Source organism: Streptomyces sp. NPDC005070 (assembly GCF_053600395.1).
Genome location: NZ_JBSFZS010000006.1, coordinates 57,672 through 115,342, shown reverse-complemented (window position 1 = coordinate 115,342; position 57,671 = coordinate 57,672). Strand labels below are relative to the sequence as shown.

General features: G+C 71.6%; 47 protein-coding genes and 1 pseudogene (2 of these 48 cut by a window edge). 30 read left to right on the top strand and 18 right to left on the bottom strand.

The window, feature by feature from the left end; translation table 11 throughout:
* A protein-coding gene (locus ACWEBX_RS04135; RefSeq protein WP_451883342.1) for an ATP-dependent helicase crosses the window boundary here: on the bottom strand, positions 1 to 4,881 show its 5' portion. The gene continues 189 nt to the left of window position 1, outside the view; 4,881 of the gene's 5,070 nt are visible here — the first part of the coding sequence; it begins with the start codon at positions 4,879 to 4,881; the stop codon falls past the left edge of the window.
* A gap of 258 nt (positions 4,882 to 5,139) precedes the next feature.
* Between ACWEBX_RS04135 and ACWEBX_RS04130 the strand changes: the two genes are divergently transcribed.
* Genes ACWEBX_RS04130 through ACWEBX_RS04120 form a run of 3 tightly spaced genes read left to right on the top strand, consistent with a single transcriptional unit; the run spans position 5,140 to position 7,195 of the window.
* Positions 5,140 to 6,132: an AraC family transcriptional regulator gene (locus ACWEBX_RS04130; RefSeq protein WP_451883341.1), complete on the top strand. Its 993-nt coding sequence runs from the start codon at positions 5,140 to 5,142 to the stop codon at positions 6,130 to 6,132.
* A complete protein-coding gene (locus ACWEBX_RS04125) occupies positions 6,033 to 6,890 on the top strand; it encodes an AzlC family ABC transporter permease (protein WP_451883355.1) in 858 nt (285 codons plus the stop codon). Before ACWEBX_RS04130 ends, ACWEBX_RS04125 begins: the two co-directional genes overlap by 100 nt.
* The gene (locus ACWEBX_RS04120) at positions 6,887 to 7,195 is read left to right on the top strand and encodes an AzlD domain-containing protein (RefSeq protein ID WP_451883340.1); all 309 of its coding nucleotides are present in this window, start codon (positions 6,887 to 6,889) and stop codon (positions 7,193 to 7,195) included. The genes ACWEBX_RS04125 and ACWEBX_RS04120 overlap by 4 nt, the downstream gene beginning before the upstream one ends.
* 120 nt (positions 7,196 to 7,315) lie before the next feature.
* Here the strand turns inward: ACWEBX_RS04120 and ACWEBX_RS04115 are convergent, their stop codons facing one another.
* Positions 7,316 to 8,260: a hypothetical protein gene (locus tag ACWEBX_RS04115; protein WP_451883339.1), complete on the bottom strand. Its 945-nt coding sequence runs from the start codon at positions 8,258 to 8,260 to the stop codon at positions 7,316 to 7,318.
* An 80-nt stretch (positions 8,261 to 8,340) separates the two neighbouring features.
* Here ACWEBX_RS04115 and ACWEBX_RS04110 point away from each other — a divergent pair, with 80 nt between their 5' ends.
* Positions 8,341 to 8,535 (top strand): DUF3046 domain-containing protein, encoded by a 195-nt coding sequence (locus tag ACWEBX_RS04110; protein WP_339131971.1) that lies wholly within the window; start codon positions 8,341 to 8,343, stop codon positions 8,533 to 8,535.
* Between the two features lie 71 nt (positions 8,536 to 8,606).
* Positions 8,607 to 9,818, top strand: a complete 1,212-nt coding sequence (locus tag ACWEBX_RS04105) for an AI-2E family transporter (RefSeq protein ID WP_451883338.1) — start codon at positions 8,607 to 8,609, stop codon at positions 9,816 to 9,818.
* 28 nt (positions 9,819 to 9,846) lie between these two features.
* Here ACWEBX_RS04105 and ACWEBX_RS04100 read toward each other — a convergent pair whose 3' ends face one another.
* Positions 9,847 to 10,638 (bottom strand): hypothetical protein, encoded by a 792-nt coding sequence (locus ACWEBX_RS04100; protein ID WP_451883337.1) that lies wholly within the window; start codon positions 10,636 to 10,638, stop codon positions 9,847 to 9,849.
* Positions 10,639 to 11,028: 390 nt separating this feature from the next.
* Here ACWEBX_RS04100 and recA point away from each other — a divergent pair, with 390 nt between their 5' ends.
* Together recA and recX are read left to right on the top strand one after the other, a co-directional pair.
* Entirely contained in the window at positions 11,029 to 12,153 is a 1,125-nt protein-coding gene (gene recA / locus ACWEBX_RS04095) for a recombinase RecA (protein WP_355765995.1), read from the top strand.
* Positions 12,154 to 12,156: 3 nt separating this feature from the next.
* Entirely contained in the window at positions 12,157 to 13,128 is a 972-nt protein-coding gene (gene recX / locus ACWEBX_RS04090; protein WP_451883336.1) for a recombination regulator RecX, read from the top strand.
* 88 nt (positions 13,129 to 13,216) lie between these two features.
* Here recX and ACWEBX_RS04085 read toward each other — a convergent pair whose 3' ends face one another.
* The 8 genes from ACWEBX_RS04085 to ACWEBX_RS04050 form a co-directional block, all read right to left on the bottom strand.
* Entirely contained in the window at positions 13,217 to 13,630 is a 414-nt protein-coding gene (locus ACWEBX_RS04085; RefSeq protein WP_451883335.1) for a rhodanese-like domain-containing protein, read from the bottom strand.
* Positions 13,627 to 14,172: a cysteine dioxygenase gene (locus tag ACWEBX_RS04080; protein ID WP_451883334.1), complete on the bottom strand. Its 546-nt coding sequence runs from the start codon at positions 14,170 to 14,172 to the stop codon at positions 13,627 to 13,629. The genes ACWEBX_RS04085 and ACWEBX_RS04080 overlap by 4 nt, the downstream gene beginning before the upstream one ends.
* A gap of 112 nt (positions 14,173 to 14,284) precedes the next feature.
* Positions 14,285 to 14,371, bottom strand: coding sequence for a putative leader peptide (locus ACWEBX_RS04075; protein WP_318722129.1), 87 nt, complete (start codon positions 14,369 to 14,371; stop codon positions 14,285 to 14,287).
* A gap of 106 nt (positions 14,372 to 14,477) precedes the next feature.
* Complete coding sequence (locus tag ACWEBX_RS04070; RefSeq protein WP_451883333.1) at positions 14,478 to 16,226, bottom strand: FAD-dependent monooxygenase; 1,749 nt, start codon at positions 16,224 to 16,226, stop codon at positions 14,478 to 14,480.
* A 185-nt stretch (positions 16,227 to 16,411) separates the two neighbouring features.
* Entirely contained in the window at positions 16,412 to 17,317 is a 906-nt protein-coding gene (locus tag ACWEBX_RS04065) for an amino acid ABC transporter permease (protein ID WP_451883332.1), read from the bottom strand.
* On the bottom strand, positions 17,314 to 17,979 hold the full coding sequence (locus tag ACWEBX_RS04060; RefSeq protein WP_451883354.1) for an amino acid ABC transporter permease: 666 nt from the start codon (positions 17,977 to 17,979) through the stop codon (positions 17,314 to 17,316). Before ACWEBX_RS04060 ends, ACWEBX_RS04065 begins: the two co-directional genes overlap by 4 nt.
* 180 nt (positions 17,980 to 18,159) lie before the next feature.
* Positions 18,160 to 19,002 (bottom strand): glutamate ABC transporter substrate-binding protein, encoded by an 843-nt coding sequence (locus tag ACWEBX_RS04055; protein ID WP_451883331.1) that lies wholly within the window; start codon positions 19,000 to 19,002, stop codon positions 18,160 to 18,162.
* A gap of 142 nt (positions 19,003 to 19,144) precedes the next feature.
* A complete protein-coding gene (locus tag ACWEBX_RS04050) occupies positions 19,145 to 19,921 on the bottom strand; it encodes an amino acid ABC transporter ATP-binding protein (RefSeq protein WP_451883330.1) in 777 nt (258 codons plus the stop codon).
* Positions 19,922 to 20,320: 399 nt separating this feature from the next.
* Here ACWEBX_RS04050 and ACWEBX_RS04045 point away from each other — a divergent pair, with 399 nt between their 5' ends.
* Together ACWEBX_RS04045 and ACWEBX_RS04040 are read left to right on the top strand one after the other, a co-directional pair.
* On the top strand, positions 20,321 to 21,007 hold the full coding sequence (locus ACWEBX_RS04045; RefSeq protein ID WP_382794288.1) for a response regulator transcription factor: 687 nt from the start codon (positions 20,321 to 20,323) through the stop codon (positions 21,005 to 21,007).
* Positions 21,008 to 21,016: 9 nt separating this feature from the next.
* Complete coding sequence (locus tag ACWEBX_RS04040) at positions 21,017 to 22,423, top strand: sensor histidine kinase (RefSeq protein ID WP_451883329.1); 1,407 nt, start codon at positions 21,017 to 21,019, stop codon at positions 22,421 to 22,423.
* Positions 22,424 to 22,458: 35 nt separating this feature from the next.
* On the opposite strand, the gene ACWEBX_RS04035 is transcribed toward ACWEBX_RS04040, so the two are convergent.
* The gene (locus tag ACWEBX_RS04035; RefSeq protein ID WP_451883328.1) at positions 22,459 to 23,457 is read right to left on the bottom strand and encodes a TAXI family TRAP transporter solute-binding subunit; all 999 of its coding nucleotides are present in this window, start codon (positions 23,455 to 23,457) and stop codon (positions 22,459 to 22,461) included.
* 86 nt (positions 23,458 to 23,543) lie between these two features.
* On the opposite strand from ACWEBX_RS04035, the gene ACWEBX_RS04030 reads away from it, so the two are divergent.
* The 4 genes from ACWEBX_RS04030 (at position 23,544) to ACWEBX_RS04015 (ending at position 27,505) form a co-directional block, all read left to right on the top strand.
* Positions 23,544 to 24,011, top strand: coding sequence for a pyrophosphohydrolase domain-containing protein (locus tag ACWEBX_RS04030; protein ID WP_451883327.1), 468 nt, complete (start codon positions 23,544 to 23,546; stop codon positions 24,009 to 24,011).
* Between the two features lie 102 nt (positions 24,012 to 24,113).
* Complete coding sequence (locus ACWEBX_RS04025; protein ID WP_451883326.1) at positions 24,114 to 24,992, top strand: alpha/beta fold hydrolase; 879 nt, start codon at positions 24,114 to 24,116, stop codon at positions 24,990 to 24,992.
* 115 nt (positions 24,993 to 25,107) lie between these two features.
* Positions 25,108 to 26,634, top strand: coding sequence for a tRNA (N6-isopentenyl adenosine(37)-C2)-methylthiotransferase MiaB (gene miaB / locus ACWEBX_RS04020; protein WP_451883325.1), 1,527 nt, complete (start codon positions 25,108 to 25,110; stop codon positions 26,632 to 26,634).
* 97 nt (positions 26,635 to 26,731) lie between these two features.
* Positions 26,732 to 27,505, top strand: a complete 774-nt coding sequence (locus ACWEBX_RS04015; protein ID WP_451883324.1) for a class III extradiol dioxygenase subunit B-like domain-containing protein — start codon at positions 26,732 to 26,734, stop codon at positions 27,503 to 27,505.
* 188 nt (positions 27,506 to 27,693) lie between these two features.
* Here ACWEBX_RS04015 and ACWEBX_RS04010 read toward each other — a convergent pair whose 3' ends face one another.
* On the bottom strand, positions 27,694 to 27,948 hold the full coding sequence (locus ACWEBX_RS04010) for an antitoxin (RefSeq protein WP_451883323.1): 255 nt from the start codon (positions 27,946 to 27,948) through the stop codon (positions 27,694 to 27,696).
* Positions 27,949 to 27,972: 24 nt separating this feature from the next.
* Positions 27,973 to 28,206: a hypothetical protein gene (locus ACWEBX_RS04005; protein WP_451883322.1), complete on the bottom strand. Its 234-nt coding sequence runs from the start codon at positions 28,204 to 28,206 to the stop codon at positions 27,973 to 27,975.
* Between the two features lie 182 nt (positions 28,207 to 28,388).
* Between ACWEBX_RS04005 and miaA the strand changes: the two genes are divergently transcribed.
* The 6 genes from miaA to hflX all read left to right on the top strand — a co-directional run bounded on the left by miaA (position 28,389) and on the right by hflX (position 37,068).
* Positions 28,389 to 29,327, top strand: coding sequence for a tRNA (adenosine(37)-N6)-dimethylallyltransferase MiaA (miaA, locus tag ACWEBX_RS04000; protein ID WP_451883321.1), 939 nt, complete (start codon positions 28,389 to 28,391; stop codon positions 29,325 to 29,327).
* Positions 29,328 to 29,435: 108 nt separating this feature from the next.
* Positions 29,436 to 29,975 (top strand): hypothetical protein, encoded by a 540-nt coding sequence (locus ACWEBX_RS03995; protein ID WP_451883353.1) that lies wholly within the window; start codon positions 29,436 to 29,438, stop codon positions 29,973 to 29,975.
* 68 nt (positions 29,976 to 30,043) lie between these two features.
* Complete coding sequence (gene dapF, locus ACWEBX_RS03990; RefSeq protein ID WP_451883320.1) at positions 30,044 to 30,913, top strand: diaminopimelate epimerase; 870 nt, start codon at positions 30,044 to 30,046, stop codon at positions 30,911 to 30,913.
* A gap of 328 nt (positions 30,914 to 31,241) precedes the next feature.
* Positions 31,242 to 33,461, top strand: coding sequence for a RelA/SpoT family protein (locus ACWEBX_RS03985; protein ID WP_451883319.1), 2,220 nt, complete (start codon positions 31,242 to 31,244; stop codon positions 33,459 to 33,461).
* A 289-nt stretch (positions 33,462 to 33,750) separates the two neighbouring features.
* A complete protein-coding gene (locus tag ACWEBX_RS03980) occupies positions 33,751 to 35,247 on the top strand; it encodes a M1 family metallopeptidase (protein WP_451883318.1) in 1,497 nt (498 codons plus the stop codon).
* 324 nt (positions 35,248 to 35,571) lie between these two features.
* The gene (gene hflX, locus ACWEBX_RS03975) at positions 35,572 to 37,068 is read left to right on the top strand and encodes a GTPase HflX (RefSeq protein WP_451883317.1); all 1,497 of its coding nucleotides are present in this window, start codon (positions 35,572 to 35,574) and stop codon (positions 37,066 to 37,068) included.
* 134 nt (positions 37,069 to 37,202) lie between these two features.
* On the opposite strand, the gene ACWEBX_RS03970 is transcribed toward hflX, so the two are convergent.
* Both ACWEBX_RS03970 and ACWEBX_RS03965 read right to left on the bottom strand, forming a co-directional pair.
* On the bottom strand, positions 37,203 to 38,384 hold the full coding sequence (locus ACWEBX_RS03970; RefSeq protein WP_451883316.1) for a trypsin-like serine peptidase: 1,182 nt from the start codon (positions 38,382 to 38,384) through the stop codon (positions 37,203 to 37,205).
* Between the two features lie 116 nt (positions 38,385 to 38,500).
* The gene (locus ACWEBX_RS03965) at positions 38,501 to 39,730 is read right to left on the bottom strand and encodes a trypsin-like serine peptidase (RefSeq protein WP_451883315.1); all 1,230 of its coding nucleotides are present in this window, start codon (positions 39,728 to 39,730) and stop codon (positions 38,501 to 38,503) included.
* A gap of 349 nt (positions 39,731 to 40,079) precedes the next feature.
* Between ACWEBX_RS03965 and ACWEBX_RS03960 the strand changes: the two are divergent.
* The 4 genes and pseudogenes from ACWEBX_RS03960 to ACWEBX_RS03945 all read left to right on the top strand — a co-directional run.
* Positions 40,080 to 41,486 (top strand): annotated as a pseudogene (locus ACWEBX_RS03960) (diaminobutyrate--2-oxoglutarate transaminase family protein); the annotation flags it as partial.
* Positions 41,487 to 41,696: 210 nt separating this feature from the next.
* Positions 41,697 to 43,751 (top strand): IucA/IucC family protein, encoded by a 2,055-nt coding sequence (locus tag ACWEBX_RS03955; protein WP_451883352.1) that lies wholly within the window; start codon positions 41,697 to 41,699, stop codon positions 43,749 to 43,751.
* Positions 43,752 to 43,813: 62 nt separating this feature from the next.
* Entirely contained in the window at positions 43,814 to 44,581 is a 768-nt protein-coding gene (locus tag ACWEBX_RS03950; protein WP_451883314.1) for a GNAT family N-acetyltransferase, read from the top strand.
* Between the two features lie 160 nt (positions 44,582 to 44,741).
* A complete protein-coding gene (locus ACWEBX_RS03945) occupies positions 44,742 to 46,760 on the top strand; it encodes an ATP-dependent DNA helicase (protein ID WP_451883313.1) in 2,019 nt (672 codons plus the stop codon).
* Positions 46,761 to 47,320: 560 nt separating this feature from the next.
* Here the strand turns inward: ACWEBX_RS03945 and lexA are convergent.
* Entirely contained in the window at positions 47,321 to 48,097 is a 777-nt protein-coding gene (gene lexA, locus ACWEBX_RS03940) for a transcriptional repressor LexA (RefSeq protein WP_103549644.1), read from the bottom strand.
* Positions 48,098 to 48,615: 518 nt separating this feature from the next.
* On the opposite strand from lexA, the gene nrdR reads away from it, so the two are divergent.
* From nrdR to ACWEBX_RS03925, 3 genes are all read left to right on the top strand, one after another.
* Positions 48,616 to 49,167, top strand: a complete 552-nt coding sequence (nrdR, locus tag ACWEBX_RS03935; protein WP_403649857.1) for a transcriptional regulator NrdR — start codon at positions 48,616 to 48,618, stop codon at positions 49,165 to 49,167.
* Between the two features lie 162 nt (positions 49,168 to 49,329).
* Positions 49,330 to 52,227, top strand: a complete 2,898-nt coding sequence (locus ACWEBX_RS03930; RefSeq protein WP_451883312.1) for a vitamin B12-dependent ribonucleotide reductase — start codon at positions 49,330 to 49,332, stop codon at positions 52,225 to 52,227.
* A 255-nt stretch (positions 52,228 to 52,482) separates the two neighbouring features.
* Positions 52,483 to 53,163 carry a DUF6215 domain-containing protein gene (locus ACWEBX_RS03925; RefSeq protein WP_451883311.1) on the top strand — a complete coding sequence of 227 codons (681 nt, stop codon included), beginning with the start codon at positions 52,483 to 52,485 and terminating at the stop codon, positions 53,161 to 53,163.
* Between the two features lie 81 nt (positions 53,164 to 53,244).
* Here ACWEBX_RS03925 and ACWEBX_RS03920 read toward each other — a convergent pair whose 3' ends face one another.
* Positions 53,245 to 53,778 carry a TerD family protein gene (locus ACWEBX_RS03920; RefSeq protein ID WP_451883310.1) on the bottom strand — a complete coding sequence of 178 codons (534 nt, stop codon included), beginning with the start codon at positions 53,776 to 53,778 and terminating at the stop codon, positions 53,245 to 53,247.
* 154 nt (positions 53,779 to 53,932) lie between these two features.
* Here ACWEBX_RS03920 and ACWEBX_RS03915 point away from each other — a divergent pair, with 154 nt between their 5' ends.
* From ACWEBX_RS03915 to ACWEBX_RS03900, 4 genes are all read left to right on the top strand, one after another.
* Positions 53,933 to 54,538, top strand: coding sequence for a YdbC family protein (locus ACWEBX_RS03915; protein WP_451883309.1), 606 nt, complete (start codon positions 53,933 to 53,935; stop codon positions 54,536 to 54,538).
* 127 nt (positions 54,539 to 54,665) lie between these two features.
* A complete protein-coding gene (locus tag ACWEBX_RS03910; RefSeq protein WP_451883308.1) occupies positions 54,666 to 55,349 on the top strand; it encodes a histidine phosphatase family protein in 684 nt (227 codons plus the stop codon).
* Positions 55,339 to 56,268, top strand: a complete 930-nt coding sequence (locus tag ACWEBX_RS03905; protein ID WP_451883307.1) for an ADP-ribosylglycohydrolase family protein — start codon at positions 55,339 to 55,341, stop codon at positions 56,266 to 56,268. Before ACWEBX_RS03910 ends, ACWEBX_RS03905 begins: the two co-directional genes overlap by 11 nt.
* A gap of 859 nt (positions 56,269 to 57,127) precedes the next feature.
* Positions 57,128 to 57,671, top strand: partial view of a DUF4153 domain-containing protein gene (locus tag ACWEBX_RS03900; RefSeq protein WP_451883306.1) — the beginning only. The gene runs 1,094 nt beyond the window's last position; the window shows 544 of its 1,638 coding nt (coding positions 1-544); the start codon lies at positions 57,128 to 57,130; its stop codon lies off the right edge, out of view.

Here is a 57,671-nt window from a genome sequence, read left to right as displayed (position 1 = left end):
GGTGTCCGGGTCGGCCGGCCAGGCCAGCAGTGTCTTGCCGCCGCGTTCCATGTACAGAGCCAGTTCGCCGTCGACCAGGACGACCAGGGAACCCGCCTTGCGGCCCGGCTTGTGGCCCGGCTTGTGGCCCGCTTCGGTCGGGGACTCGGGCCAGGGGAGGGCCGCGCCGTAGGCGTTCGCGGGGTCGGCGGCGGCCAGCACGACAGCGGGGGAGGCGGTACGGGAACGGGGGCGGGTGCCCGGGAAACCCGCGCCGCCGGGGTGGCCGGACCCGTTCGGGTACGCCGTGCCGCCGCGGCCGGACCGGCTGTTCCGGCTGTGGGGCGCGTACGGGTGGGGTGCGTCGGGGTGAGAGGCGCCGGCCGCGAGGGCGGAATCGGCGGAGAACGTGTGGTCGTCGTCGACATCGAAGCCGAGGGCGGAGCCGGGCCCGAGCGGGAAGTCGGGGCCGAGGGTGAAGTCGCGGGTGAGGTCGTTCAGGGAATCCGGACCGTCCGCGATGTCGTCCCGGTCGACGTACGCCTCGCCGTGGCCCTTGCCGTCGAAGCCCGGGCCGGAGGGCGGGAAGACAGGAGTGTCCGGGAAGCCGTGGGCGGCGGGGGAGTTGTCCGGGACGGCGGGATCGAGGAGGGCGGCGCCCCGGTCGCGGGCGTTCGCCGCGGCCCGGAGCCGGTCCACCGCGCCGTCCATGGCGAACTGGGCCGCGCCGAGCCCCTCGACCACATAGCCCCGCCGTGCCTGACCGCTGTCCTCGAAGGCCGACAGGATGCGGTACACCGCCGAGAAGCCTCCCTCGACGCCCTCCGCCGCGACGGCTCCCCGGGTCACCACGCCGTGCCGGTCGAGCAGGGTGCGGGCCAGGGCGTGGGCGCGGACGGTGGCCTCGGGTTCACGCTCGGGCAGCAGCGACCAGCGGCCCGCCACGGTGGGGGGACCCGTCCGCGACTGGGGGCGCGCCCCGCCCGTCAGGGAGCCGTAGCGCCCGCGGGGGACCGAGCGCTTGGCGCGGTGGGCCGTCGAACCCGCGGTGCGGCCCGAACCCAGCAGGGAGCGCATCGGCGCGAGCGTGTCGTTCGTCAGTCGCCCGGACCAGGCCAGCTCCCAGATCGCGTCCGCGAGCTGCGGATCCGTCGCGTCGGGGTGCGTGGTGGCGCGGACCTGGTCGGCGATCTGGCGGAAGAACAGGCCATAGCCCCCGGAGAGGGTGTCGAGCACCGACTGGTGCAGCGCCGTCGGCTCCAGGGGGTGCGCCGCCGGAAGGAGCACGGGGGCGGCGTCCGCGAGATACAGCGACACCCAGCCGTCCTTGCCCGGCAGGGAACCCGCCCCGGCCCAGACCACCTCACCGGCGGCCGTGAGCTCGTCGAGCAGGGCGGGGGTGTAACCGGCGACCCGGGAAGGCAGCACGAGCTTCTCCAGCGCGGACGCCGGCACCGACGCGCCCTGCAACTGCTCGACGGCGCGCACCAGTCCGTCGATTCCGCGCAGCCCGTGACCGCTGCCCACGTGCTGCCACTGCGGCAGGAACTGGGCGAGCGCGGCGGGCGGGACCGGTTCGAGTTCATGGCGCAGCGCCGCGAGCGAACGGCGGCGCAGCCTGCGCAGGACCGCCGCGTCGCACCACTCCTGACCGATGCCCGCGGGATGGAACTCGCCCTGGACGACCCGGCCGTTCGCGGCGAGGCGATGCAGCGCGCCGTCGGTGACGGCCGTGCCGAGACCGAAGCGGGCGGCGGCCGTCGCCGAGGTGAACGGCCCGTGGGTGCGGGCGTACCGGGCGAGGAGATCGCCGAGCGGGTCCTTGACCGGCTCGGTGAAGGCCTCCGGGACACCGACGGGCAAGGCCGTGCCGAGCGCGTCGCGCAGCCGGCCCGCGTCCTCGACGGCCGCCCAGTGGTCGGCTCCGGCGATCCGGACCCGGATGGCGCGGCGGGCGGCCGCCAGTTCCTTCGCCCACTGCGGCTCCGCGCCCCGCTCGGCCAGGTCGGCCTCCGTGAGCGGCCCGAGGAGACGCAGCAGGTCGGCGACACCCTCCACGTCCTTGATGCGGCGGTCCTCGGTGAGCCACTGGAGCTCGCGCTCCAGCTCGGTCAGGACGTCCGCGTCCAGGAGCTCGCGCAGTTCGGCCTGGCCCAGCAGCTCGGCCAGTAGACGGGAGTCCAGCGACAGCGCGGCGGCCCGCCGTTCGGCTAGCGGCGAGTCGCCCTCGTACAGGAACTGGGCGACGTATCCGAAGAGCAGGGAGCGGGCGAAGGGGGAGGGTTCGGGGGTGGTGACCTCGACGAGCCGCACCTTGCGGGACTCGATGTCGCCCATCAGTTCCGTGAGCCCCGGCACGTCGAAGACGTCCTGGAGGCATTCGCGCACCGCTTCCAGGACGATCGGGAACGAACCGAACTCGCTCGCCACCTGGAGCAGTTGAGCGGCGCGCTGCCGCTGCTGCCACAGCGGGGTGCGTTTGCCGGGGCTGCGGCGCGGCAGGAGCAGGGCGCGGGCGGCGCATTCGCGGAAGCGGGCGGCGAACAGGGCCGAACTGCCGACCTGGTCCGTGACGATCTGGTTGACCTCGCCCTTGTCGAAGGCGACGTCCGCCGCGCCGACCGGCGCCTGGTCCGCGTCGTACTCCGTGCCCGCCTTCGCGGGTGCCTGGTCGAGCAGGTCCAGGCCCATCAGATCGGCGTCGGGCAGCCGCAGCACGATGCCGTCGTCCGCGTGCATGACCTGGGCGTCCATGCCGTACCGCTCGGAGAGCTTGGCGCCCAGGGCGAGGGCCCAGGGAGCGTGCACCTGGGCTCCGAAGGGGGAGTGCACGACCACACGCCAGTCGCCCAGCTCGTCACGGAAGCGCTCGACGACGATCGTGCGGTCGTCCGGGATGTGCCCGCACGCCTCACGCTGCTCGGTGAGGTACGCGATGACGTTGTCGGCGGCCCAGGCGTCCAGGCCCGCCGCCAGCAGCCGCAGCCGGGCGTCGGCCTCGGGGAGCGCTCCGACCTCGCGGAGGAACGCGCCCACCGCGCGCCCCAGTTCGAGCGGACGCCCGAGCTGGTCACCCTTCCAGAAGGGCAGCCTGCCGGGGACGCCGGGCGCCGGGGAGACCAGGACCCGGTCCCTGGTGATGTCCTCGATGCGCCAGGAGCTGGTGCCGAGGGTGAAGACGTCGCCCACCCGGGATTCGTAGACCATCTCCTCGTCGAGCTCGCCGACCCGTCCGCCGCCCTTCTTGGGGTCGGCCCCCGCGAGGAACACCCCGAAGAGTCCGCGGTCGGGAATGGTGCCCCCGGAGGTGACGGCGAGCCGCTGGGCGCCTGGGCGGCCGGTCACCGTGCCCGCGACGCGGTCCCACACCACGCGGGGCCTCAGCTCGGCGAACGCGTCCGAGGGGTAACGGCCCGCGAGCATGTCCAGGACGGCGGTGAACGCCGACTCCGGGAGAGAGGCGAAGGGGGCCGCCCGGCGGACCGTGGTCAGCAGGTCGTCGACCTGCCAGGTGTCGAGCGCCGTCATCGCGACGAGCTGCTGAGCCAGCACGTCCAGCGGGTTGGCCGGTACCCGGAGGGACTCGATGGAGCCGGTGCGCATCCGCTCGGTGACCACCGCCGCCTGCACCAGGTCGCCCCGGTACTTCGGGAAGACGACACCGGTGGAGACCGCGCCGACCTGATGACCCGCACGGCCCACCCGCTGCAGCCCCGAGGCCACGGACGGCGGCGACTCCACCTGGACGACGAGGTCGACCGCGCCCATGTCGATGCCCAGTTCGAGGCTGGAGGTGGCGACCACGGCGGGCAGACGCCCGGCCTTCAGATCCTCCTCGACCTGTGCCCGCTGCTCCTTGGAGACCGAACCGTGGTGAGCGCGGGCGATGACCGGCGGCGCCCCCTGCGCCGCGCCCGAGCCGCCCATCAACTCGGCCGGCGTGTGCGCCTCCTCCAAGGGCTCGCCCGTCGCCCTCTCGTAGGCGATCTCGTTCAGCCGGTTGCACAGCCGCTCGGCGAGACGACGCGAGTTGGCGAACACGATCGTCGACCGGTGGGACTGGACGAGGTCGGCGATCCGCTCCTCGACGTGCGGCCAGATGGAGGGCTTCTCCGCGCCCTCCTTGCCGTCGGCGGCCGGGGACCCGCCCAGTTCGCCCAGGTCCTCCACCGGGACGACCACGGACAGGTCGAACTCCTTGCCGGACGGCGGCTGGACGATCTCCGCCTTGCGGCGGGGCGAGAGATAGCGCGCCACCTCGTCCACGGGACGCACCGTCGCGGAGAGGCCGATGCGCCGGGCGGGCTTCGGCAGCAGCTCGTCGAGACGCTCCAGGGTGAGCGCGAGATGGGCGCCGCGCTTGGTGCCCGCGACCGCGTGCACCTCGTCCAGGATCACCGTCTCGATGCCTGTCAGCGCGTCGCGCGTGGCCGAGGTGAGCATCAGGAACAGCGACTCGGGAGTCGTGATCAGGATGTCCGGCGGGCGGGTGGCCAGCGCCCGGCGCTCGGCGGGTGGGGTGTCGCCGGAGCGGATGCCGACCTTCACCTCCGGCTCCGGCAGCCCGAGCCGCACGGATTCCTGCCGGATGCCGGTCAGCGGGCTGCGCAGATTGCGCTCCACGTCGACCGCGAGCGCCTTGAGCGGCGACACGTACAGCACCCGGCAGCGCTTGCGCGGGTCCGCCGGAGGCGGCGTCGAGGCCAGTTGGTCGAGCGCGGCGAGGAACGCGGCCAGCGTCTTGCCGGAACCGGTGGGGGCGACGACCAGCACGTCCGAACCCGCGCCGATGGCCGCCCACGCCCCGGCCTGGGCCGCGGTGGGCGCGGAAAAGGCCCCCGTGAACCAGCCGCGGGTCGCGGGGGAGAAGCCGTCGAGCGCAGGGTGCGCGGAGCTGACCATGCGTCCATCCTGCACCCGCCCACTGACAATCGCGCTGACCTGCGAGAACGCCGTGGCTGAGCGCGGGCGGGGGAGATCGGTACCGCGCCGAACCGGGCAGATGCGGGCGAAGCCGGGCAGGTAGCGGCCGTCGGTCGCGGCGAGGGCTCCCACGGCCGGCGGGCCGTCGCGGGGCGGTGGTTCCCTGGTCGGCGGGCTGTCGAGGGGCGGTGGGCCCGGTCGGCGAGCCGTCCCTGCGCGGTGGCGGACAATGAGGACGTGGCAGGTTCGGGGCAGGAGCGGGCGCGGCACTGGCAGTACGCGGAGCTGCCCGGTGTCGATCTGCTGCGCGCCCGCTACGTCGAGAAGATCTTCGTGCGGCACACCCATGAGAACTTCGTCATCGCCGCCGTCACCGAGGGCGTCGAGGTCTTCCACCACGGCGGCGCCGACCAGTACGCGGGCCCGGGTTCGCTGGCACTGGTGAATCCCGACACCCCGCACACCGGCCGCGCGGGCGTCCCCGAGGGCTGGCGGTACGGGGCGGTGTACCCCTCGCCGGAGACGGTCGCGGAGATCGCCGCGGAGACCACCACCCTCCGCGGCACCCCCGGATTCGGCCGCCCGGTACTCGACGACCCCTACGCGGCGGGCCTGGTCCACCAGGTTCTGCGGGCCGCGGAGGAGGGCAACGCGCTGGCCGCCGACACCCTGCTGAGGGTCGCCGTGACCCGGCTGCTGCGCCTGAACGGAGGCCTGCTGCCACAGCGGGCCGTGCGCACCGCCGGCGGCCGGCTCGCGGCACGCGCGCGTGGCGTGCTGGACGAGCGGATGACCGAGCCGCCGACCCTGGAGCGGCTCGCGGCGGACCTCGGCACCAGCTCGTTCGCGTTGCTGCGCGCGTTCCGGGACGCCTACGGCATGCCGCCCCACACCTGGCTGACCGACGCCCGGGTACGCCGGGCCCGCCACCTCCTGGACGCCGGATCCACACCCGCCGAGGCGGCCGTCGCCGTCGGCTTCACCGACCAGCCGCATCTCAACCGGCACTTCAGCCGGATCGTGGGTGTCCCTCCGGGCGCCTATCAGCGGGAGCGCAAGAACGTACAAGACGCCGGGGGCCGGCTCCCCGTACCGTCCGACGCGTGGCACAACAGACAGCTCTCCCAGACATACGCAGTGAAGAACACGGAAAACCCGACGCCGCCGTCGTCCGCGACGCCCTCGGAGTCGGGGTCGCCGTCGGACTGTCCGGTTTCGCCTTCGGGGTGACCTCGGCCGGCAGCGGGCTCAGCCTGCTCCAGACCTGCGCCCTCAGCCTCCTGGTGTTCACCGGGGCCTCGCAGTTCGCGCTCGTGGGCGCGCTCGCGGCCGGGGGCAACCCGCTGACCGCGGCCGCCGGCGCGTTCTTCCTCGGGGTCCGGAACGCGTTCTACGGGCTGCGGCTGTCCCAGCTCCTGGCCCTCCCGCGCGCGGTGCGCCCTTTCGCCGCGCAATGGGTGATCGACGAGACCACGGCCGTGGCTCTAGCCCAGCCCACCCGCCGCGGCGTCCGGATCGGCTTCACCGTCACCGGCCTGTCCCTCTACCTGCTGTGGAACCTCACCACGCTGCTCGGCGCGGCCGGGGCCGAGGCCATCGGCGACACCGACGCGTGGGGCCTGGACGCGGCCGGACCCGCGGTGTTCCTGGCGCTGCTCGCGCCGATGCTCAAGACCGCCACGGAACGCGCCGTCGCGGGAATCGCCGTCCTTCTGGGGCTCGGTCTGCTGCCCGTGCTGCCCGCCGGAGTCCCGGTGCTGGCGGCCGCCCTGGCCGCCCCCGCCGTGCTCTGGGCGACGGGGCGCCGCCGCGCGGACACCGCCCGCGACGCCTCCGCCGACGCGTCGCACGAGACACCGGCCGGTGCGGAGAACGGGTCACCGTCCGACGCGGAGAACCGTTCACAGGGTTCACAGGCCCGCGCGGAGCATGGTTCACCGGCCGGTACGCACGACAACGGGCCGGACGCGTCAGGAGACGTACGGTGAACATGTGGATCGCCATCGGCGTCACCGCCGTCGGCTGCTACGCCGTCAAGCTCATCGGTCTGCTGATCCCCGCGGGCGTGCTGGAGCGGCCGCTCGTCCAGCGCCTCGCCGCCCTGCTGCCCGTCGCGCTCCTGGCCGCGCTCACGGCCCAGCAGACGTTCGCCGACGGGCGGGTCCTCGTCCTCGACGCGAAGGCCGCAGGGCTCGCCGCGGCGGCCGTCGCGCTGATCCTGCGCGCCCCGTTCCTGGTGGTCGTCGCGGCGGCCGTGGTGGTGACGGCCGGGGTCCGCGCGCTGACCGGCTGACACCCGCGCGTGGGGGCGGGACAGGGGACAGACGGGTGTGCCCCCTGTCCCCGACGAGGGCCGTGCACGGGGGCACTCCCGTGTGTACGGACACCGCCCGTACATCGCCCCGCAGAGGCCTCAGTTGACGGCCCTGCCGTACGCCCGAAGAGTGCGCAGGGCCTCTACGGTCACCATGGGACGGCACTCGAGGGCGGTGCCCGGAGCCCACTGACGCCAGCGGATCGGCCACCCGCCGTCCTCCTGCTGCTCGTCCGCGAGGTGGTCCAGCGAGCGGGCCATCTCCTCGTCGGTGAACCACGCGCACGCGAGCGAGTCCGGCGTCCGCGCGTAGTCGTGCGGGAAGTGGTGCTCGCCCGGCGCGTAACCGGGCGCGACGGGGTAGGCCTCCAGGCGCCCGGCGTCCAGCACGGCGAGCCGCTGCTCACGGACGAGCCGGCCCAGCCGATCGGCGCTCGCCTCCGCGCGCGGTCGGTCGGCCGCCGAGTCCAGGAAGGCGACGGCCGCCTCGATCTCGTACGGATGCGACTTCTCCAGGGAGTCCACCGCCTGCCAGCAGAAGTCCGTGGCCCGGAACAGCCAGGCGTTCCACACCTCGTTGCGGTGCAGCAGGCCCACGACCGGGCCGGTGGCGAGGAGTTCGCTCGGCGGATCGTCGACGACCGGCACGAACGGAGCCGCCGGATAGCCGCGCTGGCTCGGATGGATGGCCGGCAGCGCGCCGTCCGCGGTCGACACGGCGGTCAGATAGCGGCACACCCGTTCCACGCGCTGCCCGCCGCAGCGCCCGATCGAGTCGAGCACGCGCAGCGCGTGCGCCGTGTGCAGCGGCTGGCTGACCGGACCGCGCAGATCGGGTTCGAGCGCGTGACCGTACCCTTCGTCGTCGTTGCGGTAGGCGGCCAGCGCCGTCTCCACCGCGTCGGCACCGCCACCGAGGAAGTGATAGGCGAAGCGGCGCTGTTCCAGCACGCGCGCGGTGAGCCAGACGAAGTGCTCGGCGCGGGCGAGGGGGGAGTGCGCGGGGGGCGTCTGGGGGAGTCGGGATGCTCCGGGTTCGGCCATGCGTCAGACCGTAGGGCGGAAAGCGGTCTCGCCACGCGGCCCCGGCTCGGGGCCACTCTCAGGGGCAGGATACTGGTGTCATGCGGTTGACGGTCTTCTGGCAGCGAATGGCTGATCACTTCGGCGCGGGGTACGCCGAGACGTTCGCGCGCGATCATGTGATGACGGAACTGGGCGGGCGTACCGTCCACGAGGCGCTGGACGCGGGCTGGGAGGCCAAGGACGTGTGGCGCGTGGTGTGCGCGACCATGAACGTTCCGTACGAAAACCACTGAACGGGACCGAGGACCGGGAAAGTCCGGGGGGACGTGGATCGGGTGTCGGTGGCGTGGGCCAGACTTGGCGGGTGGCCCCGACAGACGAGAACACACAGGTCGATCAGCAGTCATCACCGCTCGGCACGACGCCGCCCGGTCCGCCCGATGCCGACGCGGCCGGGGCGGGCGCGCGCATGCCGCGCTGGCTGCCCCGCGCCATGGTGCTTGCCCTGGCGCTCGTCGCCGTGTTCCAGCTCGGCAGTTGGGCGTTCCACCAGCTCATCGGTCTGCTGATCAACATCCTGATCTCGTTCTTCCTCGCGCTCGCGATAGAACCCGCGGTGAGCTGGATGGCCTCCCGGGGCATGCGCAGAGGGCTGGCCACCTTCCTTGTCTTCCTGGGCTCGTTGATCATGATCGCCGGGTTCGTCACCCTGCTCGGCTCGATGCTCGCGGGCCAGATCATCAAGATGATCGAGGGCTTCCCCGACTACCTCGACTCGGTCATCAACTGGATCAACACGCACTTCCACACCGACCTCAGGCGGGTCGACATCCAGGAGGGCCTGCTCCACTCCGACTGGCTGCGCAAGTACGTGCAGAACAGCGCCACCGGCGTCCTGGACGTGTCCGGCCAGGTCCTCGGCGGTCTCTTCCAGCTCCTGACGGTCGCGCTGTTCTCGTTCTACTTCGCCGCCGACGGACCCCGGCTGCGGCGCGCGCTGTGCTCGGTGCTGCCGCCGGCCCGGCAGGCCGAGGTGCTGCGCGCCTGGGAGATAGCCGTCGACAAGACCGGCGGCTATCTGTACTCACGCGGTCTGATGGCGCTGATCTCGGGCATCGCCCACTACATTCTGCTGGAGGCGCTGGGCGTTCCCTACGCGCCGGTGCTCGGGGTGTGGGTCGGTCTTGTCTCGCAGTTCATCCCGACCATCGGCACCTATCTCGCGGGCGCCCTGCCGATGCTGATCGCGTTCACGATCGACCCCTGGTACGCGTTGTGGGTGCTCGTCTTCGTCGTGGTCTACCAGCAGTTCGAGAACTACGTGCTCCAGCCCAAGCTGACGTCCAGGACGGTGGACATCCACCCCGCGGTCGCCTTCGGGTCCGTGATCGCGGGCACCGCGCTCCTCGGAGCCGTCGGCGCGCTGATCGCCATCCCCGCCGTCGCCACCCTGCAGGCGTTCCTGGGCGCGTACGTGAAGCGCTACGACGTCACGGACGACCCGCGGGTGCACGGGCACCGCACCCGCAGCTCGGTGGGCCTCCTCGCGCGGGTGCGGGGGCAGCTCGGCCGGTGACGTTCACCGGAGGCCCGGTCGGTGACGTTCACCAGGTGAGGACGGCCTGGACACCGGTGAGGACGACGGCCGCCGTGTAGAGGCCGACCGCCGCCCACACGATCCGCTGCCGGGCCTCCTCGCTCCAGTCGGTGCGGGAGAGCAGCCAGGCCAGCGCGGGCAGCACCAGGACGGCGTGCAGGCTCACGCCGTGCAGCGGCTTGAGCGGAGCCGTCGAGTGGTACGCGGCCTCCTGGTGGCCGGTCCTGGTGAGGACGACCCCGCGCGCGATCATCGTGGCGCCCGAGGCCAGCGCGACGAGCAGGATCGCGAACCCCGAGCGCACGGCGAGCGGCATGCCCGCGGGCCCCGAGGGCCGGTGGCGGAACGAGGCGACCGCGAACGTGGTGAGCACCACGACCAGAATCCCGCCGCCCACCGCGAGCATCATGGACACCGCGGTGTCGAAGCCGGTCTCCATGTCGAGATGCGAGGGAACCCGGCGCCACGCCTGAAGGGTGATCCCGCCGACCTCCAGCACGCAGTCCGCGGCGAACACGACGAGCAGCGCGGTGCGCGGCCTCGCCTCCATCCGGACGTACGAGGTGACCCAGGTGACCGCGATCAGGGTCAGCCCGAAGGAGAGCCCGAAGGTGACGGGCTTGCGCCAGGAGACGGGACCGTCCCACGGGCCGCCGTCGACGGCGAGGACCAGCAGATGCAGGAGGCCCGAGAGGACGAGCAGCGCGCCCGTGGCCCGGCAGAGCTGCTCGGCGGGCCGGAGCGAGGGCTTCGGCGGCGGCAGGGGGCGGGGTGGCAGGGGACGGGTGGTCGTCGGCATGGCCCACAGCCTGCCGGGCGGGCCCGTCGGTGTCGTCGTACGCCCGAAGACACCTGCCCTGCGCCCCGGGGAGTAGCCCGGGTCCGGGGCGGGTACCGGCTCCGGGGGATGTGCCGAGGCGGGTACCAGGACCCGAATCCGCGGGATCCCCGGTCGTTGTCGGAGGGCGAACGTAGTCTCGGAAGTGCCGCGTGGTGCGCTTGACACAAAAATCGAACATCCATTCTCATGGAGGTTCCGGCGAAGCTCGCGACGGGTGATTCGGCATGGTTTCGACAGAGATGTGCCCGAGTTATCCACAGGCCGGACGGGCGTCGGGGCGCATTGTCAGTGGCAGGCGTTAGCGTCTTTGACGTGAAGCGATCGACTCAAGCAAACCGGGTGGAACCCATGGCAGGAACCGACCGCGAGAAGGCGCTCGACGCCGCGCTCGCGCAGATTGAACGGCAGTTCGGCAAGGGCGCCGTGATGCGCCTGGGCGAGCGGCCGAATGAGCCCATCGAGGTCATCCCCACCGGGTCGACCGCGCTCGACGTCGCCCTCGGTGTCGGCGGCCTGCCGCGCGGCCGCGTGGTGGAGGTGTACGGCCCGGAGTCCTCTGGAAAGACGACCCTCACCCTGCACGCGGTGGCGAACGCGCAGAAGGCCGGCGGCCAGGTGGCGTTCATCGACGCCGAGCACGCTCTCGACCCCGAGTACGCGAAGAAGCTGGGCGTCGACATCGACAATCTGATCCTCTCGCAGCCGGACAACGGCGAGCAGGCCCTGGAGATCGTGGACATGCTGGTCCGCTCCGGCGCGCTCGACCTCATCGTCATCGACTCCGTCGCCGCCCTGGTGCCGCGGGCCGAGATCGAGGGCGAGATGGGCGACTCGCACGTGGGTCTCCAGGCCCGACTGATGAGCCAGGCCCTGCGCAAGATCACCAGCGCGCTCAACCAGTCGAAGACCACGGCGATCTTCATCAACCAGCTCCGCGAGAAGATCGGCGTCATGTTCGGCTCCCCGGAGACGACGACGGGTGGCCGGGCGCTGAAGTTCTACGCCTCGGTGCGCCTCGACATCCGGCGCATCGAAACGCTGAAGGACGGCACCGACGCGGTCGGCAACCGCACCCGCGTCAAGGTCGTCAAGAACAAGGTCGCGCCGCCGTTCAAGCAGGCCGAGTTCGACATCCTCTACGGGCAGGGCATCAGCCGCGAGGGCGGCCTGATCGACATGGGCGTGGAGAACGGCTTCGTGCGCAAGGCCGGCGCCTGGTACACGTACGAGGGCGACCAGCTCGGCCAGGGCAAGGAGAACGCCCGCAACTTCCTGAAGGACAACCCCGACCTCGCCAACGAGATCGAGAAGAAGATCAAGGAGAAGCTGGGCGTCGGTGTGAAGCCCGAGCAGCCCGCCGCTGAGCCGGGCGCGGACGCAGCGGTCTCGGCGGCCCCGGACGACGCCGCGAAGACGGTGCCCGCTCCGGCTGCCAAGGCCACCAAGTCCAGGGCCGCGGCGGCCAAGAGCTAGTCCATGACACGACGAACCGACTGGGCCGAGTACGCCCATCCCCAGACCCCCGAGGGACGGCCGGGGCAGGGGTACGGCGGGGGTGACGGCGGCCCGGCCGGAGACGGTGACAGGTCGTACGACGGTGCCGGGGGGTACGGCGGTCAGCCGTACGGCACCGACGGCGGGTTCTACGGAGCCGACGGTGGGCTCGACGGCACCGGCGGGCTCTACGGGGCCGACGGTTTCCACGGCGTCCGTCCGGACGACGGGGATGCGGACGGCGGCGGTTCGACGGGCGGTGACGCACGGCACGGTGACGGCCTGCCGCGCGGTCACGGTTCGCCGGACGCGGTCTCCCGACGCGGTGGACGTGCCGCGGGCGGACCGCGTGGTGGAAGAGGTCGTCGACGGGGCGGCGGTTTCGGCGACCCGTCCGGCGACCCGCGGGACGGAGACACCCCCTCCTCGTCGAGGGCCGAGAAGGGGGAGTCCCCGGGGGACCCGGCTGAGCGGGCGCGAGCGATCTGCCTGCGCCTGCTCACCGGGACCCCGCGCACGCGCAAGCAACTCGCGGACGCGTTGCGCAAGCGCGAGATCCCGGACGAGGTGGCGGACGAGGTGCTGTCACGGTTCGAGGAGGTCGGGCTGATCAACGACAGCGCCTTCGCCGACGCCTGGGTGGAGTCCCGGCACCACGGCCGGGGGCTGGCCCGGCGTGCGCTCGTCCAGGAACTGCGGACCAAGGGTGTGGACTCGACGCTGATCGACGAGGCCGTCGGACAGCTCGACTCCGAGCAGGAGGAGGCGACCGCGCGTGAGCTGGTCGCGCGCAAACTGCGCTCCACCCGCGGACTGGACCGGGACAAGCGGTTGAGACGCCTCGCCGGCATGCTCGCCCGCAAGGGCTACTCCCAGGGCATGGCCCTGAGCGTGGTCCGTCAGGCGCTGGAGGAGGAGGGCGAGGACACGGAAGGGCTCGACGAGGGATTCTGATCCCACGGGCGTCCGTCACCGTGCCCTCGCGGGCTCCCGTACGAGGACAGCGCGTCCGGGTGACCCGTCTCCGCGAGGCGGAACGCGTTCAGCTCTCCGAGCCGGTGGCCGTCACCGGGAGGCCTGCGCTCTTCCAGGCCTGGAAGCCGCCGATCAGATCGGTGGCCCTGTGGAGTCCCAGCCGACGCAGGGACTCGGCGGCCAGGCTGGAGGCGTACCCCTCGTTGCAGAACAGCACGACCCGCAGGTCATGACTCGTGGCCTCCGGGGCGCGGTGACTGCCCGTGGGGTCGAGCCGCCACTCCAGTTCGTTGCGCTCGACGACGAGAGCGCCGGGGATCAGACCGTCCCGTTCCCGCAGGGCGGCGTACCGGGTGTCGACCAGCAGCGCCTCGCCGCGCCGCACGGCCTCGAAGGCCTCCTCCGCCTCCACCCGGTCCAGGCCCGCGCGGACCTGCTCCAGCAGGGCGTCGATACCGATGGGCCGCACGTTGCCGCTCACTGCCAGTCCTCCGGACGCTCGACGTGCTCCAGGCGCAGGATCTGGCCCGTACGGCTGTAGCGGCGAATCTGCGGGAGCGGTGGGTAGTAGGCGTGGACCGAGATCGCGTGCTCCTCGGTGGACTCGTTGAGCACCTCGTGCACGTGATCCCGGCCGAAGGCGCGGCCGGTTCCCGCGGGCAGCTTCCGCTGCCGGTCGATCTCCTCGGCGAGTTCCAGGGTCTTCCAGCCGTCGGCGGGCAGCCGGGCGGCGAGGGAGTTCTCCTTGAGCTCGCCGGCCGCGGTGAGGAAGGCGCCCACCGATTCGGCGTGGTCGTGCCAGCCGGTCCCGGTCCCGGGCGGCCAGCCGATCAGCCAGGCCTCACTGCCGCCGGGGCCTTCGAGCCGCACCCAGGTACGGCCCTCGGGGTCGAGGGGGAGCGAGGCGATCAGCTCGGCATCGGCCGCCGTACGGCGTACGAAATCCAGGAGGTCGGCCTGGGTGGGGGTCCGGGGCGCGCCGGAGACGGCGGAGGGCACCGAGGCGGGGGCGGAAGGGGACACGGGGACAGACGTGGAGACAGGGGGTGGCACAGACACTCTGACCGTCCTGAGAGTTCGCGAAGAGGGGCGCGCGGAGGCACGGCGGCGGCGCGCGGGAGATGAGGATGCGAAGTCAGAAGGACGGGCGACACACGCAGCCCGCATAGCGGACGAGGTCCATATGGACCCTCCGCCACAGGCGTACACAGGTGTCGGTCACGATCCGGAGTAGACCATGGTGGCGCAGACCGGTCAACTCACCGTCACTATATGGACCATGAAGGCCCGAGGATCAGGGAAACCCGGGCCGGACGGTCACGGAGCGTTCAGTGCCTGCCCGCGGTCGCCTCCGCGGCGCTCTCCGCGTCCACCCGTGCCGGTCCGCCGAGGGCCGCCTCGGCCGCCTCGTACAGGTCGGCCGGCCGGACCCCGCCGAACGCGGTGACCAGGTGTCCGTCGGGGCGGACCAGCAGCACGGTGTGCGCGGCAGCGCCCGGGTAGCTCTCCGCGACGAGCAGTTCGGCGCGGTGAGGAAGGGCGGTCACGGCGGCGGCGAGCCGCGGCATGACGCCGGCCGTCACCCAGTGCTTGCGCTCCCACACCCCCGTACCCGGAGCGATCAGCACGACGAGCAGCACCCCGCGCCCGAGCCGCTCGCGCAGCGGTACGAACGAGCCGTCCTCCGCGGTCACCCGCACATCGACGACCGGTGCGCCGGGCTCGGTGCCGACGACGGCGTGCGACTCGGCGGGCGGGGGCATGAGCGGCGAGCCGGCGTACGCCCCCGGCGCGCCGAGCGGGCCGCGGCCCAGGTGGCCGTCCGTGAGCAACGTGTCGTGCCCGCGGGCGGTCCCGGGGACGTAGGCGCGCAGGCCACCACCGCTCCGCACCAGCGGCAGCGCCTGGTCCGCGGCGCGCAGCCGGGCGGCGACCACCGCTCGCCGCTCCGCCTGGTAGCTGTCGAGGAGCGCGGTGTGCGGACCGTGGTGCCAGCCGAGCGCCAGCTTCCAGGCGAGGTTGTCGGCGTCCCGCAGCCCTTCGTCCAGGCCCTGGGTGCCGAGGGCGCCGAGCAGGTGCGCCGCGTCCCCGGCGAGGAAGACCCGGCCGACGCGCCAGCGGCGGGCCAGCCGGTGGTGGACGGTGTGGACTCCGGTGTCGAGCAGCTCGTACGCGGGTGTGGCGCCGCCGCTCCAGCCCGCGAGGGTCTCCCGGATGCGTGCCACCAGCAGGTCGGGCGTGACGAGGTCCTTGCCCGGGGGCAGCAGCCAGTCCAGCCGCCAGACGTCCTCGGCGAGCGGACGGGCGCTCACCTCGCCGGCCGAGGGTCCGGAGGCGCGCCACGGCGTCATCCGGTGCAGCAACGCCTCGCCGGGCCAGGGGAGTTCCGTGCGCAGGGCCGCCACGGCGTGCCGTTCGACGGCGGTACGCCCGGGGAAGCGGATGTCCTGGACCTTGCGCACCGTCGAGCGCGGTCCGTCGCAGCCGACGAGATAACTGCCGCGCCACCAGGTGCCGTCGGGCCCCCGCGTGTGCGCCGTGACGCCGGAGGCATCCTGTTCGACGGAGTCGAGGCGGCTGTGCGCGGCGACCTTGATGAGCCGCTCGTGGATGATGGCCTCGCGCAGCGCGCCGGTCAGCGCGTGCTGGGCGATGTGCAGCGGAGCGCTGAAATCCGCGCCGTCCGCCTGGCTTTCCGGGCCCCGGGGAGCGCCGGTACCGCGTGCGGCGACGATCCCCCGAGGACCGTCGCCCCGCACGGCCTCGCCGCCGAGGGGATCGGCGGCGCCGTTCGCGCCCGAGGAACGCTCCTCGTCGAAGACGATCTCGCGCATCACCTGCCTGCGCCGCATCGACCGCCATCCGGCCCAACGGAAGCCGGCGTCGTCGAGGGGCAGACCCGTCAGCCGTTCGACGAGCGAGACCGTGTCCTCGCGCAGCACCACGGTCCGCGCGAGCCGCTGTTCGTCCTTGCCGGGACCCTCGTCGAGGACCACGGAGGGGACCTCCTGGCGGGCCAGCGCAAGGGCGAGGGTGAGGCCCACGGGCCCGGCTCCGACGATGATCACCGGGTCCACGGCGCGGTGCCCCCTGCACGGAGCTGTGTCCTGAGGGACGTACGGGAACAGGCAGGTGGAGCAGGGTGCACGATCACAGAACGTATGCAACCCATTGCCGCTGCTTGCGTCAAGTGACGGGGTCAGTGGCGGTCCCGTCACTGACCCCTTCGGTCACACTGATCGACTGATGTTCGGACGATCCGTCAGAAGCCGCCCACGCCCCCGCCCCCGCCCGCGCCTGTCGCCGCGGTACCGGCGATGGTCGCGTCGTTCGGCGAGAGCACCGCGCCGGTCGACTTCTTGCCGCGGCGCAGCCGCCCCTCCAGCCAGGAGGCGAAGCTGGTGATCGTGAAGTTCACGACGATGAAGATGACGGCGACCACGATGAAGCTCTGGACGACGTTCGCGTAGTTGGCCGCGAGGGTGCTGCGGGCGGTGAGGAGCTCCTGGTAGCCGATCATCACACCGCCCAGCGCGGTGTCCTTCACGATGACGACGAGCTGGCTGACGATCGCCGGGAGCATCACGGTGACCGACTGCGGCAGCAGGATGCTGGTCATGGTCTGCCCCTTGCGCAGACCGATCGCGTACGCGGCCTCCGTCTGCCCCTTGGGGAGGGCGAGGATGCCCGCCCGGACGACCTCGGCGAGGACCGAGGCGTTGTAGAGCACCAGGCCGGTGACGACCGCGTAGAACGGACGGTCCTCGCTCGCGATGTTCGCGGACCGGGCGTAGAGCTCGTTGGCGAACAGCATCAGCAGCAGGACCGGGATCGACCGGAAGAACTCGACCACGGCGCCCACCGGGACGCGCACCCAGCGGTGGTCGGAGAGGCGCGCGATACCGAGGGCGGCGCCCAGGGGGAGGGCGATCACCATGCTCAGCGCGGCGGCCTTCAGCGTGCCCCAGAGGCCCGGCAGCAGATACGTGTTCCAGGCGTTCGCCGTGGTGAACGGCTCCCACAGGTCCCACTTGAGCTGGCCCTTGTCGTCCATGGCCAGCCATACCCACCACAGCAGCAGCCCGAGCAGGACGACGAAGAGGACCGAGAGGACCACATTGCGGCGCTTGGCCCGGGGGCCGGGGGCGTCGTAGAGAACGGAGGTCATCGCTTCACCGCCAGTCGCTTGCCCAGCCAGCCGAGGAAGAGGCCGGTGGGGAGGGTCAGGACCACGAACCCGAAGGCGAAGACCGCGGCGATGAGGACCGTCTGGGCCTCGTTCTCGATCATCGTCTTCATCAGGGTGGCGGCCTCGGCCACGCCGATTGCGGCGGCCACGGTCGTGTTCTTGGTCAGCGCGATCAGTACGTTCGCCAGCGGGACGATGGCGGAGCGGAACGCCTGGGGCAGGACGATCAGCCGCAGTGTCTGCCCGAAGCCGAGCCCGATCGCGCGGGCCGCCTCTGCCTGGCCGACCGGCACGGTGTTGATGCCGGAGCGCAGCGCCTCGCAGACGAAGGCCGCGTGATAGCCGACGAGACTGAGCACCGCGAGCCGGAAGCCCTGGACCTTGAAGTCGTCGGCGCCCATCGTCACACCGAAGATGTCCGCGAGACCGAGCGAACTGAACACGATGATGACCGTCAGCGGGATGTTCCGGACGATGTTCACGTAGGTGGTGCCGAATCCGCGCATGAGCGGGACCGGGCTGACCCGCATCGCGGCCAGCAATGTGCCCAGGACCAGGGAGCCGATGGCGGAGTAGACGGTGAGTTGCACCGTCGTCCAGAACGCCCCCAGGACGTCATAACCTTGAAGAAAGTCGAACACGATCTCCCGCGCTTCCGGGTGGTGGCGTACGTGGCGGACGGGGTGGGCGCGGTATGCCGCCGCCGTGATCGCGGCGGGCGGCGGCATACCCGCGAGGCCCCGTGTGAACCGCGGTTTCCCGCGGTGCCCGAGGGCCCCCGAGTTACCCGGTGATCCCCGTGTTGCTGGGCTGTGCCCGCGTTACTTGACGATGACGCCGATCTTCGGGGCCGGCTCGTTCTTGTATTCCGCGGGGCCGAAGTTCTTCTCGACCGCCTTCTGCCAGGAGCCGTCGCTGACCATCTTCTCCAGCGCGGTGTTGATCTTCTTCTCCAGCTCGGCGTCGCCCTTCTTGACGCCGACGCCGTAGTTCTCGTTGCTCAGCTTGAGGCCGGCGAGCTTGAACTGGCCCTTGTACTTGTCCTGCGCCGCGAAGCCCGCGAGGATCGAGTCGTCGGTGGTCACCGCGTCGACGGCGCCGCTCTGGAGGGCGGCGATGCACTCCGAGTAGCCGCTGTACTGCTTCAGGTTGGCCTTCGGGGCGATGGTGTCCTGGATGTTCTGCGCCGAGGTCGAACCGGTCACGGAGCACAGCTTCTTGCCGTTGAGGTCCGTGCCCTTGGCGATGTTCGAGTCCGACTTCACGAGCAGGTCCTGGTGGGCCAGCAGGTACGGGCCCGCGAAGTCGACCTTCTGCTTGCGCTCGTCGGTGATCGAGTAGGTGGCCGCGATGAACTTGACGTCACCGCGGGCGAGCGCGTTCTCGCGGTCGGCGCTCTTGGTCTCGACGAACTTGATCTGGCCGGGCTTGTACCCGAGCTGCCCCGCCACGTAGGTCGCGACGTCCACGTCGAAACCGGCGAAGGAACCGTCCGGCTGCTTCAGGCCGAGACCGGGCTGGTCGTACTTGATGCCGACCTTGATCTTGCCGCCGCCCGAGGGCGAGGACCCGCTGTCGCCCTTGTCGCTCGAACCGCACGCGGTGGCGGTCACGGCGAGCGCGAGTACGGCGGCCGAGGCGGCGGCTGCGTTGCGGAGCTTCATGGTGAACATCCTTCGGCTAAGGGTGAAGTGCGTTCCGTCGACGGTCGGTTGACGCGCGGGGTCCCCCGGTGCGGGGAGGCGCTCCCGCTGTGCGGGAACGGGGCCCGCCGGTGCGGGGACGTGATCCCGCCGCGCGGGGACATCAGTGGTGCAGGATCTTCGAGAGGAAGTCCTTGGCGCGGTCGCTGCGCGGATTGCTGAAGAACTGGTCCGGCACAGCCTCTTCGACGATGCGGCCGTCGGCCATGAAGACGACCCGGTTGGCAGCCGAACGGGCGAAGCCCATCTCATGGGTGACGACGATCATGGTCATGCCGTCCCGGGCGAGCTGCTGCATGACCTCCAGCACCTCGTTGATCATCTCGGGGTCCAGTGCCGAGGTCGGCTCGTCGAAGAGCATGACCTTGGGGTCCATCGCCAACGCCCGCGCAATGGCGACGCGTTGCTGCTGGCCGCCCGACAACTGCGCCGGGTACTTGTCGGCTTGGGTGCCCACGCCGACCCGGTCGAGCAGGGCGCGGGCCTTCTCCTTTGCCGCCTGCTTGCCGGTCTTGCGGACCTTGATCTGCCCCAGCATCACGTTCTCGAGCACGGTCTTGTGCGCGAAGAGGTTGAAGGACTGGAAGACCATGCCCACATCGGCCCGGAGCCGGGCGAGCGCCTTGCCCTCCTGGGGCAGCGGCTTGCCGTCGATCGAGATGTCACCCGAATCGATCGTCTCCAGACGGTTGATGGTGCGGCACAGGGTGGACTTCCCGGACCCGGAGGGCCCGATGACCACGACGACCTCGCCACGGGTGATCGTCAGGTCGATGTCCTGGAGCACGTGCAACGCGCCAAAATGCTTGTCGACGCTCTTCAGGACGACCAGTTCGTCGGTCCCGGCCATGGCGTCCTTGGCCACCGATGCTTCGGTCATCGCTTTGGGGCTCCGTCCTCCTCGGTTTCCGAGGACAGTAGTGACCCCTACGACCAGCGTCATTACATCTGAGGGGAATCTGAGCATCACGATCCGATAGCAATCGGACACGTGTCGTAGTGACCGCGCGGGCGTGCGTACCGGCTGGGTAACGGAAGCCCCGGGCAACCCGAAGCCCCTTGACGCCGTCCTTGTCCATCGGCGTGACTTCCTTGGTGCACGCGCGCGTGCACCGCGTTCTTGAAAAGGAACCGTACGAGTGATGAGACCCGAGACCATACGACCGAGACGGTGCAGCCAAGACCGTACGGCTGACGACAGACAAGACCGTACGACCGACGACAGCCGAGACCGTACGACCGATGAAACGGTACGACCGATGAGCCGGAGGGGGCCGGAATGAGACTGCTCCTCGTCGAGGACGACAACCACGTCGCCGCCGCCCTGTCCGCTGTGCTGGCACGGCACGGCTTCGAGGTCACGCATGCCCGCAGCGGCGAGGAGGCCCTGCAGGCCCTCGTCCCGGAGAGCGACGGCTTCGGCGTCGTGCTGCTCGACCTGGGACTGCCCGACCAGGACGGCTACGAGGTCTGCGGCAAGATCCGCAAGCGGACCGCCACACCGGTGATCATGGTCACCGCGCGCGCGGACGTCCGGTCCCGCATCCACGGCCTCAACCTCGGCGCCGACGACTACGTGGTGAAGCCGTACGACACCGGTGAACTGCTCGCCCGGATCCACGCCGTCAGCAGGCGCACCGCCCACGACGACGGGTCGGCGCCCGGCGAGGACCTGGTACTCCTGGGACCCGTGCGCATCGAACTCCCCAACCGCCAGGTCACCGTGGACGGTTCGGCGGTTCAGCTCACCCGCAAGGAGTTCGACCTGCTCGCGTTGCTCGCCCAGCGCCCCGGAGTGGTGTTCCGGCGGGAACAGATCATCAGCGAGGTGTGGCGCACGAGCTGGGAAGGAACCGGCCGCACGCTGGAGGTGCACGTGGCGTCGCTGCGCTCCAAACTGCGCATGCCGGCACTGATCGAGACCGTACGAGGCGTCGGGTACCGGCTCGTCGCCCCGGCCGCGTAGCGGGCACAGGTGCGTACCCGACTGCTGCCGCTGCTCATCGTCCTGATGGCGGCCGTGCTGCTCGCGCTCGGCGTCCCGCTCGCGGCGAGCGTCGCCGCGCAGCAACAGCAGCGCGTCGTCGTCGACCGCATCGACGACACCGCGCGCTTCGCGGCCCTCGCCCAGTACGTCACCGACTCCCCGAGCCGGTCCGCGGCCGGCTTCCCGGACGAGCGCGGCGAGACCCTGCGCACCGAACTCGCCCGCTACTACGAGGTGTACGGCATCCGGGTCGGCGTCTTCTACCGCGACGACGAGCCGATGGCCAACGCGCCGGCGAGCTGGCTCCTGCCCAAGAGCGGAGCGGCCCGCGAGGCCTTCAACGAGGCCCTCGTCAGCCGCCGCAGCCACGATCCCGAACAGGTCTGGCCCTGGCAGCACCACCGTCTCGTCGTCGCCTCCCCGGTCATCAGGGACGGCGACGTCATCGGCGTCGTCGTCACCGACTCGCCCACCGGGCAGATGCGTTCCGAGACCCTGCACGGCTGGCTGATCATCGGCGCGGGCGAGATCGCCGCGATGCTCCTCGCGCTCGGCGCCGCGCTGCGCCTCACCGGCTGGGTGCTCAGGCCCGTACGCGTTCTCGACGCCACCACCCACGACATCGCGACCGGCCGTCTGAAGTCCCGGGTCGCGCCCGCCGGCGGGCCGCCCGAACTCCAGCGTCTGGCACGGTCGTTCAACGAGATGGCGGACAACGTCGAGAGCGTGCTGGAACAGCAGCGCGCCTTCGTCGCGGACGCCTCGCACCAACTGCGCAACCCGCTCTCGGCACTGCTGCTGCGGATCGAGCTGCTGGCCCTCGAACTCCCCGAGGGAAACGAGGAGATCGCGTCCGTCCGCACCGAGGGCAAGCGGCTGACCCAGGTGCTCGACGACCTGCTCGACCTGGCACTGGCGGAGCACGCCGAGGCCGACACGCGCCTGACCGACATCGGGGCGCTGACCGCCGAGCGTGTGGCGTCCTGGCAGCCGGTCGCCGACAGCAGAGGCGTACGGCTGGCGGGCAACTGCCCGCCCACGACCGCGTGGGCCGACCCCATCACGCTGTCCAGCGCCCTGGACGCGGTGATAGACAACGCAGTCAAGTTCACGCCGGAGGGGGAGACCGTCGAGGTGACGGTCGCCTCGAACGGCGAGTCCTCCACCGTCGTGGTCACCGACGGCGGCCCCGGCCTGGGCGACGAGGACCTGGTCCGCATCGGCGACCGGTTCTGGCGCAGCGCCGCCCATCAGAACATCAAGGGCTCGGGCCTCGGCCTCTCCATCTCCCGGGCCCTGCTCGCCGCGGGCGGCGGCTCCATCGCGTACGGCCACCACGAACCGCACGGTCTGCGGGTGACGGTGACCGTGCCCAGGTCGGAGCCGGTGACCTGACGCATCCGCGGCGCGCCCCGACCGCGGGGCTGCCGCTACGGCTTGATCGACCGGTAGTACCGGCGCGCGCCCTCGTGCAGCGGCAGCGGGTCCGTGTAGATCGCCGTACGCAGGTCCACGAGCTGGGCCGCGTGCACCACGGCGCCGATGCGGTCACGGCTCCCGATCACCGTGCGGGTGAGCTCCTCGGTGAGGTCCGCGTCCGCGTCCTCGCGGGTGATCAGGAAGTTCGCCACGGCCAGCGTCGGCACGGCGGAACCACGCTGCGAGGCGGGATAGGCGTCGGCGGGCATCACGGCCGAACGGTAGTAGCTGGAGGCGCCGCCCTGCTCGTGCAGCTTCTCGACGAGGTCGCTGCCGATCGGCACCAGCCGGATGTCGTCGGACTTGGAGAGCCGCTGGACGGCGTTCGTCGGCAGACCGCCCGACCAGAAGAACGCGTCGATCTTGTGATGTTCGAGCAGGTCGGGCATTCTCGCGATGCTGGCGTCGAGCGGCGTGATGTCCGTCTCGGGGTCCAGCCCCGCCGCCTCGAGCACATGGTTCGCGATCAGCCGCACGCCGGATCCGCCGGGCCCCACGGCGACCTTCAGGCCCTTCAGGTCCGCGACGGACTGCACGGGCGAGGAACGCGGGACGACCAGGTGCACATAGTCGTCGTAGAGGCGTGAGCAGCCGCGCAGCCGGCTCGCGCCCGGCTTGTGCTGGTGGAGGTACGTCTCCACGGCGTCGGCCGCCGCGATGCTGAAGTCCGCCTCGCCGGTGGCCACCCGGCTGATGTTCTGCTGCGATCCGTCGCTGTCCTCCAAGCGCACGTTCAGGTCGGGCATGTCCTTGGCGATGGCGCCTTGCAGGAGCTTGCCGTACATCTGGTAGACCCCGGTCGCGGTGCCCGTGCTGAAGGTGATCGTCCCGCTCGGGGACTCCTCGCCCAGCGGCAGCAGCCACCACAGCAGCAGCCCGGCGAGCGCGCAGACGGCCGCCGAGCCGAACAGGGCGCGACGCCGGCCGATACGGGTGAGTGCCTGGAACATGCGCGCGATCCTGCCAGCCCGGGCCCGGTCCTGGCCAGGGCGGCCGGTCCCGGGGTCGGGCTCCGGCGGATGGGTAGGCTCGCCGAATGCAGCCGTCCCCGCCGTCGCAGGTCCCGCCGCCGCCCGGGTCCCCCGAGTCTCCGGTCGTGCCGGGGCCCTCACCGGCCTCCCTGGTCCGTGCGTTCCATCTCGCGTTCGGCCTCGACGTCCGAGCCGCCCCGACCGAGGTCTCCCCGAAGCTCGCCGCGCACCGGGGCGAGCTGCTCGCGGAGGAGGCCGCCGAGGTCGCCGAGGTTTCGGTCGGCGGCCCGCTCGACCGGCTGGCGCACGAGCTCGCCGACGTCGTGTACGTGGCCTACGGCACCGCGCTCGTCCACGGGATCGACCTCGACGCGGTGATCGCCGAGATCCACCGGGCCAACATGACGAAGCTCGGCCCCGGCGGGCACGTCGCCCGCAGGGCCGACGGCAAGGTCCTCAAGGGCGAGCACTACCGGGCACCGGACGTGTCGGAGGTACTGCGGCGGCAGGGGTGGAGCGCGCCGGACGCGTAAGACCCGGGCCGCCGTCACGAGGAGGCCGCACCGCCCCGTCCTGACGGGAAGGCCGCACGGCCACAGGCACCGCACGGGCACCAGCGACGAGCAGGAGAGCGCATGAACGAGCCGGCCGAACTCGATCTGCCCGTCGAGGGCGGAACCCTCCGTGTCCTCAGGTTCGGCGGGGGGCCGCGGACCGCTCTCGCGGCCCACGGCATCACCGGATCCGGGATGTCCTTCCGCGCCGTGGCCCGCCACCTCCCCGACGAGTGGAGCCTGTTCGCGCCCGACCTGCGCGGACGCGGCGGAAGCGCGGACACTCCCGGCCCGTACGGCCTCGACCGGCACGCCGGGGACCTGTGCCGCCTGGCCGAGGTCCTGGGCGAGGGCCGGCCGGTCGCCCTGGCCGGGCACTCGATGGGCGCCTACACCGCGCTGAGAGCGGCCGCGCGCCGGCCCGGGCTGTTCGACCGGCTGCTGCTCGTCGACGGCGGCCTGCCGCTGCCCGTCCCGCCCGCCGCGGACCCCGACGCCGTCCTCGACGCGACGCTCGGACCCGCGCTGGCCCGCCTCGGCCGGACGTACGAGAGCGACGAGGCGTACGTCGACTTCTTCCGCGCGCATCCGGCGCTCGGACCGCACTGGAACGCGGACATCGAGGCGTACGTGCGCTACGACGTCACGGGGACCCGGGGCGCCAGGCGGTCGAAGGTGCGGGAGGAGGCCGTGCGGCACGACGGACGCGATCTGCTCACGTCCGCCGGCCTGTTCGCCGCCGCCCTCACGGGACTGGGAGTCCCGGCGCTGCTGCTGCACGCGCCGCTCGGACTGCTCGGCCAGGAGCCGCCCATGCTCGCGGCGTCCGTCGTCGAGGACTGGACCGGCGGCCCGGGGCGCCTCTCCGCCGAACTGATCGAGGACTCCAACCACTACACGGTCCTGCTCGGCACCGCCGCGAGGACCGTCGCCGAACGGTTCGTCGCGCTGGGCGGATGACCGGCGGCCAGGGGACCGCACGCCGGGTGCCGGAGGCCGCACGTCGTGTGACGGACGGCGGCCGGCGGCGGCTCCGGCGTCCGGACGTACTCCCGGCACCACCTACCCTTGTCCCATGAGCAGCGGCGACCGGAGTCAGGCAGTGGACGTTCAGGAATCCAAGACGTACGAAGTGCGCACCTACGGGTGTCAGATGAACGTCCATGACTCCGAACGGCTCTCCGGGCTCCTGGAGGACGCCGGTTACGTGCGGGCGCCCGAGGGGGCGGACGGGGACGCGGACGTCGTCGTCTTCAACACCTGCGCCGTACGCGAGAACGCCGACAACAAGCTCTACGGCAACCTCGGCCGCCTCGCCCCGATGAAGACGAAGCGCCCCGGCATGCAGATCGCCGTCGGCGGCTGTCTCGCCCAGAAGGACCGCGACACCATCGTGAAGCGGGCCCCATGGGTGGACGTCGTCTTCGGCACGCACAACATCGGCAAGCTGCCGGTCCTCCTGGAGCGCGCCCGCGTCCAGGAAGAGGCGCAGATCGAGATCGCCGAGTCCCTGGAGGCCTTCCCCTCCACGCTGCCGACCCGCCGCGAGAGCGCGTACGCGGCCTGGGTGTCGATCTCCGTCGGCTGCAACAACACCTGCACCTTCTGCATCGTCCCCGCACTGCGCGGCAAGGAGAAGGACCGCAGGACCGGCGACATCCTGGCCGAGATCGAGGCACTGGTCGGCGAGGGCGTCTCCGAGATCACCCTCCTCGGCCAGAACGTCAACGCGTACGGCAGCGACATCGGCGACCGCGAGGCCTTCAGCAAGCTGCTGCGCGCCTGCGGCAGGATCGAGGGCCTGGAGCGGGTGCGCTTCACCTCGCCGCACCCGCGCGACTTCACCGACGACGTGATCGCCGCCATGGCCGAGACGCCGAACGTCATGCCGCAGCTCCACATGCCGATGCAGTCCGGCTCGGACACCGTCCTGAAGGCGATGCGCCGCTCCTACCGCCAGGAGCGCTTCCTCGGGATCATCGAGAAGGTCCGGGACGCCATCCCGCACGCGGCGATCACCACCGACATCATCGTGGGCTTCCCCGGCGAGACGGAGGAGGACTTCGAGCAGACCCTCCACGCCGTCCGCGAGGCCCGCTTCTCGGCGGCCTTCACGTTCCAGTACTCCAAGCGCCCCGGCACCCCGGCGGCCACCATGGAGGGCCAGATCCCCAAGGAGATCGTCCAGGCGCGCTACGAGCGTCTCGTCGCCCTCCAGGAGGAGATCTCCTGGGACGAGAACAAGAAGCAGGTCGGCCGTGTCCTGGAGCTGATGGTCGCCGAGGGCGAGGGCCGCAAGGACGGTGCCACCCACCGCCTCTCGGGCCGCGCCCCCGACAACCGGCTGGTCCACTTCACCAAGCCCGACGCGGAGGTCCGCCCCGGTGACGTGGTGACCGTCGAGATCACGTACGCCGCTCCGCACCACCTGCTCGCCGAGGGCGCCGTCCTGGACGTGCGCCGCACGCGCGCGGGGGACGCCTGGGAGAAGCGCAACGCCGCCGAGGCCGCCAAGCCGGCCGGCGTCATGCTGGGCCTGCCGAGGATCGGCGCCCCGGAGCCGCTTCCGGTCGCCGCGGGCAGCGGCTGCGGCTGCGACTGACCACGACTGCCCCGAAGGCCGGCGCGCCCTCGCGGGCCCACACGCGGGCCCGCCGCGCCGAAGCGGACCGGTGGTGTGCGGCGTTACGCTGCGGGCCATGCTTGTAGCCGCCGCAATCTGCCCCTGCCCTCCGCTGCTCGTCCCCGATGTCGCCGCCGGAGCGGCCCCCGAGCTGGACGTCGCGCGCGCCGCGTGCACGGACGCGCTGGGCGTGCTCGCCGCGTCGCGTCCCGACCTGCTGGTGGTCGTCGGCCCGGCCGACGAGAGTGGTCGCGGGCCCCATCCGGAGGGCACCCGGGGCTCGTTCAGCGGCTTCGGGGTCGACCTCGACGTGTGCCTCGGCCGTCCGAAGGCGGACGACGCGCACCCGGACGCGGACGGTGCCGGCACCGAGCACCCGGACGGCGTCGGCGCCGCGTCCCCGGAACGTCACCTGCCGCCCTCCCTCGCCGTCGCCGCCTGGCTGCTGGAGCGCACCGGCTGGTCCGACGCCCCGGTGGAGGGGCTCGGGGTCGGGGAGCCGCTGGAGGCCGAGCGGTGCGTCCGGACCGGGGAGCGGATCGGCGGGCGGGCCGGGCGGGTGGCCCTGCTGGTGATGGGTGACGCCAGCGCGTGCCGGACCCTCAAGGCGCCCGGCTATCTCGACGAGCGCGCGGAGGACTTCGACGCGGAGGTCGCGCGGGCGCTCGGGGCGGCCGACGTCGCGGCCCTCAAGTCGCTGGACACCTCTCTGGCGTACGAACTGAAGGCCGCGGGGCGAGCCCCCTGGCAGGTCCTCGCGGGCGCGGCCGAGGGCGCGGGACTCGGCGGCGCCCTGCTCTACGACGACGCACCCTACGGGGTGGGCTACATGGTGGCGGCCTGGTCGTAGGCGCGTGGGTCCCCGGTCGCGCAGGCCCGTAAGCCTGAGGCGCGTAGGCCCGCAGGCCACGTCGGTCTCGCAGGTTCCGTGGAACGCGTGGGTCCGGGCGGAACTCGCGGATCTCGCAGGTCCGGACGCGGCGGACGGCCGGGAGGAGCCTCGGCTCCTTCGCAGCCGTCCGCCGTCGCGCGGGTCGTTCAGGACGCCCGGGGCGGGGTCGGCGGGCTCGCGTCCCCGTCGCCGTCCTTGTGCGCGAGGCGGTCCATGGCGTCCTTCGCCTTGCCGGTGCCCGTGTGGATCTTGCCGCTGTACTTGTGCTTGGTCTTGTCGTCGACCACCTTCGCGGCCTTGTCGAGGCCGTGAGCGACCTTGTGCCCGTGCTGCTGCGCGAGCCCGGAGACCTTGTCCTTGGCGGGCTCCAGCTTGGCTTTCAGATTGTCCATCAGACCCATGGTTCGCCTTCCCTGGCGGGACAGTTACGTGCGGGAGCCCTTGCCGGCCTCGTGGTCGGCGGCCTGTTCCGGCGTCTGCTGCCTGGGGATGCCGACGTCCTCCGCGGTGTCGGTCCCGGCGTCGCCGGCCGTCGCATCGCCCTCGCTCTCGGACGAACCGTCGGACGAACCCTCGGCCTCCACGGCCACCCGCGCTTCGACGGCCGGTGCCTCCTCGGTGGCCTTCGACCTCCGGAGAAGCCGTTCAAAAACGCCCATATCAGCTCCTTACGTTACTCGTGAGGGCGAAGTTCCGCGTCGCCCGGTGCGGCCCATTGCGTCACCCGGGTCGCCGGTCCTCGGAACCGGCGGCCGGAACCCCGCATGAGGGAACGAACCCGGAACCCTCGCGTCACGCGGCTCGTTGCGGGGGAGGTCCCGGGGTTTGCGAGACTGGGACCGTGAGCAGCGCACCTCCCGCACCCCGGGTCATCGCCGTCGTCGGACCTACCGCGGCAGGAAAGTCCGATCTGGGCGTTTTCCTCGCCAGGCGTCTCGGCGGCGAGGTCGTCAACGCCGACTCGATGCAGCTCTACCGAGGGATGGACATCGGCACCGCCAAGCTGACGCCCGCCGAGCGCGGCGGCGTCCCGCACCACCTCCTGGACGTCTGGGACGTGACGGTGACCGCCAGCGTCGCCGAGTACCAGCGGCTCGCCCGCGCCCGGATCGACGCGCTGCTCGCCGAGGGGCGCTGGCCCGTCCTGGTGGGCGGATCCGGACTGTACGTCCGCGGGGCCGTCGACAAGATGGAGTTCCCCGGCACCGACCCCGCCGTACGCGCCCGCCTGGAGGAGGAGCTGACCCTGCGCGGCTCCGGAGCCCTGCACGCGCGGCTCGCCATGGCCGACCCCGGGGCCGCCCAGGCGATCCTGCCCAGCAACGGCCGCCGGATCGTCCGCGCGCTCGAGGTCATCGAGATCACCGGCAAGCCCTTCACCGCCAACCTGCCCGGCCACGAATCCGTCTATGACACCGTCCAGATCGGTGTCGACGTGGCCCGCCCCGAGCTCGACGAGCGCATCGCGCGGCGGGTGGACCGCATGTGGGAGGCCGGGCTCGTGGACGAGGTGCGCACGCTGGAGGCGCAGGGCCTGCGCGCCGGGCGTACGGCCTCCCGCGCGCTCGGATACCAGCAGGTCCTCGCGGCGCTCGCCGGGGAGTGCACCGAGGACGAGGCCCGCGCCGAGACCGTTCGCGCCACCAAGCGCTTCGCGCGCCGTCAGGATTCATGGTTCCGGCGGGACCCCAGGGTGCATTGGCTCAGTGGGGCTGCGGCGGATCTCACAGAACTCCCGGAACTCGCACTGGCGTTGCTCGAACGACCGGTCACAGCCTGATCACGTCCTGGCATCGGGACGCTCCGGCCGTCATCCGGGCCCCCGGCGCCGTGCCATCATCAAGCTTCGATCGACCAGTGAAGTCCGAGTTTGGGAGGGCGCGTGGCGATGGAGGCCGGCCCTCGCGACACTGCACGCGGCACCGAGTACGGTGCCGATCGGGACGGAGTTCGTCTGAGCATCGATCCGGACGCCGACCACGGCGTCGAGCCGGAGCTGGGCGGAGCGCGGCTGAGCTCCGACGGCCCCGAGGACACCCCCGGCGGGGTGATCGCCGACGGCCCCGGCCCCGGCGAGATGTCCCCGGAGCCGGAGGTCGAGGTCGAGCTGCGCCCGCAGCGTCTGCTGCGCATCTGGCAGCTCGCGCCCATCGTGGCGCTGGGCGCGACGGGCTCCCTGATGTTCGCCTTCCCGCTCGCCTTCGAGTTCGGTGACGGCGGTGCCGTGGTCGCCATGCTCGGGCTGCTGATCTGCCTGTGCGCCGCCGGCTGGGGCATGATGGCCGCCCGCCGGGTCGGCTACACGCTGCCCGGCTTCCCGCCGCGCGGCTCCGGCCGGCGCCCCGACTGGCGGGTGGTCCTCGCGTACGTCGTGATCGTCGCCGCGGTGGCCGTGCTCGCCGTGGGACGCGTGGCCCGACTGCGCTGACCCCGGGTGCCCTCCGGGTACCCGCACCGCGCGGCGGGGCCGTCGTCGTGACCCCGTACGATCGTGGAATGAGCACGCGGATCGCCTTCCTCAAGGGCCACGGGACCGAGAACGACTTCGTGATCATCCCGGACCCGGAGAACGTCATCGACCTGCCTCCCGCCGCCGTCGCCGCCCTGTGCGACCGCCGCGCGGGCATCGGCGGCGACGGTCTGCTGCATGTCGTGCGGTCCGCCGCGCACCCCGAGGCCGCCGGGATGGCGGCCGAGGCGGAGTGGTTCATGGACTACCGCAACGGCGACGGCTCGGTCGCCGAGATGTGCGGCAACGGAGTGCGCGTGTTCGCCCACCACCTCCACCGCGCCGGACTCGTGCCCGAGGGCGACACCGCGATCGCCACGCGCGGAGGCGTGAAGCCCGTCCACATCGCCAAGGACGGAGACGTCACCGTCGGCATGGGCAAGGCGCTCCTCCCCGAGGGAGAGGTCACGGTGAGCGTCGGCGGGCGGAGCTGGCCCGCGCGCAACGTGAACATGGGCAACCCGCACGCGGTCGCCTTCGTGGACGACCTCGCGCACGCCGGCGACCTGTTCACCCCGCCGCCGTTCGCCCCGGCGTCGGCCTACCCGGACGGGGTCAACGTCGAGTTCGTCGTCGACCGGGGGCCGCGCCATGTCGCCCTGCGGGTCCACGAACGCGGCTCGGGCGAGACCCGCTCCTGCGGCACGGGCGCGTGCGCCGTGGCCGTCGCCACCGCCCGCCGCGACAACGCCGACCCCGCCGTGACCGGCACTCCGGCGACGTACACCGTCGACGTGCCCGGCGGACGCCTCGTCATCACCGAGCACGCCGACGGCGAGATCGAGATGACGGGCCCCGCCGTCATCGTCGCCGAGGGCGAGATCGACGCGGAGTGGCTGGACGGCGCGTGGCGCTGAGCCGCCCAGGCGCGCTGCGCTGAGCCGCACGGACGGGCTGTGCCGAGCCGCACGGACGGGCTCCGCTGAGCCGCACGGACGGGCTCCGCTGAGCCGTACACGACGGACGTCGTACGTCCTTGCCTTCCATTCCAGAAAATCGAAACAGTAAACCCCAAAACCTTCGCTCGAATGGGTGATCCGTTTCACGCTCGGCGAGAGGCGGTCAGCCGGGCGTGGTGGGGTCGGTAGCATCAAGCACCGGCCCGGACGGGGGATCGACACCATCCCCTGAGCCGAGTTCGCCATGGGGCACCCGTCCGCCGGTCTGACGCAGCCGGAGGTGCCCATGAGTGCGGAGGCGACGAATCCCGCGACGCCAGGCCCCGTTACGCCCGCCAGCCGGCGTTCGGCGTCGCTGGAGCCGGAGGTGCCCTCGGCGCACCGCAAGAAGGCCCGGCCCCGGATCGACCTGCGCCGGCTGGGGCGGGCCGCACTGCTCGGGCCCGCGGCCCGCGACCGGCTGCCGGACGCGATCGGTCATGTGGCCGAGGCCCACCGCGCCCACCACCCCGACGCCAAACTGGAGCCCCTGCGCCGGGCGTGGGTCCTCGCGGAGTCCTCGCACCGCGGCCAGATGCGCAAGAGCGGCGAGCCGTACATCACCCACCCGCTCGCCGTGACCCTGATCCTCGCCGAACTCGGCGCCGAGACGACCACGTTGACCGCCTCCCTGCTCCACGACACCGTCGAGGACACGGAAGTGACGCTCGATCAGGTACGTGAGGAGTTCGGCGACGAGGTCTGCTACCTGGTCGACGGTGTGACCAAACTGGAGAAGGTCGACTACGGCGCCGCCGCCGAACCGGAGACCTTCCGCAAGATGCTGGTCGCCACGGGCAACGACGTCCGGGTCATGTCGATCAAACTCGCGGACCGGCTGCACAACATGCGGACCCTCGGTGTCATGCGCCCCGAGAAACAGGCGCGCATCGCCAAGGTGACCCGGGACGTGCTCATCCCGCTCGCCGAGCGTCTCGGTGTCCAGGCGCTCAAGACCGAACTGGAAGACCTCGTCTTCGCGATCCTGCACCCCGAGGAGTACGAGCACACCCGGGAGCTCATCTCCGAGAACGCGAACCGCGACGGCGACCCCCTCGCGGAGATCGCCGAGGAGGTACGCGCGGTCCTGCGCGACGCCGGGATCCAGGCTGAAGTCCTCATAAGGCCAAGGCACTTCGTCTCCGTGCACCGGGTGTCGCGCAAACGCGGCCCGATGCGCGGCGCCGACTTCGGACGCCTCCTGGTCCTCGTGAACGAGGACGCCGACTGCTACGGGGTCCTCGGTGAACTCCACACCTGTCTCACCCCGGTGGTCTCGGAGTTCAAGGACTTCATCGCCGTCCCCAAGTTCAACCTCTACCAGTCGCTCCACACGGCCGTCACCCGCGGCGACGGCCAGGTCGCCGAAGTCCTCATCCGTACCCACCAGATGCACAAGGTTGCCGAGGCCGGAGTCATCGCGCTCGGCAATCCCTACGCGCCGCCGTCGGAGGAACAGCCGGACGGCGCGGGCGAGCGGCCCTTCGACGGCGAGCGCGCCGACCCCACCCGCCCCGGCTGGCTGTCCCGGCTGCTCGACTGGCAGCAGGGCGCGCCCGACCCGGACACCTTCTGGTCGACACTGCGGGAAGACCTCGCCCAGGACCGGGAGATCACCGTCTTCCGCGCCGACGGCGGCTCGCTCGGCCTTCCGGAGGGCGCCAGTTGCGTCGATGCGGCGTACGCGCAGTACGGCGAGGACGCGCACGCCTGCATCGGCGCCCGCGTCAACGGCCGTCTGGCGACGCTGAGTACGGTCCTGAGGGACGGCGACACCGTTCAGCTCCTCATGGGCCAGGACCCCGCCTCCGAGCCGTCCAGGGAGTGGCTGGAGCACGCGCACACGCCCGCTGCGCGGATCGCCATCCAGCGCTGGATCGCCACCCATCCCGCACCCGGCCACGAGGAGGCGGCCAAAGCCTCCGCCACCGGACCCCGGCCGTCCGCCGCGGCCCCGGCCCGCCCCGCCGAAGCGCAGGCCGCCCGCCCCGCCGAGTCCCAGGCCGCCCGCCCCGCGAGCGCCGTCGCCGACCTCCCCGGCGTCTCGGTACGCATGGCCGGCTGTTGTACCCCTGTGTCGCCCGATGAGGTGACCGGCTTCGCCGTCCGCGGGGGAGTGGTCACCGTGCACCGCGTCGAGTGCGCCGGAGCGGCTCGCATGAAGGGCGCGGGGCGCCCGGAGGTGGGAGTGCGCTGGGGCGACACCACCGAGTGCCGCGTCACCCTGGTCGCCGAGTCGTTCGGTCGCCCGCACCTGCTCGCCGACCTCACCGAAGCCATCGCGGCGGAGGGGGTCGCCATCGTCTCCGCGACGGTCGAACCCCCGAGCCAGCAGCGAGTACGCCACACGTACACGCTCCAACTCCCGGACGCGGCCGACCTCCCCGCCCTGATGCGCGCGATGCGCAACGTACCCGGCGTGTACGACGTGAGCCGCCCGCAGCATCCGATGCCGTCGCCCCAGTAACGGGGGGCGGGCTCGCCGACGGGCCCGGTGAAGGTGTCCCGGCAGACAGGACGACGCCGCCCGCAGGCCAGAGCGTCCGGGGGACCGGACGAGGTGATCCCGGCGGACCCGACGGCGTTCGGGCGGACCGTTCCCGTGGACCGGGCGTCGGCGTTCCGGTGGAGCCGGATCCCGGTGTTCGGGGTGGCAGGTTCCGGACCGGCCCCAATGAGTCCCGGGATCCACCCGTTCGGGTGGGACGGATGCGAGTCGGCGGCGCCGGGGAGGCGCGCGCTGGTAGCCGTGGTCCATGTCGCACAACCCCACCCCCACGCCCGCACGCCCGAGGAGCCGCCGCGTCACGGCGGCCCTGCTCGCCTCGGCCGTCTCCGTCTGCCTGATCGCCGCGAGCGCCCCGGACCCGGCCGGACCCCTGGGGGTCGGCGACCGTCTCTTCTCCACCCTCGGCAACCCGGGGTACGACGTCGAGTCGTACGACCTCCACTTCACCTACCCCGGCAGCAACGACAAGCCGCTCGCGGCCGTCACCACGATCGACGCCGTGACCACCGAGACGCTCGACCGCGTCAACCTCGACTTCGCGCACGGAAGCGTCCGGTCGGTCCGGATCGACGGAACCCCCGCCCGCTTCACCCAGGCGGGCGAGGACCTGGTGGTGACGCCGGACGAACCCGTGCTCGCCGGGAGCCGGCTGCGCATCACCGTCCGTCACACCAGCGACCCGGTGAGCGCGAAGGGCCAGGACGGCGGCTGGGTGCGGACCAAGGACGGGCTCGCGATGGCCGGCCAGGCCGACGCCGCGCACCTGGTCTACCCCTGCAACGACCACCCCTCCGACAAGGCCCTGTTCACCATCCGCGTCACGGCCCCCGACCGGTACACGGTCGTCGCCAACGGTCTCCCCGAGGGCACCCGCCGTGCCCGCGGGGCCACGACCTGGACGTACCGGACCGAGCACCCCATGGCCACCGAGCTGACCCAGGTGTCCATCGGCCGCTCCGCCGTGCTGCACCGGGAGGGGCCGCACGGCCTGCCCGTCCGGGATGTGATCCCCAGCGCCGACCGCGCGGCGCTCGAACCGTGGCTGCGCAAGACTCCCGGCCAGATCGCCTGGATGGAGGGGAAGGTCGGACGGTACCCCTTCGAGACCTACGGGCTGCTGATGGCCCAGGCCCAGACCGGCTTCGAGCTGGAGACGCAGACGCTGTCGCTCTTCGAGAAGGAACTCTTCACCCAGCCCGCCTACCCGAAGTGGTACGTCGACTCGATCATGGTGCACGAGCTGTCGCACCAGTGGTTCGGCGACAGCGTCAGCCCCCGCGCCTGGTCCGACGTGTGGCTGAACGAAGGGCACGCCACCTGGTACGAAGCCCTGTACGCCGAGGAGAAGGCGCACAAGCCCATGGAGAAGCGGATGAAGGCCGCCTACCGGTTGTCCGACTCCTGGCGTGCCACGGGCGGCCCGCCCGCCCGGCCCAAGGGACCCAAGCCCGGCCAGAAGATCAGCATCTTCCGGCCGAACGTCTACGACGGCGCGGCCCTGGCCCTGTACGCGCTGCGCCAGGTGATCGGGCACGAGGACTTCGAGCGCCTGGAGCGGACATGGGTGAGCGTCAACCGCGACGGCGTGGCCTCGACGGCCGACTTCGTGGACCTTGCCTCCGCCGTCGCGGCACGTGATCTGACCGGCTTCTTCAAGGCGTGGCTGTACGCCGAGAAGACACCCCCCATGCCGGGGCACCCGGACTGGAAGAGCGACGCCCCGAAGGCACGCAAGCACACGTGAGCGAGGCGCCCGGCCGGGGCCATCGGAGCGGCGGGCCTCCGGCCGGGCCACCGGCGCGACGGCGTCCACGCCACCCCGCGGGCGGCGGTGTCCGCGGGGTGCCGGTGGTGGTCCGGGGGGTGGTCGGCGGGTGGTCGGCGGGTCACGATAAGTCGCGTGACGCGCCGTACCGTGCCGTGCGACCATCTTCGAGCCGGCGGCGCCGCCCCCCTTCGGAGTGTCGGCCCGGCCGGAACCGGGAATCTCCCGGTGGTCACGCACGTTGTTCCTTGTGACGGGCGGCATGCGTCGGCCCGCGGCTCACCCCATCTACGTAAGGATCCAATGACCTCCTCTTCTTCCCCTTCCCAGGACGCGCAGACTTCCGCGCAGAACTACCCCGAAGGTCTTCGGGCCGATGCCCTGATGGAAGAGGACGTCGCCTGGAGCCACGAGATCGACGAAGACCGGGACGGCGAGCAGTTCGAACGCTCCGAGCGCGCGGCCCTGCGCCGTGTGGCGGGCCTCTCCACCGAGCTCGAGGACGTCACCGAGGTCGAGTACCGACAGCTCCGCCTGGAGCGCGTCGTCCTCGTCGGTGTCTGGACCTCGGGGACCATCCGGGACGCGGACAACTCGCTGGCCGAGCTCGCCGCGCTCGCGGAGACCGCGGGAGCGCTCGTGCTCGACGGCGTCGTCCAGCGCCGCGACAAGCCCGACGCGGCCACGTACATCGGTTCCGGCAAGGCCAACGAGCTCCGGGACATCGTGATCGAGACCGGCGCCGACACCGTGATCTGCGACGGTGAACTGAGCCCCGGCCAGCTCATCCACCTCGAGGACGTCGTCAAGGTCAAGGTCATCGACCGTACGGCCCTGATCCTCGACATCTTCGCCCAGCACGCCAAGTCCCGCGAGGGCAAGGCGCAGGTGGCGCTCGCGCAGATGCAGTACATGCTGCCGAGGCTGCGAGGCTGGGGTCAGTCGCTGTCCCGTCAGATGGGCGGCGGCAAGGGCGGCGGCCTCGCCACCCGTGGTCCCGGTGAGACCAAGATCGAGACCGACCGGCGCCGCATCCGCGAGAAGATGGCGAAGATGCGCCGCGAGATCGCGGAGATGAAGACCGGCCGCGAGATCAAGCGCCAGGAGCGCCGCCGCAACAAGGTGCCCTCGGTCGCCATCGCCGGATACACCAACGCCGGCAAGTCGTCCCTGCTCAACCGCCTCACGGGCGCGGGCGTCCTCGTCGAGAACGCGCTGTTCGCGACCCTCGACCCGACCGTGCGCCGGGCCGAGACCCCGAGCGGGCGGCTGTACACCCTGGTCGACACGGTGGGCTTCGTACGCCATCTGCCGCACCACCTGGTCGAGGCCTTCCGCTCCACCATGGAGGAGGTCGGCGACTCCGACCTGATCCTGCACGTCGTGGACGGTTCGCACCCGGCACCGGAGGAGCAGCTCGCCGCGGTCCGCGAGGTCATCACCGACGTCGGCGCGACCAAGGTGCCCGAGATCGTGGTGATCAACAAGGCGGACGCGGCGGACCCGCTGGTGCTCCAGCGTCTGCTGCGCATCGAGAAGCGTTCCATCGCCGTCTCGGCGCGCACGGGCCAGGGCATGGAGGAGCTGCTCGCGCTGATCGACAACGAGCTGCCGCGTCCCTCGGTCGAGGTCGAGGCGCTCGTTCCGTACACGCACGGCAAGCTGGTCGCTCGCGCCCACACCGAGGGCGAGGTGATCTCCGAGGAGCACACCGCGGAGGGCACCCTGCTCAAGCTGAGGGTCCACGAGGAGCTGGCGGCGGACCTCGCACCGTACGTACCGGCGCCGGCGCTCCGCTAGTACACCCGGCCGGCCCGTCCGCGTGGCCTGCCGCACGAAGGCCCGCCCCCTCCCGAGGGGGCGGGCCTTCGCCGTGGACGTGTGCGCGAGGTCCGAACCGCGTGCGCGAGGTCCGAACCGGTGGACGGAGTCGCCTACCGGCCGCCGTACTCCTCGCTCATCCGCTGGTAGAGCGCCTGGGCCTCCTTGCCCAACTGCGGTCCGGCCAGCCAGGTGTGCGCGGCCGGGCCGATCGAGGTGTTGGAGACGAGTTCGGTCCTGCCGTCGACGACCCGGAACCAGCCGCCGCCGGACGAACCGCCGGTCATGGTGCAGCCGATGCGGTACATCGTGGGCATGGCCGGGCTCAGGGAGAGGCGGCCGGGTGTGTCGACGCACTTGAACATGCTCAGTCCGTCGTACGGCGGCGCGGCCGGGTAGCCCCAGGCGCCCACTGTCCCGGCGTCCTGGGCGGACGGCGCGGAGAAGTCCACGTCCAGCGCGTTGCCGACGGTCTCCTCCAGCGACTTGCCGCCCTGCTCCGGCTTCACATGCAGGACCGCGTAGTCGTACGGGGCGCCCGCACCGCCCGTCTCGTCACCGCCGGAGATCCACTCGTCGGAGGTCGAGGCCCAGTCCGCCCACCACTGGCCGTACGGCGCGATCTCCGCGGCACCGGCACCGGCGAGCTGCGCCTCGGACCCGCCCTGGTCGTTGTAGGAGGGCACGAAGGCGATGTTGCGGTACCAGCCGCCGTTCCTGCCGGCGTGCACACAGTGGCCCGCGGTCCACACGAGGTTGGATCTGCCGGGGTGGTTCACGTCCTTGACGACCGTGCCCGAGCAGACCATCGAGCCCTCGGGGGAGTCGAAGAAGACCTTTCCGACCGGAGCGGCGTGCTCGTGGTACGGAGTCTCCTCGGCCCGCGCGTCGACGGGAGCCGGCTCGGGGTCGCTGACGCCCTGGTCCGCCGCCGCGTCCCGCACGGAGACCGTCTTGGCCGGGTCCTTGGCGGACTTCATCCGCTCGGGCTTCCACAGCCCGTCGATCACCGGGTTGACGAAGTCCTCGGCCTCACCGAGCCACCGGTCCTTGTCCCAGTCCTTCCAGGCGCCCTTCTTCCACTGGTCGACATCGATCCCGTGCTCCTTGAGCCGGTCCTTGATGCCGTCCGGGGTATCGATCTTGTCGTCGCCGCTCGCCGACCCCCGCGAGGCGGAGGCGGAGGAACCGCCGTCCGCCCGGTCGTCACCGGTGCCGCAGGCGGTCGCGGTCAGTGCCAGGGCGGCCATGAGGTCGGCGGCGAGGACCCTACGACGCTGTCCTGAGAAGGTCATTGGTTTCGTACCCCCCGGTCGAATCCCTGTCTCCGTGCCGGCCGGGCGCGGGCGGCCCTCCGGGGAATCCCCCGTCACGGCCTCCCGCGCCCGCCGGACGTGTCACGCCACGCGCGTCACCGTCCGGCGAACTTCGCGCTCACCGAGTCGTACACGCCCTTGGCCACATCGCCCAGCCGCGGGCCCGCCAGCCAGCCGAACTTGACCGGTCCGATCGAGGTGTTGGACACCAGGGCCGGCTTGCCGTCCGACCCCGTGGCCACCCAGCCGCCGCCCGAGGAGCCACCGGTCATCGTGCAGCCGATGCGGTACATCGTCGGGTCGGACTGGGCGACCGAGAGCCGGCCCGGCCTGTCCGTGCACTGGTACAGCTTCTGGCCGTCGAACGGCGCCGCCGCCGGGTATCCGGTGGCCGTGATGCCGGACACCTTGGGCACGGCCGGAGCGTTGAAGTTCACCGGCAGCGCCGAACCCACCGTCTCCTCGAGGGACTTGCCGCCGCTGCCCTTCTCCGGCGTCACATGCAGCACCGCGTAGTCGTACGACGCCCCCTGGCCGCCCGTGGAACCACCCCGTTCGATCCACTGGTCCGAGGTCTGCGCCCAGTCGCTCCACCAGACGCCGTACGGAGCGACCTCCTCGCGCGGGGCGCTCTCCAACTGCGCCTCCGTCCGGCCCTGGTCGTTGTACGAGGGCACGAAGGCGATGTTGCGGTACCAGCCGCCCTTCTTGCCGGCGTGCACACAGTGGCCCGCGGTCCACACGAGGTTGGACTTGCCCGGGTGCGCCGGGTCCTCGACCACCGTGGCCGAGCAGACCATCGTGCCCTCGGGGGCGTCGAAGAACACCTTGCCCGCCACCGGCACGTTGGAGTGGTACGACGGCTTCACGGCCTGCGCCGTCACCGGGGCCGGTTCCGGGTCCGTGACGCCCTGGTCACCGCTCAGGTCGGCGTCGTCCACGCCCTTGTTCTTGTCCGGGTCGTCGGCGCCGCGCATACGGGCCGGGTCCCAGAGCCCCTTGATGATCGGGTTGATGAAATCGTCGGCCTGGCGCAGCCACTCGTCCCTGTCCCAGTTCTTCCAGGCGCCCTTCTTCCACTTGTCGACATCGATACCGTGCTCTTTGAGCTTGTTCTTGATGTCGTCCGGGATCTGGATCTTTCCGTCGCCGGCCTGGGACGCGGAGGCGGTCGGGTCGCCGCTCGCCGTGTCGCTGCCCGAGTCGCAGGCGGTGGCCGTCAGCGTCAGGGCCGCGGCGAGGCCGACGGCGGCCAGGACGGGGGACGGTCTGCGGCGCGCGCTCCTGCCTCGGCGGGCGGCGAAGGGCGGGCGTATGGATCGCATGGTGGGTAACTCCCCCTGAGCGTATGGGAACTGTGCGGTGCGTCTGCGGGCGCCGGAGCGGTGTGTCCGGCACGGCCGAACGGCATCAAAGACTATGCGGTCGCTGTGCGGGACGCCCGACGGAACGGCAACGGTTCAGCTACGGGGGCGCGTGTCCGCCGAACCCGCCGCTCTCTGACGGAGGGTCACCGCCGGGGGTGCCGATCCTCCCCGGCAAAGAACCGGTAAGGAACCCCGAATCCACCCGCTTCCCAACGCGACCGGCGTCGTTGGTACGTACGGGGGGCCTGCCGTCTGCGTCCGGACCCTCCTGCCAACTCGCCTCTGAACAGCGGGAGGACCTGAAGTCGTGGCTGCGACCGAGTCAGCGGTGGTGCCGGTGGGGGCGCCAGGGGAAGCCGAGGGGGCGCGGGACACCGGCGCCGGAGCGGCCGAGCGGGCGCGCGCCGCGCACGAGGGCATTCTGCGGCGCCAGTCGGCGCGCGAGTCGGCGGCTCGTACCTACGCGCGCGCCCTGCCGATCGTTCCCGTACGGGCTCGCGGGCTGACGATCGAGGGCGCCGACGGGCGCCGCTATCTCGACTGCCTGTCCGGAGCCGGGACCCTGGCCCTCGGGCACAACCACCCCGTCGTCCTCGAAGCGATCAGAAAGGTCCTCGACTCGGGGGCGCCCCTGCACGTCCTGGACCTCGCGACACCGGTCAAGGACGCGTTCACCACCGAGCTGTTCCGCAGTCTTCCCCCGCGGTTCGCCGAACGCGCGCGGGTCCAGTTCTGCGGACCGGCCGGGACGGACGCCGTGGAGGCCGCGTTCAAGCTGGTGCGCGCGGCGACCGGCCGCACCGGCATGCTCGCGTTCACCGGCGCGTATCACGGGATGACCGCGGGGGCGCTCGAAGCGTCCGGCGGCGCGACCGACGTACGGGTCGCGCGGCTGCCCTATCCGCAGGACTACCGCTGCCCGTTCGGCATCGGCGGTGAGCGGGGCGCCGAACTCGCCGCGCGCTGGACGGAGTCCCTCCTCGACGACACCAAGTCGGGTGTGCCGCACCCCGCCGGGATGATCCTCGAACCCGTCCAGGGCGAGGGCGGGGTCATTCCGGCACCGGACGCCTGGACACGGCGGATGCGCGAGATCACCGAGGCCCGGTCCATCCCGCTGATCGTGGACGAGGTCCAGACGGGAGTGGGCCGGACCGGCGCCTTCTGGGCCGTGGAACACAGTGGGATCACCCCGGACGTGATGGTGCTGTCCAAGGCCATCGGCGGCAGCCTGCCCCTGGCCGTCGTCGTCTACCGCGACGACCTCGACGTCTGGGAGCCCGGCGCCCACGCCGGCACCTTCCGTGGCAACCAACTGGCCATGGCCGCCGGCACGGCCACCCTGGCCTACGTCCGCGAGCACGGCCTCGCCGGACGCGCGGCGACCGTCGGGGCCCGCATGCTGGACCAGTTGCGCTCGCTCGCCTCGGAGGTCCCGTGCGTCGGGGACGTACGCGGCCGCGGTCTGATGATCGGCCTCGAACTCGTCGACCCCGAAGGGCCCCCGCAGCGCACCCCCGACGGTCCCACCCCCGACGGTCCCCGCCCCGCCGCCCCCGAACTCGCCGCCGCCGTCCAGCGGGAGTGCCTGCGCCGCGGTCTGATCGTGGAACTCGGGGGCCGCCGTTCGAGCGTCGTACGACTCCTTCCCCCTCTGACGATCAGCGACGAACAAGTCTCCGCCGTGCTCGACCGCCTCGCGGACGCGGTGAGCGCGGTGAGCGCAACGGCCCTGGGGGACCGGAGACCCGGGAGGGACGGGGCGCGAGGTGCCGCCGGTCCGAGTGACGGCCCGGCCCCTCGGCATTCACCGCCTCACCGCCCGCCCCACCGACCGGCCAGGAACGCCAAGAGCCCCGACGCACCCCGGCTCCGGCCCGGTCCCGTCGCCGCACGAGCCCGAACGACCCGCAAGGAACTCCTCGTGAACACCACCCCCGTACCCGACAGCCCTCCCTCCCCGTACGAGCGAACGGCCGTCGCCGCACCGGCTTCGCACCTGCCCGCGGAGTCCCTTCCCCGGCAGACGGACGCGGCCAGGGCGCCCGAACGGCCGGGCCGGGCCACCGTGGACCCGGTGGACCTGTTGGACCTGCTCGACCACCCCGACACCCGGACGGCGGCGCAGGCGGCGGCCGTCGAGAATCTGCTGCGCTGCTGGGTACGGGAGAACGACCTGGCCGCCCCCGACGACGGCACCCTGCGCATTGCACTGCCGGCCAGCGGCGCGGCCCTGCTCGTTCCCGTCCATCACTGGTCCCCCTCCGGCTGGCACCGCTTCGGGCTTCCCCTCCTCGCCGGAGCGCCCGAACAGGCACCGGCCGTCGACGCGGTGACCGTGGCGGCCCTCCTCGCACGCCAGACAGCCCCCGGAACACCGGTCGCGGACACGATTCACCCGGCACCGTCCGACGATTCGCCGGCAGAGGCAGAGGCAGAGGCAGAGGCAGAGGCAGAGGCAGAGACGCCGGGCGAGGCCGACGCCCGGCACGCGGACAGTCCGGCCGGTGAAGGCGCCGACCTCGTCGGCCGCGTCGCCGACTCGGTCCGTCGCACCGCCGTGTTCATCAGGGACCGCAGGGAGCACCCCGCCGACCCACCCGACCACTTCCTCGCCGCGGAGCAGGCGCTCCTCCTCGGCCACCCCCTGCACCCGACGCCCAAGGGGCGCGACGGCCTCTCCGACACGGAAGGCAGGCTCTACTCACCCGAGTTGCGCGGCTCCTTCCCGCTGCACTGGATGGCGGTCGCCCCCTCGGTGCTGGCGTCCGACTCGGCGTGGACGGAACGCGGCCGGCCCGTGTCGGCGGAGCAGCTCACCCTGCGGCTGGCCGGACCCGGTCTGTCCCTCCCCGAGGGCTGTTCCGCCGTACTGCCCCTGCACCCCTGGCAGATGCGGGAGGTCCGGCAGCGTCCCGAGACCGCGGCCCTGCTGGACGCCGGGCTGCTCCGCGACCTCGGCCCCCACGGCACGCCCTGGCACCCCACCTCCTCCGTCCGCACCGTCTACCGCTCCGGCGCCCCCGCGATGCTGAAACTGTCGCTGGGACTGCGCATCACCAACTCCCGTCGTGAGAACCTCCGCAAGGAACTCCACCGCGGCGCCGAGGTCCACCGTCTGCTGCGCGGCGGCCTGTTCGAGCAATGGCAGTCCGCCCATCCCGGCTTCGACATCGTCCGCGACCCGTCCTGGCTCGCCGTCGACGACCGGGACGGCAATCCGCTTCCCGGGCTCGACGTGATGATCCGCCACAACCCGTTCGCGCCGACGGACGACGTCGGCTGCGTCGCGGGGCTGGTCTCACCCCGGCCGTACGCACGCCTGGGTACACACAACCCGGCCGAGCGCGGCCCCTTCATGCGCTCCCGGCTCACCGAGGTCGTCACCGGGCTCGCGGGACGGACCGGCCGCCCGCGCGGCGCCGTCGCCACCGAATGGTTCCTGCGCTATCTCGAACAGGTCGTCCGCCCCGTGCTCTGGCTGGACAGCGAGGCCGGCATCGCCCTGGAGGCGCACCAGCAGAACACCCTGCTCCTGCTGGACGCGGACGGCTGGCCCGCGGGCGGCCGCTACCGGGACAACCAGGGCTACTACTTCCGCGAGTCCCGGCGTGCCGAACTCGACCACCGGCTGCCCGGCATCGGCGCGCACAGCGACACCTTCGTCTCCGACGAGGTCACCGACGAACGCTTCGCCTACTACCTGGCCATCAACAACGTGTTCGGCCTCATCGGGGCCTTCGGCTCCCAACGGCTCGCCGACGAAGCTCTGTTGCTCGCCGCGTTCCGGCGCTTCCTCGGCGGCGTGATCACCGGCCCGGCTCGGCTGCGGACCCCGCTGCCCGCCCTTCTGCTCGACTCACCCGTCCTGCGCTGCAAGGCCAACCTGCTGACCCGGTTGCACGGCCTCGACGAACTCGTCGGCCCCGTCGACACCCAGTCCGTCTACGTCACCATCACCAACCCCCTCCATTCCTGATGTCCGACTCCCCTCATCCCTGGGGAACATGACCCACCCCGTCTCCCGAGAGGAGCGTCGTCGTGCCTCCCACCGACGAGAGCACCGACCCCGTCACCGGCACGGACTGCGAGGACACGCTCGACCTGCGCCTTTCCGACGAACTGATCGCCCTGTTCGCGGGGAGCATGGGACCGGGGGACGAGGCCGCGGAAGGAGCTCCGGAAGGAGTTCCGGGCCGATCTCGGGAAGGGGCCGTGGACAGGACGCCGGACGGGGGCGATCTGCTCGACCGCGTCGGCGGCTGGGGGCCGGCCAAGACACCCGCGGGCGTCCTCCAGCTCGTCCCGGTGCGTCCCGGCCGCGACCTGGCCCTCGTCCACCGCTGGATGAACGACCCCGCCGTCGCGGAGTTCTGGGAGCTGGCGGGACCCGAGTCCGTGGTCGAGGACCATGTGCTCCGGCAGCTCGACGGCGACGGGCGCAGCGTCCCGTGCCTCGGCGTGCTCGACGGCATCCCGATGAGCTACTGGGAGATCTACCGCGCGGACCTCGATCTCCTGGCACGCCATTACCCCGCCCGGCCCCACGACACCGGGATCCACCTCCTCGTCGGCGGTGTCGCCGACCGCGGGAGGGGCGTCGGCTCCACCCTGCTCAGAGCCGTCGCCGACCACGTCCTGGACAAGCGCCCGTCCTGCGCCCGTGTCGTCGCGGAACCCGACCTCCGCAACACCCCCTCCGTGTCCGCGTTCCTGAGCGCGGGCTTCCGCTTCTCCGCCGAGGTCGATCTGCCGGGCAAGAGGGCGGCCCTCATGATCCGGGACCGGGCCCTGCGCGATCTGCTGTAGGGCCGTCACCCCGTGACGTGCCGATCGCACCATCCGGTTCTTGTGCAGGAGTCTGCGTGTCGCATCCCTTGATCCTCGGGCCCGCGTCGGCCTTGATCACGCCCTTGGTTCCGGGCTTGATCGCTCGGTTGTCAGTGGCGCCCCGTAGGCTGGCAGCGCTATGACGAAGCCCTCCCTCCCCGAACTCCTGCACGCTGCCGTCACCGCTGTCGGCGGCTCGGAGCGCCCCGGCCAGGTGACGATGGCCGAAGCCGTCGCGGCCGCCATCGACGACAGCTCCCACCTGCTGATCCAGGCGGGCACCGGCACCGGAAAGTCGCTCGGCTACCTGGTTCCCGCGCTCGCGCACGGCGAGCGGGTGGTCGTGGCGACCGCCACCCTGGCGCTCCAGCGTCAGCTCGTGGAGCGGGACCTGCCGCGCACCGTCGACGCGCTGCATCCGCTGCTGCGCCGCCGCCCCGAGTTCGCGATGCTGAAGGGCCGGTCGAACTATCTGTGCCTGCACCGCCTGCACGAGGGCGTGCCGCAGGACGAGGAAGAGGGACTCTTCGACCCGTTCGAGGCGGCCGCGCCCACCAGCAAGCTGGGACAGGACCTGCTGCGGCTGCGCGACTGGTCGGACGAGACCGAGACGGGTGACCGGGACAACCTCACCCCCGGTGTCTCCGACCGGGCCTGGGGCCAGGTGTCGGTGTCCTCCCGGGAGTGCCTCGGCGCCACGAAATGCGCCTACGGAGCCGAGTGCTTCGCCGAGATGGCCCGCGAGCGGGCCAAGCTCGCCGAGGTCGTCGTCACCAACCACGCACTGCTCGCGATCGACGCCATCGAGGGCGCGCCGGTCCTGCCGCAGCACGAGGTGCTGATCGTCGACGAGGCCCATGAGCTGGTCTCCCGGGTCACCGGCGTCGCCACCGGCGAGCTCACCCCGGGGCAGGTCAACCGTGCCGTGCGCCGCTCCGCGAAGCTCGTCAACGAAAAGGCCGCCGACCAGCTCCAGACCGCCGCCGAGGGCTTCGAACGCCTGATGGAGCTGGCTCTGCCGGGCCGCCTGGAGGAGATCCCGGAGGACCTCGGGTACGCGCTGATGGCGTTGCGCGACGCCTCCCGTACGGTGATCACCGCCCTCGGCTCCACCCGTGACAAGTCCGTCCAGGACGAGGACGCCGTACGGAAGCAGGCACTGGCGTCCGTCGAGTCCGTGCACGCCGTGGCGGAGCGCATCGCCAACGGCTCCGAGTGGGACGTCGTCTGGTACGAGCGTCACGACCGCTTCGGAGCCTCGCTCCGGGTCGCTCCGATGAACGTGTCCGGGCTCCTGAGGGAGAAGCTGTTCGCCGACCGCTCGGTCGTCCTGACGTCCGCCACGCTCAAGCTCGGTGGCGACTTCAACGGCGTGGGAGCGTCGATGGGGCTCGCACCCGAGGGCACGGAGGGTGACGACCTCCCGCAGTGGAAGGGTGTCGACGTCGGCTCGCCGTTCGACTACCCCCGGCAGGGCATCCTGTACGTCGCCCGGCATCTCTCGCGCCCCGCGCGGGACGCCGACCGGGGGGACATGCTCGACGAACTCACCGAGCTGATCCAGGCCGCCGGCGGCCGTACGCTCGGTCTGTTCTCCTCGATGCGCGCGGCCCAGCTCGCGGCGGAGGAACTGCGGACCCGTATCCCCGAGTACCCGATCCTGCTCCAGGGCGAGGAGACGCTCGGTGAGCTGATCAAGAACTTCGCGGCGGACCCGAAGACCTGTCTGTTCGGCACGCTCTCGCTCTGGCAGGGCGTGGACGTGCCGGGGGCCAGTTGTCAGCTCGTCGTCATGGACAAGATCCCCTTCCCCCGCCCCGACGACCCGCTGATGAGCGCCCGCCAGAAGGCGGTCGAGGAGAACGGGGGGAACGGCTTCATGGCCGTCGCCGCCACCCATGCCGCGCTCCTCATGGCCCAGGGCGCCGGCCGTCTCGTCCGGGCCTCGGGTGACCGGGGTGTGGTGGCCGTCCTGGACCAGCGTCTGGCCACGGCCCGCTACGGCAGCTATCTGAAGGCCTCGCTCCCCGACTTCTGGTACACCACGGACCCGAACCAGGTCCGTAGATCCCTCGCGGCGATCGACGAGAGGGCCAGGACGACCGAGGAGCCCACGCCGAAGCCCGCCGACGCGCCCGCGGAGCCAGAGGACGCGTAGCCCAGCCGACACATCGGCGGAGCCGGAGAACGCGCGGCCCCGCCCGGAAACCAACACAGACGACGCCACGGCCCGGCGCCCCGGGCGCCTGCCGGGCACCCCGGAACCACCGCAGTCCGCCCGGCGTTCGTAGCCCCACAGGGCGCTTGCCCGAGGCTCTAGGAACCCCACGTATCTGGTCGCCGTTCCGGGACCCGGGGTGCTTGCCGGACTGTCCGGTGACCCGGGCCTGCTCGGGCGTCCGAGCTACTGGTGCCCGCCGGCCCGCCCGGGCTCCGGGCCTGTTCGGCTGTTCCGGACCCCGGCGTCTGCCCGGGCATCCGGGCTTCTGGTGCCCGCCGGGCCGCCTGGGCTCCGGGCCTGCTTGGTGGTCCCCGACCCCGGCATCTGCCCGGGCGTCCGGGCCTCTGGTGCTGCCCGGCCGCCCGAGGTGCCGGGCGGTCCCGGACCGGGCGCGCTCGGTCAAGGCCCCCGGCCAGAAACGTGCAGGGCCCCGGAACCGGCGCAGTTGGTTCCGGGGCCCGGTCAGGGGCGGGGGCGGTGGACCGCCCCTCGCGGTGTCACACCCGGCGCAGCACGGCGACGACCTTTCCGAGGATGGTCGCCTCGTCGCCCGGGATCGGCTGGTACGCCGAGTTGTGCGGCAGCAGCCACACGTGGCCGTCCTCGCGCTTGAACCGCTTCACCGTGGCCTCGCCGTCCAGCATCGCGGCGACGATGTCGCCGTTCTCGGCGACCGGCTGACGGCGGACCGTGACCCAGTCCCCGTCGCAGATGGCGGCCTCGATCATCGAGTCACCGACGACCTTCAGCACGAACAGCTCCCCGTCACCCACGAGCTGGCGGGGGAGGGGGAAGACGTCCTCGACCGACTCCTCGGCGAGGATCGGGCCACCGGCGGCGATACGGCCGACGAGCGGTACGTAGGACGCGGCCGGCTTGCCCGCCGTGTCCGTCGGCTGCACCGACGACTGGTCCGAGCCCCGGACCTCGTACGCGCGCGGGCGGTGCGGGTCGCGCCGCAGGAAGCCCTTGCGCTCCAGCGCCATGAGCTGGTGTGCGACGGAGGAGGTGCTGGAGAGGCCGACGGCCTGCCCGATCTCCCGCATCGACGGCGGGTAGCCGCGCCTCTGTACGGAGTCCCGGATCACCTCGATCACCCGGCGCTGCCGGTCCGTGAGTCCCGAGCTGTCTGCCCGGATGCCTGGAGGTCGGCCAGGCAGGGAGCGCTTTGGCCCCTCATGATTCGCGGCTTCGTTCATCACATGCACCGGCTCGAGTCGGCCCTGGGAGCGGTCCTGGGCGGTGATGGTGGCACTGTCTGCGGTGGTGGTCACGTCGGCCCCTCTCGATGGTCTCCCTGCTGGACAACGGTAGTTGCTTTCGAAAGGTTGCGCCAAACACACGTTCGAGTGAAAAACCGCGAATTGCCTGACGTGAGCATGTGTCTGGGTGTATGGCTGTCGACGCGCCTGGCGGACAAAAAGGCCCATTGCTGTACCCTTCAGCGCCGGAGGCGGCAGCCGTACCGGCTGACCTGGGCCGTCGCCCAGTCTGCCATTCGACGGCCGACCGGCCGGGAACCGGCCCCTTTCCGTGCGTCGGCCACGCTATCCCCGTGTGTCCGGGATGGGTATGCCTGTGCGGCACGTGCCCTTACGTGTACGACACGCGCGGCGTGGGCGGTTTCAGGGGTCGATCCCCACATCTAGTGGTTGGATTGCGGAGGCATCCCAGAAGTTGTGGTCCCCCGGGTCTCCCGGCCCTCGGGCATCGCCTATGCTTGAGGCTGCTTCGAGGGGCCCGTGAGGTCCCGCGAGGTTCCTGAGTCGTGCTGTGAAGGAGGGTTGGAGCCATGCACTGCCCCTTCTGCAGGCACCCGGACAGCCGCGTCGTCGACAGTCGTACGACCGACGACGGCACGTCGATCCGCAGGCGCCGCCAGTGCCCCGACTGCTCCCGTCGTTTCACGACCGTGGAGACGTGCTCGCTGATGGTGGTGAAGCGCTCCGGTGTGACCGAGCCCTTCAGCCGCATCAAGGTCATCAACGGCGTGCGCAAGGCGTGCCAGGGGCGGCCTGTCACCGAGGACGCGCTGGCCCAGCTCGGGCAGCGGGTCGAAGAGGCCGTGCGAGCCACCGGAAGCGCCGAGCTGACCACCCACGACGTGGGGCTGGCCATACTCGGACCCTTGCAGGAACTCGACCTCGTGGCCTACATGAGGTTCGCGTCCGTGTACCGGGCCTTCGATTCGCTCGACGACTTCGAAGCCGCCATCGCGGAACTCAGGCAGGTGAATCAGCGCCCGGCCGAGGACGACGACGTCCCGGACGTGGTGTGCCAGGAGACCGATCACAGGCCGGGCGGAACCGCTGAGGTTCCCGTGCCCGCCACCGCCGCCGACTGACCGCGGACCGGACCCTTCAAGGTGTCCGGGCCCGCCCGCGGGCGGCGACCACAGACTTGCAGCGCACGGCCGTACCAGTGGCGCGCGCTGCATCAGAGACACACCGTGCCACGGGAAGTTCGCGGCACTTGAGCGCGTTTTAGCCTGTTACAGGGAGGCGGCATGACAGAGACGGCGAGCGGTCCGGCACGAGGTTCCCGCGCGAAGGGCGGAGCCAAGGCCAGCAAGGGACTGCGCATCGAGCGCATTCACACCACCCCCGGCGTGCACCCGTACGACGAGGTGGAGTGGGAGCGCCGTGACGTCGTCATGACCAACTGGCGCGACGGCTCGATCAACTTCGAGCAGCGTGGCGTCGAGTTCCCCGGCTTCTGGTCGGTGAACGCGGTCAACATCGTCACCAGTAAGTACTTCCGCGGTGCCGTCGGCACCCCGCAGCGCGAGGTGAGCCTCAAGCAGCTCATCGACCGCATCGTGAAGACGTACCGGAAGGCCGGCGAGGACTTCAAGTACTTCGCGTCGCCCGCCGACGCCGAGATCTTCGAGCACGAGCTGACCTACGCGCTCATGCACCAGATCTTCAGCTTCAACAGCCCGGTCTGGTTCAACGTCGGGACCCCCCAGCCCCAGCAGGTATCCGCCTGCTTCATCCTGGCCGTCGACGACTCCATGGAGTCGATCCTCGACTGGTACAAGGAAGAGGGCATGATCTTCAAGGGCGGCTCCGGCGCCGGCCTGAACCTCTCCCGCATCCGCTCCTCCAAGGAGCTCCTCTCCTCGGGCGGCAACGCCTCGGGTCCCGTCTCCTTCATGCGCGGTGCCGACGCCTCCGCAGGAACGATCAAGTCGGGCGGCGCCACCCGCCGCGCGGCCAAGATGGTCATCCTGGACGTCGACCACCCCGACATCGAGGACTTCATCGAGACCAAGGTGAAGGAAGAGGAGAAGATCCGCGCCCTGCGCGACGCGGGCTTCGACATGGACCTGGGCGGCGACGACATCACGTCCGTCCAGTACCAGAACGCCAACAACTCGGTCCGCGTGAACGACACCTTCATGAAGGCGGTCGAGGAAGGCGGAACGTTCGGCCTCACCTCACGCATGACCGGAGAGGTCATCGAGAAGGTCGACGCCAAGTCCCTCTTCCGCAAGATGGCCGAGGCCGCCTGGGCCTGCGCCGACCCGGGCATCCAGTACGACGACACGATCAACCAGTGGCACACGTGCCCGGAGTCCGGTCGTATCAACGGCTCGAACCCGTGCAGCGAGTACATGCATCTGGACAACACGTCCTGCAACCTCGCCTCCCTGAACCTGATGAAGTTCCTCAAGGACGACGGCAAGGGCCACCAGTCCTTCGACGTCGAGCGCTTCGCCCAGGTCGTCGAGCTCGTCATCACCGCGATGGACATCTCCATCTGCTTCGCCGACTTCCCGACCGAGAAGATCGGCGAGAACACCCGCGCCTTCCGTCAGCTCGGCATCGGCTACGCCAACCTCGGCGCCCTGCTGATGGCGACCGGCCACGCGTACGACTCCGACGGCGGCCGCGCGCTCGCCGGCGCCATCACCTCCCTGATGACCGGTAGGTCGTACAAGCGTTCCGCCGAGCTCGCCGCGGTCGTCGGCCCGTACGACGGCTACGCCCGCAACGCGCAGCCCCACCAGCGCGTCATGAAGCAGCACGCCGACGCCAACACCTCGGCCGTCCGCATGGACGACCTGGACACCCCGATCTGGGCCGCCGCCACGGAGGCCTGGCAGGACGTGATCCGCCTCGGCGAGAAGAACGGCTTCCGCAACGCGCAGGCCTCCGTCATCGCCCCGACCGGCACCATCGGTCTCGCGATGTCCTGCGACACCACCGGCCTCGAGCCTGACCTCGCGCTGGTCAAGTTCAAGAAGCTCGTCGGCGGCGGCTCGATGCAGATCGTCAACGGCACCGTGCCGCAGGCCCTGCGCCGCCTGGGCTACCAGGAGGAGCAGATCGAGGCGGTCGTCGCCCACATCGCCGAGAACGGCAATGTGATCGACGCCCCCGGTCTCAAGCACGAGCACTACGAGGTGTTCGACTGCGCCATGGGTGAGCGCTCCATCTCCGCGATGGGCCACGTCCGCATGATGGCCGCGATCCAGCCGTGGATCTCCGGCGCGCTCTCCAAGACGGTCAACCTGCCGGAGACGGCGACCGTCGAGGACGTCGAAGAGGTCTACTTCGAGGCGTGGAAGATGGGCGTCAAGGCGCTCGCGATCTACCGCGACAACTGCAAGGTCGGCCAGCCCCTCTCCGCCAAGACCAAGGAGAAGGAGAAGGCCGAGGTCACGGCCAAGGCCGAGGACACCATCCGTACCGCGGTCGAGAAGGTCGTGGAGTACCGCCCGGTCCGCAAGCGTCTGCCCAAGGGCCGTCCCGGCATCACCACCTCCTTCACGGTGGGCGGCGCCGAGGGTTACATGACCGCCAACTCCTACCCCGACGACGGTCTCGGCGAGGTCTTCCTCAAGATGTCGAAGCAGGGTTCGACCCTCGCGGGCATGATGGACGCCTTCTCGATCGCCGTCTCGGTGGGTCTGCAGTACGGCGTGCCGCTGGAGACGTACGTCTCGAAGTTCACCAACATGCGCTTCGAGCCGGCCGGCATGACGGACGACCCGGACGTGCGGATGGCGCAGTCGATCGTCGACTACATCTTCCGCCGCCTGGCGCTGGACTTCCTGCCCTTCGAGACGCGCTCCGCGCTCGGCATCCACTCCGCCGAGGAGCGTCAGCGTCACCTGGAGACGGGTTCCTACGAGCCCTCCGAGGACGAGCTCGACGTCGAGGGCCTGGCCCAGTCCGCGCCCATCGCGCACGAGCTGAAGGCCGTCGCGGCCCCCAAGGCCGAGCCCGTCGCGGCCGAGCCCGCGCCGAAGCAGGTCCGCACCAGCGCCGAGCTGGTGGAGATGCAGCTCGGCATCCAGGCCGACGCCCCGCTCTGCTTCTCCTGCGGTACGAAGATGCAGCGGGCCGGCTCCTGCTACATCTGCGAGGGCTGCGGTTCGACGAGCGGTTGCAGCTGACGCCGGACGGACGGGCGGTAGCGGCTGACACCGGGCGCCGGTTCGGCGAACGGCCGCGGCCGACACCATGCGCCTGCCGGGCGTGAAAGGCTGATCAGGGCGGTGGAGCGAGCAGTCGGCTCCACCGCCCTCGGCGTTTCCGGCGGCTGCCGCCGGGTCCGGAGGCCGGGTCCGGCGGAATTCGCCTTTCCCGCGAAACGATCAACGGCTAGTCTCCCTCCGCGCGCACGGAGCGTGCGGGGGAAGGCGGGGGACATGGCCGACAAGGTGGCCGGATCGAAGAGAGGCCTGAACGCGGGGGTTCAGGCCGTCGCGGCGGTGGTGCTGGTCGCGGGCGTCATGGGGGGCATATGGGGGCTTTCGCGGGTCCTTCCGAACAGCAACGGCACCGGCGACCCGGCCAGGTGCTCCGACCGGCTCGGCGCCCCGTCGCCGAAGCGCGTCTCCGGTGAGCAGCTCTGCCAGGCGCTCAACCGCGGGGACCTGCCGGCCCTCCTCGGGACGCCCGACGAGCACGCGCGGACGGCCAACGGCGACGACAGCGTGATCACCCTTGACGGCGGCACCAAGATCGCCAGCCCCGAAGCGAACGTCACGCTGAAGACGTACTCCGTGAAGCTGTCCGCCTCGGACGACCGGCTCTCCGTCGCCCAGGGCCTCGATCTGCTGCCGAAGGCGGAGCCGAGGCAGATCCTGGGCCACCCGGCGGTCCTCTACTCGGACCGGACGATCGCCCTCAGCTTCGGCTCGGGCAAGGCCGAGAGCGGCCCCGGCGGCGTCGCCCGCAGCCTGCTGGTCGCCAAGGACGCCAAGGGGGGCGGCGGTTCGTTCGAAATCTCCGTCTGGCGTCAGGACGGTGGGGTGCCCGACGACGCGGCGCTGTTCCGCGTCGCCGAGCTGGTGCTGCCGACGGTCCCGGGCTGGAAGAGCGGCTGAACACCCGCCGCCGGACAGGCCCCGGGCGGGTCCGGGGCCGACGGCCGGCACAGCGCGGACGGGAGGACGCCGGGCTGTGCCTCATGCCTCCTGCGGGCTGCCCATGACCCTCGCGAAGGTCGCCGGGTCGGTGTCGAAGCCGTGGATGCCCGCATGGAACGTCCATTCACCGGAGTGGTCGCGCACGAACTCCCCGATGGTCGCGGCCGTCGAACCCAGCACGTCGCCGAAGTCGCCCTGAGTCAGGGCGGTGTAGCCCTCGCGCAGCCGGAAGGCGGGGTTCAGGACACCGACGAAGGTCCGTGCCTCGGTGCGCTGCTGGATCAGGACACCGACGACCACGCGCGCGTAGCGGCTGTCGAGGCGGTCGAGTTCCAGGGTCATGACCTCGTCCCAGCCGAAGCCCTTGCCGTCCTTGCTGTCGCGGTTCAGATAGATGGTGCCGTCCGGCGAACGGCTGCCGAAATACACCACGTAGTCCGGGTTGCCGTTCGGCGCGGACGCCAGATACGTCGCCGCGACGATGTCGAGATCGGTCGCGGGCTCGCCCACGGGACTGGGATCCCACTTGATTGCCAACTCGGCCTTGCGGATCCCCTTGTTGAGACCGTTCACCGGATGTCCCCTCCCCGTTCCTCAACAGTCACCGGTCCAACTCCCCTGAGAGCAGGGCCGATTGCCCATCGTGCCACGCACGCAGGGGCGCGCGCCCGGATCCACTCCGCCAGAGCGTGACCGGCGCCACGTTCCGGGGCCTTACGATGGCGCGGTGCTGGTCAAGTGGATTCGCTGCACCGTGGTCGACCGCCGCGGTTTCGAACGGGGGCAGCGAAAGTGGGCGGGGCTTCTGGGGGAGCCGGGATTCCGGGGACAGGGGGGAGGGTGGAGTGTGGGGCGAACCGGTGTCGCGCACATCTTCTCGTTCTGGGAGAGCCGTGCCTTCTACGACTCCTTCATGGCCCGGTCCCACGACCGGCTCGCCGCGTCGCAGTCCGGCACCTTCAAGGACGCTCAAGTCAAGCTGTTCGACTACCGTTTCGACGTGAAGACGGGCTTCGAGCCGCGCTTCACGGACTCCGACGTGGTCCGGGTCGCGCACTGCCGTGTCCACGAGGAGCGCGCGGAACACTTCGCCCTGATGCAGGAGAAGGTCTGGAACCCCGCGATGGCCGGTTCGCCCGGCATGGTCCGGGGCATGTTCGGCGAGGCGCCCGGCAGTGAGTTCCTGGTCCTGTCCATGTGGCAGTCGGCCGCCGAGCACGGAAAATACCGCGCCGAGCGGCTGGAGCGGCTGGCTCTGCGCGCCCAGCTCGAGGCAGACATAGCCGCCCTCGCGGGAGATGTCGTGCAGCTCGAACCCGGCTGGATCGTCTGACGGCACCCTCCCGTCGGGCGAACTGATGTGCGGGAGAGTGTGACCTGTGCTGCCGGAACAGTGTGACCTGCGCCTTATGTGACCGTACGACCGCTCGAACAGGGCCGGCACGATCTAGGGTTTTGGCATGGCACGACCACGGCGCATCGTCCTTGTCCGGCACGGCGAGTCGGTGGGCAATGCCGATGACACCGTCTACGAACGCGAGCCCGACCACGCACTGGCGCTCACGGAGACGGGGTGGCAGCAGGCGGAGGACACCGGCAAGCGGCTGCGCGAGCTCTTCGGAAGGGAGCGCGTAAGCGTTTACGTCTCCCCCTACCGCCGTACCCACGAGACCTTCCGCGCCTTTCACCTCGACCCCGAGCTCGTACGCGTGCGCGAGGAGCCTCGACTGCGCGAACAGGACTGGGGCAACTGGCAGGAGCGTGACGACGTACGCCTCCAGAAGGCCTATCGCGACGCGTACGGGCACTTTTTCTACCGGTTCGCGCAAGGCGAGTCCGGCGCCGACGTGTACGACCGGGTCGGCGGCTTCCTGGAGAGCCTGTACCGCAGCTTCGAGGCCCCCGACCACCCGCCGAACGTGCTCCTGGTGACCCATGGCCTGGCCATGCGGCTGTTCTGCATGCGCTGGTTCCACTGGAGCGTCGCCGAGTTCGAATCGCTCTCCAACCCGGGGAACGCGGAGGTGAGGATGCTCGTTCTGGGGGAGGACGGCCGGTACACCCTCGACCGTCCCTTCGAGCAGTGGCGCGATCCGGAAGTCGTTCGGAGCCACCGGATAGAGTGGCAGGGCGATGATCGCTGACATCTCTCCCGACGGGCGCTTCGAGCGCGCCCTCGCCAGCCTGCGCGGACTCGCGGTGGGAGACGCGCTGGGCTCGCAGTTCTTCGTGCCCGTGAACTACCCCCTGCTCAAGCGCCGAGAACTGCCGCCCCGGCCCTGGCAGTGGACCGACGACACCGAGATGGCCTGTTCCGTGGTCGCCGCCCTGGCCACACACCACCGCGTCGACCAGGACGCACTGGCGCACTCCTTCGCCGACCACCACGACTTCGACCGCGGCTACGGACCGGCGGTCAACCGTCTCCTGAGGCTGGTCCGGGAGGGCGGAGACTGGCGCGAGCTCGCGTCGGCGCTCTTCAAGGGCCAGGGCTCCTGGGGCAACGGCGCCGCGATGAGGATCGCTCCTCTGGGCGCCTGGTACGCGGACGACCCGGAGCAGGCGACCCACCAGGCGGAGATCTCCGCCTATCCGACGCACCAGCACCGCGAGGCCGTGGTCGGCGCGATGGCCGTCGCCGCGGCCGCGGCCCTGGCCGCCGACCCGGCGGGCCCGCCCAGCGCCGAGGCCCTGCTGGACGGCGTCATCGCGCTCGTACCGCGCAGCGCCGTGGGGGCCGGGCTGAGGCGCGCCCGCGACATGCTCGACTACGGGGACGCTGCGACCGTGGCCGCCGTGCTGGGCTGTGGACGGCGCACGTCGGCACACGACACCGTGCCCTTCGCCCTCTGGTCCGCGGCCCGCGCCCTGGGTGACTACGAGCAGGGCTTCTGGGCCACCGCCCAGGTCGGCGGTGACGTGGACACGAACTGCTCCATCGTCGGCGGCGTCATCGCCTCGGGAAAGGCCGGCGCGCCCCCCGGGGCATGGCTGGAAGCGACGGAGGCACTGCCGGAATGGCTGCCCGGGGTCGCGTCGGGGAGCAGTGCGGGCGGCGTGTAGGGCGTACCGGGCGGCGGCGTTTCGGGCATACCCGCCAGTGGCGTGTTCGCCGAGGAGCGGGTGGAGGGGAGCGTGCCGCCGGCTGCCTGTCGGGCGTACGGCGGGGCCTGCCGTCGGCGTGTTTCGGTGGTACGGCGGCGGTGTGATCGCCGGCGAGCGGCTGGCGGGGCGAGTCGGCCGTCGGCTGCCTGTCGGGGCGTACGTCGGCCGCGCGGAGCCAAGGGGATGCGACCGGGCTTCCCGGATTCCTCGGGGACGTCTTGCGGCGGCCTTCGGACGCCGCGTGAGGCGGGCTCTGGGGGGCGGGGGAGGAACCCGGCCCAGGCGGGCTCCGGAGGGCTCCGGAGGGGCTCCGGGCTGTGTCACAGGCTTGCTACAGCCCCTCGGCGCCGTGGTGAGCCGCATGACCCCTGGATACCCTGTGCGCCACGCCGCCCGTTGATCATGGCGGGCGTGTGCCGACGAAACACCGGCTGACAGCCTCTCCGCCCCAGCGGCGTGATCCGGGCTGCCCGGTGACCGGCTGGGAGGGGATCCCTTGTCCGACATACCGTCCACGCCCGAGCCCGAAGACGGGCCATCGGCGCAGCGGAGGAGACCGGAGGCCGGCGAGGAGACTCCGGGAGCCGTGCCCCGGCACTCGGAGACACCGGAGCCCACGGACTCCACGGATTCGGACGCGTCGGGGGGCGCGGACGAGGCCGGGGGTACGAGTGGGTCCGAGGCTGCGGTTGCGTCCGCAGGCGCGGTTGAGTCCGAGGGTGCGGTCGAGTCCGAGGGTGCGGATACGCCTGAGGTCGAGGAGGAGCCTCGGATTGTGGACGGTCCGGGACGGGCGGGCGCGCCCGGGGATGGCGAGGTGACTGGTGCCGCGCACGGGCCCGGTGCCAAGCCCTCGCCCGAGAGAGCAGCCGGGGTCGTCGGTGCCGGTGCCGGCGTCGTCGGCGGAGTGCGGCACCAGGCCGCCCGGCCGCCGCAGGCGAGGGCGGGCAAGGCGGGCCCGTCGGCCGCCCCCGACGTGTGGTCGCCGGAGCTGTGGGTCACGTCGCCCGCCCCGGTGCGCACGCCCACGCTGTGGGCCGTGCTCGCGACCGGCGTGCTGAGCATGCTGCTCCTCGACGGCGGTCTCGGGATCAACCTCCTGCTGGTCGCGGTCCCCGCGGCGCTCGCCGCGTACTTCGCCGGCCGGGCCGCGAGGCGCCGCCCGCGCGCGTGGAGCGTGGTCTGGGGCATCGGTGGCATCGGTCTGCTGGCCGTGCCGGCTCTGCGGGACGCGGACTGGCCGTCGTTCCTGGCGGTCACGGCGGCGATCGGGCTCGGCTCGCTCGCGCTGAACGGCGGCCGCACCTGGCCGGCGATCCTGCTCGGCCCCGTCGGCGTGATGAACTCGGTGATCACCGGCA

Coding starts and splice junctions, on each gene's coding strand:
- ACWEBX_RS04115 (WP_451883339.1), bottom strand. CDS start 8,260: ATGGCCGAACCCGGAGCATCCCGACTCCCCCAGACGCCCCCCGCGCAC.
- ACWEBX_RS04110 (WP_339131971.1), top strand. CDS start 8,341: ATGCGGTTGACGGTCTTCTGGCAGCGAATGGCTGATCACTTCGGCGCG.
- ACWEBX_RS04100 (WP_451883337.1), bottom strand. CDS start 10,638: ATGCCGACGACCACCCGTCCCCTGCCACCCCGCCCCCTGCCGCCGCCG.
- recA (WP_355765995.1), top strand. CDS start 11,029: ATGGCAGGAACCGACCGCGAGAAGGCGCTCGACGCCGCGCTCGCGCAG.
- recX (WP_451883336.1), top strand. CDS start 12,157: ATGACACGACGAACCGACTGGGCCGAGTACGCCCATCCCCAGACCCCC.
- ACWEBX_RS04065 (WP_451883332.1), bottom strand. CDS start 17,317: ATGACCTCCGTTCTCTACGACGCCCCCGGCCCCCGGGCCAAGCGCCGC.
- ACWEBX_RS04055 (WP_451883331.1), bottom strand. CDS start 19,002: ATGAAGCTCCGCAACGCAGCCGCCGCCTCGGCCGCCGTACTCGCGCTC.
- ACWEBX_RS04050 (WP_451883330.1), bottom strand. CDS start 19,921: ATGACCGAAGCATCGGTGGCCAAGGACGCCATGGCCGGGACCGACGAA.
- ACWEBX_RS04045 (WP_382794288.1), top strand. CDS start 20,321: ATGAGACTGCTCCTCGTCGAGGACGACAACCACGTCGCCGCCGCCCTG.
- ACWEBX_RS04035 (WP_451883328.1), bottom strand. CDS start 23,457: ATGTTCCAGGCACTCACCCGTATCGGCCGGCGTCGCGCCCTGTTCGGC.
- ACWEBX_RS04030 (WP_451883327.1), top strand. CDS start 23,544: ATGCAGCCGTCCCCGCCGTCGCAGGTCCCGCCGCCGCCCGGGTCCCCC.
- ACWEBX_RS04025 (WP_451883326.1), top strand. CDS start 24,114: ATGAACGAGCCGGCCGAACTCGATCTGCCCGTCGAGGGCGGAACCCTC.
- miaB (WP_451883325.1), top strand. CDS start 25,108: ATGAGCAGCGGCGACCGGAGTCAGGCAGTGGACGTTCAGGAATCCAAG.
- ACWEBX_RS04015 (WP_451883324.1), top strand. CDS start 26,732: ATGCTTGTAGCCGCCGCAATCTGCCCCTGCCCTCCGCTGCTCGTCCCC.
- ACWEBX_RS04010 (WP_451883323.1), bottom strand. CDS start 27,948: ATGGGTCTGATGGACAATCTGAAAGCCAAGCTGGAGCCCGCCAAGGAC.
- ACWEBX_RS04005 (WP_451883322.1), bottom strand. CDS start 28,206: ATGGGCGTTTTTGAACGGCTTCTCCGGAGGTCGAAGGCCACCGAGGAG.
- ACWEBX_RS03995 (WP_451883353.1), top strand. CDS start 29,436: ATGGAGGCCGGCCCTCGCGACACTGCACGCGGCACCGAGTACGGTGCC.
- dapF (WP_451883320.1), top strand. CDS start 30,044: ATGAGCACGCGGATCGCCTTCCTCAAGGGCCACGGGACCGAGAACGAC.
- ACWEBX_RS03985 (WP_451883319.1), top strand. CDS start 31,242: ATGAGTGCGGAGGCGACGAATCCCGCGACGCCAGGCCCCGTTACGCCC.
- ACWEBX_RS03980 (WP_451883318.1), top strand. CDS start 33,751: ATGTCGCACAACCCCACCCCCACGCCCGCACGCCCGAGGAGCCGCCGC.
- hflX (WP_451883317.1), top strand. CDS start 35,572: ATGACCTCCTCTTCTTCCCCTTCCCAGGACGCGCAGACTTCCGCGCAG.
- ACWEBX_RS03970 (WP_451883316.1), bottom strand. CDS start 38,384: ATGACCTTCTCAGGACAGCGTCGTAGGGTCCTCGCCGCCGACCTCATG.
- ACWEBX_RS03965 (WP_451883315.1), bottom strand. CDS start 39,730: ATGCGATCCATACGCCCGCCCTTCGCCGCCCGCCGAGGCAGGAGCGCG.
- ACWEBX_RS03945 (WP_451883313.1), top strand. CDS start 44,742: ATGACGAAGCCCTCCCTCCCCGAACTCCTGCACGCTGCCGTCACCGCT.
- nrdR (WP_403649857.1), top strand. CDS start 48,616: ATGCACTGCCCCTTCTGCAGGCACCCGGACAGCCGCGTCGTCGACAGT.
- ACWEBX_RS03930 (WP_451883312.1), top strand. CDS start 49,330: ATGACAGAGACGGCGAGCGGTCCGGCACGAGGTTCCCGCGCGAAGGGC.
- ACWEBX_RS03925 (WP_451883311.1), top strand. CDS start 52,483: ATGGCCGACAAGGTGGCCGGATCGAAGAGAGGCCTGAACGCGGGGGTT.
- ACWEBX_RS03910 (WP_451883308.1), top strand. CDS start 54,666: ATGGCACGACCACGGCGCATCGTCCTTGTCCGGCACGGCGAGTCGGTG.
- ACWEBX_RS03905 (WP_451883307.1), top strand. CDS start 55,339: ATGATCGCTGACATCTCTCCCGACGGGCGCTTCGAGCGCGCCCTCGCC.